Raw genomic sequence first — 55649 nt, 5'->3', positions numbered from 1 at the left:
CTGAACGTCGGCTGTACCGCGTAGTTGCCGACCGGCTGCAGATCCAGCAGGTCGACGTTGCGCTTGCCGGTCTGGAGGATCTCCTGGCCCGGACCGTGGCCTTGCACTTCGGCCGACGGCGAATAGATCCGCATCAGCTCAAACGGGATCTTGAAGAGCTTGCCGTCGGAGAAGCCGATTTCCAGCACGTGCGACCGGTTGTGCACGGTGATCGATTCCGGTGTGGGTGCGCCTGCCTGCAAACCTGCCATCAGAAACTCCTTTTTGAGAGACGCTCGATCATGTCGCGCTCGGCTGCCGGCAAGCGAGCCTTGACGTCGGCCTCTTGGTGCAAGTCGCGCGCTCTTTGTGCCTGTGCCCACATCGGCGCTGGAAAGCGGCTGTCCCAGTCGAAACGCGCGATCACATGCCAATGAAGGTGCGGCACCATGTTGCCGAGCGCCGCGAGATTGATCTTGGCCGGTGCCAGTGCGCTGCGCAGGCTTTGCTCGACGATGGCAACGGCCTCCATGCAGTGCGCGCGATCGGCAGCCGACAGATCGGACCATTCAGCCACATGATCCTTCCACACGACACGATAGAAAGCCGGAAAGCCCTCTTCGATCGCATGGATCACCCGAAATAGCGGTGCATCGAAGACCAGCCGTCCGCCGGTCTCGTCACACAGGGGGCAGCCCTGGACCCGGATCGCCGTCACACCAGCACGCGCTCGATGCCGCCCTGGTTGGCCGCGGCCACGTAGTCGGGCATCCAGTGTTCGCCCAGGATCTTGTTCGCCATCTCGACCACGATGTAGTCGGCTTCGAGCAAGCCGTTGTTCAGGTCATTGCCGTAGCGGCTCAGGCCCTGGAGGCAGCTCGGGCAACTCGTCAGGATCTTGACGTTGCCTTGCGGCGCGACCTTGCCCGAGTCGCGCAACTCGGCCTCACCCTTCTTGAGCTCTTCTTCCTTGCGGAAACGGATTTGCGTCGAGATGTCCGGCCGCGATACGCCCAGCGTGCCGGACTCGCCACAGCAGCGGTCGTTCTTGAGCACGTTGTTGCCGACGAGTGCCTTCACGGTCTTCATCGGATCCTGCAGCTTCATCGGCGTATGGCAGGGGTCGTGATAGAGATAGCCGCCCCCGCCAGCGTCGCCCAGAGTGATGCCCTTTTCAAGCAAGTACTCATGGATGTCGACGATGCGGCACCCCGGGAAGATCTTGTCGAACTGGTAGCCCTGCAACTGGTCATAGCAGGTGCCGCAACTCACCACTACGGTTTTGATATCGAGGTAGTTCAGCGTGTTGGCGACACGGTGAAAGAGAACGCGGTTGTCCGTGATCATCTTCTCGGCCTTGTCGAACTGGCCGCTGCCGCGCTGCGGATAGCCACAGCAGAGATAGCCTGGCGGCAGAACCGTCTGCACGCCCGCATGCCACAGCATCGCTTGCGTCGCCAGCCCCACCTGCGAGAAGAGCCGCTCGGATCCGCAACCCGGAAAGTAGAACACCGCCTCGGTTTCCGGCGTGGTCGCACTCGGGTTGCGAATGATCGGGACGTACTCGGCATCTTCGATGTCGAGCAAGGCACGCGCCGTCTTCTTGGGCAATCCACCCGGCATCTTCTTGTTGATGAAATGGATCACCTGCTCCTTGGCCGGTGCCGCTCCCAGCGAGGCGGGCGGTGCGGCCGTCTGCTTCTTCGCCAGCCCGCGCAGCAGGTCGTTGGCCAGGCGTTGCACCTTGAAGCCGATGTCGACCATGCCCGTGCGCATCATCTTGATGGTCTGCGGATTGGTCGCGTTGAGGAAGAACATCGCCGCCGCATTGCCGGGCCGGAACGACTTCTGGCCCATCTTGCGCAAGAGATTGCGCATGTTCATCGACACGTCGCCGAAGTCGATCTTCACCGGACAAGGCGTGAGGCACTTATGGCAGACCGTGCAATGGTCGGCCACGTCCTCGAACTCTTCCCAATGCTTGATGCTCACGCCGCGTCGGGTTTGCTCCTCGTACAGGAAAGCTTCGACCAGCAGTGATGTGGCGAGGATCTTGTTGCGCGGCGAATACAGCAGGTTGGCGCGCGGTACGTGCGTCGCGCACACCGGCTTGCACTTGCCGCAGCGGAGGCAATCCTTGACGCTGTCGGCGATGGCGCCAATGTCGCTCTGCTGCATGATGATCGACTCATGCCCCATGAGACCGAAGCTCGGCGTATAGGCATTGGTCAAATCGGCCGGCAATGAGCGACCGCCTTGCGCGAAGTTCGCGTTGTCGCGCAGCAGCTTGCCCTTGTTGAAGCGGCCTTCGGGATCGACCCTGCGCTTGTAGTCGGCAAAAGGCTGAAGCTCGTCTTCGCTCAGGAATTCAAGCTTGGTGATGCCGATTCCATGCTCGCCCGAGATCACGCCGTCGAGGCTGCGCGCCAGCACCATGATCCGCGCGACCGCCTGGTGCGCCGTCTGCAGCATCTCGTAGTTGTCGCTGTTGACGGGGATGTTGGTGTGCACATTGCCGTCGCCCGCGTGCATGTGAAGCGCAACCCAGACGCGCCCCTTGAGCACGCGCTTGTGGATCGCACTGCACTCCGCGAGGATCGGCGCGAACTCGCCGCCGGCGAAGATATCTGCGAGCGGCGCACGCAATTGCGTCTTCCAACTCGCGCGCAGCGAGTGGTCCTGCAATTGGGGGAAGAGCGGTTCGACGTCGTCGAGCCACTGCTGCCAAAGCGCCCGGACTTCGCGCACGAGCGCCAGTGCCTGGGCCACCCGGTCTTCGAGCATCTCGGCCGAGGGGATGTCATTGGCGTCGTCGCTCTTACCCAACGGAAGATTGCCGCGCGCCAGAAAGGCTTCGAGCTCGTCGGCCAGCGAAATCTTGTTTCGCAGCGACAACTCGATGTTGATGCGTTCGATGCCATCGGTGTATTCGGCCATCCGCGGCAGCGGGATCACGACGTCTTCGTTGATCTTGAAGGCGTTGGTGTGACGGCTGATTGCGGCGGTGCGCTTGCGGTCGAGCCAGAACTTCTTGCGGGCCTCCGGGCTGATGGCAATGAAGCCTTCGCCGCTGCGCGAATTGGCGATGCGCACCACTTCGGACGTCACGCGTGCCACCGCATCGGCGTCGTCGCCGGCGATGTCGCCAAACAGCACCATCTTCGGCAGTCCGCCGTGGCGCTTCGATTTGGTGGCATAGCCCACTGCCTTCAGATAGCGGTCGTCCAGATGCTCCAGGCCCGCCAACAGCACGCCGGAGCGCTTCTGTTCCGCGAACATGAAGTCCTTGATCTCGACGATGCTGGGCACCGCGTCCTTGGCGTTGCCAAAGAACTCGAGGCATACCGTCCGGGTGTGCGCCGGCATGCGATGCACGATCCAGCGGCAGCTGGTGATCAGGCCATCGCAGCCCTCTTTCTGAATGCCCGGCAGACCCGAAAGAAATTTGTCGGTCACGTCCTTGCCGAGGCCTTCCTTGCGGAAGGTCTTGCCGGCGATTTCGAGGCGCTCGGCGCGCAGCGCTGTCTTTCCGTCGGCCGCGAAGTACTGCAGTTCGAAGACTGCGCTTTCGGCATCGTGAATCTTGCCGAGGTTATGGCCGACACGCGTGACTTCGAGCCATTCGGCCTGCGGCGTCACCATGCGCCACGAGGCGAGGTTGTCCAGCGCCGTGCCCCAGAGCACCGCCTTTTTGCCGCCGGCATTCATCGCGACATTGCCGCCGACGCACGACGCTTCGGCAGAAGTGGGGTCGACCGCGAACACGAAGCCCGCGCGCTCGGCCGCATCGGCCACGCGCTGCGTGACGACGCCAGCTTCGGTCCAGATGGTCGGAACCGGCGCATCCAGCCCCGGCAGCGAGGCCATCTCGACCTCGGTCATCGCCTCGAGCTTCTCGGTGTTGATGACGACGCTGTTCCAGGTCAGCGGAATCGCGCCGCCCGTATAGCCGGTGCCGCCTCCGCGAGGAATGATGGTCAGGCCAAGCTCGATGCAGCCCTTGACCAGGGCCGCCATTTCGGCCTCGGTGTCGGGCGTGAGCACGACGAAGGGATATTCGACGCGCCAGTCGGTGGCGTCGGTCACGTGCGAAACGCGAGACAGCCCGTCGAACTTGATGTTGTCCTTGGCAGTGAGCCGGCGAAGCGTGCGCGTCGCCTTGCGCCGCAGCGCGGCGACATCGCGGAACATGGTGTCGAACGCCGAGATCGCCTTGGCGACCAGAGCGGTCAATTCGCCTACCAGCGAGTCGCGCTGTGCATCGGCGTCGGGCGTGCGCCGCTTCTGGACCTCGGCGAGCCGATGATTGAGCGCGTCCACCAGCTGGCCGCGTCGGCGCGGGTTGTCCAGCAGGTCATCGACCAAGTAGGGATTGCGCTGGACGACCCATATGTCGCCGAGCACCTCATAGAGCATACGGGCCGACCGGCCGGTGCGTCGCTCGGATCGAAGGGTTTGCAGCAGTTCCCAACCTCTTTCGCCGAGCAGGCGAATCACGATCTCCCTGTCGGAGAAGCTGGTGTAGTTGTAGGGGATCTCACGCAATCGCGCGGGCTCTGCGGCCTGCGACAACAACGCCGTCAACGCGGTCGGAGCATTCATCGGGGAGTGGCCTCGGTCGGGCGCCGCGCGCCCCATGAACCAGGGGCGTGAATTTTAAGGCAGCCCCGAAGGGCTCGCAGACATGTCAGAAGAGCACCCGGCTCCGGATCGTGCCGGGAACCTTCGCGAGTTTTTCGAGTGCAAGATCGGACGAAGCCGCGTCGATGTCGGTCACCACGTAGCCGACCTTCTCGTTCGTTTGCAGGAACTGCGACGCGATGTTGATGTTGTTCTCGGAAAAAATCCGGTTGATCTCGGACAGCACCCCCGGCACGTTGCGGTGGATGTGCAGCAGGCGATGCTTGCCGAGATGCGCAGGCAGCGCCACCTCGGGAAAATTCACGGACGAAGTGGAAGTGCCGTTGTCGCTGTACTTGACGAGCTTTTCAGCCACTTCGAGGCCGATGTTGGCCTGTGCTTCCATGGTCGACCCGCCGATGTGAGGCGTAAGGATCACGTTGTCGAGGCCACGAAGCGGCGACTGGAACTCGTCCTTGTTGCTTCGCGGCTCGACCGGGAACACATCGATGGCCGCGCCCAGCAGCTTCTTGTCCGTCAGGGCAGCAGCCAGCGCATCGATATGGACCACTGTGCCTCGTGAGGCATTGATCAGGATGGCGCCAGGCTTCATCGCTGCGATTTCGGCGGCGCCGATCATCCATTGGGTGGCCTGCGTTTCCGGCACGTGAAGGCTGACGATGTCGCTTTGCGCGAGCAGGTCCTTCAGTTCACGCACCTGGCGCGCATTGCCGAGGGGCAGCTTTGTCACGACGTCGAAGAAGGCGACGTTCATTCCCAATGCTTCGGCGAGAACCGAAAGTTGAGCGCCGATGGAGCCGTAACCCACGATGCCGAGCGTCTTGCCACGAATCTCGAAAGCGTTCTCAGCCGACTTGAGCCAGCCGCCACGGTGCGCGACGGCGCTTTTCTCGGGCACGCCCCGCAGCAAAAGGATGGCTTCCGCCAGAACCAGTTCGGCAACCGAGCGCGTGTTCGAGAAGGGAGCGTTGAAAACAGCCACGCCGTGTTCGCGCGCCGCATCGAGATCGACTTGATTGGTCCCGATGCAGAAGCAGCCGACCGCGACCAGCTTGTGCGCCTGGGCAAATACTTCGGCCGTCAATTGGGTGCGCGATCGGATGCCGAGAAAGTGCACGTCGGCAACGCGGGCCTTGAGTTCGGCGTCGGGCAATGCGCCGGACACTGTTTCGACATTGGTGTAGCCCGCCGCGTGAAGCACTTCAACCGCCGAAGGATGGATGCCTTCGAGCAGGAGGAACTTGATCTTGCTTTTGTCCAGGGAGGTCTTGCTCATGGGGAAACCGCGAGTCAGTCAGCGCGAGTCGGCGAGTCAGAGAGCGGAGCCGAAAAATGGGAAAACGATCCTAGCATGGTGCGCTGCAACACGCAGGCGTCGGGGTCGCGGCGCACCAAAAGGGTTTCCCCCGTTGAGGCACACTCCCGGCGCACGAAAAATATGTGACCTTGTCGTGTCATACGCGCGATCTAGCATTCGCGCGTTCATTTCTTTCAGTTTCCCTCAGGAGTCTTCATGCGATTCAAAACGCTCGCCTTGGCCTCGGCGCTTGCCGCAACGCTGTTCACACCCGCGTTCGCGCAAACCGAAATCCAATGGTGGCATTCCATGACCGCCGTCAACAACGAATGGGTCAATGATCTGGCCAAGCAATTCAACGAGAGCCAGAAGGAATACAAAGTGGTGCCGGTGTTCAAGGGCACCTACGATGAATCGATGACCGCGTCGATCGCCGCCTTCCGGGCCGGCAATGCGCCGCACATCCTGCAGGTGTTCGAAGTGGGCACCGCGACGATGATGGCCAGCAAGGGCGCCATCATTCCCGTCGGGCAAGTCATGAAAGATGCGGGCGAGAAGTTCGACCCGAGCGGCTACATCTCCGCGGTCGCCGGCTATTACACGGCGCCCAACGGACAGATGCTGAGCTTCCCGTTCAACAGTTCGACCACCATCTTCTACTGGAACAAGGATGCCTTCAAGGCAGCCGGCCTCCCGACCGACAAGGCCCCCGCCACGTGGCCCGAAGTCATCGCCGCGGCCGCCAAGCTGAAGGCAGCAGGCCACAAGTGCCCTTTCACCACGGCATGGCAAGGCTGGACGCAGCTCGAGAGCTTCTCGGCCTGGCACAACGTCGAGTTCGCGACCAAGAGCAACGGGCTCGCCGGTCTCGACGCGCGCATGAAGATCGACTCGCCGCTGCACGTGCGCCACATCGAGAACCTCGCCAATATGGCCAAGCAGGGCCTCTTCGTCTACAAGGGACGCGGCAACGTGCCCGAGGCGAGCTTCGTGTCGGGCGAGTGCGCCATGATCAACACGTCGTCGGGCTTCTACGGCAACGTCGCCAAGAACGCCAAGTTCGCCTATGGGTTGGCCCCGCTGCCCTATTACCCGGACGTTCCGGGCGCACCGCAGAACACCGTGATCGGCGGCGCCAGCCTCTGGGTGATGTCGGGCAAGAAGCCCGCCGAATACAAGGGCGTCGCGAAGTTCTTCACCTTCATCTCGCAGCCTGAAGTGCAGTCCGCCAGCCACAAGCGCACGGGCTATCTTCCGATCACGACGGCCGCCTACCAACTCACCGAGAAGTCAGGCTTCTACAAGGAAAACCCGGGCACGGACGTTGCCGTGACGCAGATGATCCGCAAGGTGACGGACAAGAGCCGCGGCATTCGCCTGGGCAACTATGTGCAGGTGCGCGCCATCGAGGACGAGGAACTCGAACAGGTCTGGAACGGCAAGAAGACTGCCAAGGAAGCGCTGGACGAGATCGTCAAGCGCGGCAACGAGCAGATCGAACGCTTCCAGAAGGCCAACAAGAGCTGAAGCCCCGCTCCCCGCCTGGCGCGGGGGGCGCCGGCCACCGGCCGATGGCGAAGTAGACTCCGCCCCGCCCGCTTCATCCGAGTCGGCGGGTTTTTCTTTTTTGAGGTTGCATGGAAAAACGGGTTGTTTTCCGATCCCGATGGCTGCCGTGGCTGCTGATGGCACCGCAGATGGTAGTGATCCTCGTATTCTTTTTTTGGCCGGCGGCACAGGCGATCATGCAGTCGCTCCAGCAGCAGGATGCATTCGGGACATCCATAGAGTTCGTCGGCTTCGACAACTTTCGCCACCTGTTTGCCGATCCGAGCTACGTCGAGTCGTTCAAGACCACGGCCGTGTTCTCGGTGCTGGTCGCGGGCATCGGGCTGAGCCTGTCGCTCGCGCTGGCCGTCTTTGCGGACCGCATCATTCACGGCGGCATGTTCTACAAGACCATGCTGATCCTGCCTTACGCTGTCGCGCCGTCGGTTGCGGCGGTGGTGTGGGTTTTCATGTTCTCGCCGTCACTGGGCGTGGTCTCTTATGCGCTCGGGAAGATTGGGTTCGACTGGAACCATCTGCTCAACTCGGGCCATGCAATGGCGCTGATTGTTCTCGCGTCAGTCTGGAAGCAGATTTCGTACAACTTCCTGTTCTTCCTGGCGGGCCTTCAGTCGATTCCCAAATCGCTCATCGAGGCGGCCGCTATCGACGGTGCGCGTCCTTGGCGCCGCTTCTGGACCGTGCAGTTTCCGCTGCTGTCCCCGACGACCTTCTTCCTGCTGGTGATCAACGTCGTCTATGCCTTCTTCGACACCTTCGCCATCGTCGATACGGCGACCCAGGGCGGCCCGGGCCGGGACACGGCGATCCTCGTCTACAAGGTCTACTACGACGGCTTCAAGGCCATGGACCTCGGCGGGTCGGCCGCGCAATCGGTGATCCTGATGCTGATCGTGGTCGTGCTGACCGTCATCCAGTTTCGCTACGTCGAAAAGAAAGTGCAGTACTGACCATGGTCGAAAAACGTGGTACTCACGGCATCCTTGCCCAAGTGGTGATGGTGCTCGGCGTCTTCATCATCGCCTTTCCGATTTACCTGGCGTTCGTGGCCTCGACGCACACGGCGCAGGAAATCGTGCAGGCTCCCATGCCGCTTCTGCCTGGAAGCCACATGCTGGAAAGCTACAAATCGGCGCTCTTCGGACGCGAGACCAGTGCCGGCTCCAATGCGCCTGTCGCGCACATGATGTGGGTCAGCCTCGTTACCGCACTGGTCATCGCGATCGGAAAGATCACGATCTCGCTGCTGTCGGCCTTTGCGATCGTCTACTTCAAGTTTCCGTTTCGGCGGTTCTGCTTCTGGATGATCTTCGTGACGCTGATGCTGCCGGTGGAGGTGCGCATCCTGCCCACTTATCAGGTGCTATCGGATCTGCACATGCTCAACACCTATGCCGGGTTGACTGTTCCGCTGATCGCGTCGGCCACGGCGACGTTTCTCTTCCGCCAGTTTTTCATGACGGTGCCGGACGAACTCACCGAGGCGTCGCGCATGGACGGCGCCAGCCCAATGCGCTTTTTCTGGGACGTGCTGCTGCCGCTGTCGAAGACGTCCATTGCCGCGCTGTTCGTGATCCAGTTCATCTACGGCTGGAACCAGTATCTCTGGCCCCTGCTTGCGACCACTGGTGAAGACATGTACCCGGTGGTCGTCGGCATCAAGCGCCTGATCGCCGGCGGCGATTCGCAGAACGAGTGGAACGTTGTGATGGCAACGGCCATCCTCGCGATGGTGCCGCCCGCCCTCGTTGTCGTGCTCATGCAGAAGTGGTTCGTCAAGGGCCTCGTGGATACCGAGAAGTAATCGGAAAGACCGAAAAGACAAGAACAGAACATGGCAGCTCTCTCGTTTCGCAACGTTATCAAGCGCTATGGGCATGGGCCCAAGGCGAACCAGGTCATCCACGGCGTCAGTGCCGAAGTCGCAGACCACGAATTCATCGTCATCGTCGGGCCTTCGGGCTGTGGCAAGTCCACGCTGCTGCGCATGGTCGCAGGGCTGGAGGAGGTCAGCGCCGGCGAGATCCGCATCGGCGACAAGGTGGTGAACAATCTCGAACCGGCCGAGCGCGACATCGCGATGGTGTTCCAGAACTACGCGCTCTATCCGCACATGTCAGTGTTCGACAACATGGCCTACGGCCTGAAGATCGCCAAGGTGCCGGTGCCCGAGATCAAGACGCGCGTTGACAAGGCCGCCAAGATCCTGGAACTGGGGCATCTTCTGGCGCGCAAGCCGCGCGAGCTGTCCGGGGGGCAGCGTCAACGCGTTGCCATGGGGCGCGCGATCGTTCGGCAGCCACGCGTGTTTCTGTTCGACGAGCCGCTGTCGAACCTTGACGCCAAACTGCGCGCGCAGACCCGCCTGGAAATCCAGAAGCTGCATCGCGAACTCGGCATCACTTCTCTTTTCGTGACCCACGACCAGGTCGAGGCCATGACGCTCGCCCAGCGGATCATCGTGATGAACGGCGGCGTGATGGATCAGTTCGGCACGCCCGAAGACGTCTACTCGCGACCCGCCACGACTTTCGTCGCAAGCTTCATGGGCTCACCTCCGATGAACTTGCTGAAGGACGCACCCGGCGTGCGAACCGGCATGATCCTCGGCATTCGGCCGGAGCACCTGACGCTCGACGCAAGCGGATGGTCGGTGCAGGTCGAGTACGTGGAAATGCTCGGCGCCGAACGTCTGATCTACGGCCGGCTCGGCGAAGAGCAGCTGGTCATGCGGGCCGACGAAAGCCAGACCCCACCCGCCGCGGGCGACACCGTGAAGATTGCCGCCCGACAGGACAAGCTTCATTGGTTCGACGCCGGCTCCGGAAAGCGCGCAGGATGAGCGCAGCGCCAAGCATGAAACGCTGGCCCTATCCGCGCTGGATCGCGCACCGCGGCGCAGGCAAGCTCGCGCCCGAGAACACGATGGCCGCGTTCCGGCTGGGCGCCGAATACGGATTTCGCATGTTCGAATGCGACGCCAAGCTCAGTGCTGATGGCGTGCCCTTCCTCCTGCACGACAGCACGCTCGAACGCACGAGCAACGGCCAGGGCATTGCGGGCGACCAGCCCTGGTCGGCACTGTCCCAACTGGATGCCGGGGCATGGCATTCGCGCCGCTACGCTGGCGAACCGCTGGCCAGCCTCGAGGGGCTGATCCGTTTTTGCGTGGCGAACCGGCATGCGCTCAACATCGAAATCAAGCCGACTCCCGGCCTGGAGCGGCCCACTGGCGAAGCCGTGGCGCGGCACGCGGCCGCGCTGTGGACCGACGCGACTCTTGCCCCGCCCTTCCTCACGTCATTTCAGCCCGATGCACTTCGGGGAGCCCTTACGACGCGTCCCGAGCTCCCGCGCGGTCTGCTGCTGGACACCCTGTCGGAAGGCTGGCTCGACGCGGCCTTGCAACTGCGCTGCTCCGCTATCGTCTGCAACTATGCGCTGTGGGACGCGACGACGGTGGCGCAGATTCACGCGGCGGGTATGCGCGCGTTGAGCTACACGGTCAATGACGAATGGGCGGCCCAGCGTTTGATCGCACTGGACACCGACGGAATCATCACCGATCGGATCGACAGGTTCAGCCCGGCAGACTGACCCTCGGGTCGCAACTCGTCGGGTCCGCCGGCTGTGCGCCTTCTATGATGAAGACATGAGCTGGCTCTCACGTCTCGCGGCCCTTTTGCTTGCCGCCATGCTTTGCTGCACGGCAATGGCGGCAAGTGCGGCACTTGCGCAGGACAACGACGCCACTGAAGTCGCCCCGAGCGTCGCGGCCCTCCGCGCCCGGCTCGACAGTCTGCCGGGAGATGTCGAGCACTCTGAAGATGTCGCCAGCATCATCACCGAGCTCAATGGAATCAGCGCCGCCGCGGAGAAAGTCATCGCCTCGCGAACCGGCGACCTGAACGATCTGAACGCGCGTCTCGGCGAACTTGGCAACCCGCCGCCCGCCGGAGCGCCAGCGGAGAACCCCGACATCACCCGTCGCCGCGCCACCTTGACCAAGGAACGCAACGCGCTGGACGCCGACATCCGCTTGGCACGGCTCGTGACCGTTGACGCCCAGCAACGCGCCAGCGACCTTCTCGCCAAGCGCAGGGCCATGTTCGAAGCCCAGTTGACCGAACGCGCTCCTTCTCCGCTCGGAAGGGAATTCTGGGGCGACATGTCCGAGGCGTGGTCCGGCGACGTCGACCGGCTGCGCGAACTCGGAAGCGAGATTGAACAAGGCGTGGAGGTTGCGAAACAGCCCGCCCATGCCTCGGCCGTGCTCGTGAGCTTGATTCTTGCGCTGCTCCTTGCGCTGCCCGGCAACTGGCTCGCGGAGACCGTGCTCACGCGGATTGCCGCGCGCGTTCTTCCTGCCGGAAGGCTGCGACGCTCGCTGCTCGTGATCGCGATCGTCACCGCCAACGTCGTTCTGGTTGGCGTGGCGGCGCATGGAGTCTTCACTACCCTCGAGCTGCACCAGATATGGGGCGAGAAGACGCGCAAGCTGGGCCAGGCGATGGTGCAGTCGAGCGTATTCATCGCCTTTGTCGTGGGTCTGGGGCGGGCTTTGCTGGCCAACGGCCGGCCCTCGTGGCGGCTGCCGCCCATCCCCAATGCGATGGCGTCTCGCCTCGCGCCTTTCCCCTGGCTGATGGCGCTGGTGGCCGTATTGGTGTGGTTGCCGACGCAGATCAACGCCTTGGTCGAAGCCAGTTTTGCCGCCGTGGTGGCCGCGCACGTCGTCACGGCCCTGGCGCTCACCGGGATCATCGGGGCGATGCTGTTGCGGCTGCGCGGCCCGCGCGAGGTGGCGCCGGCCTCCGAAGCGCTTGGGGACACGGCCGCCCCCGGTCCGGCACCTCAGGAGCCTCACGCCCCTCCTTCGCCCTCAACGGACGCGCTGGAGCGGCCGCTCTGGGTCGGTGTGCTCTTGGGGATGGTCACGCTGATCCTGGTCGTGATCTGGGTTCTGGTGGCAATCGGCTATGTCGCAATGGCGAGCTTTCTGGCCAGCCAGCTCAACTGGTCGGGCATCGTGGTGGCGGCCTTTTATGTGCTCTTCAAGTTCGCGGACGACTTCTTCATGGCCGTTGTGTCGTCGCGCAGCAGCTTCGGCCAACGGCTGCACCTGAGCTTCGGGCTGGCTCCGAGCACTCTGGATCAAGCCGCGGTCGCACTATCGGGCCTGAGCCGCGTCGCGCTGTTCTTCTACATGATCATCGCGCTGGCCACGCCCTTGGGCACGAGCCCCGGCGAGGTGTTCCAACGCAGCGGCAAGTACGGCACTGGCGTCAAGGTTGGCGAAATCCAGTTGGTGCCCGGCGCCATCTTCGCCGCCGTTGCGGTGCTCGTCGCCGGCTTCATCGCCTTGCGCATTGTCAAGAACTGGCTCGACAAACGATTCCTGCCGACCACCGCGCTCGAGCCCGGCATGCAGAGCTCGATTACCACGCTATTGGGGTACGTGGGCGGGATCATCGTGATCGCCTTCGCGATGTCGGCGCTCGGCGTCGGAATCGAGCGCATTGCGTGGGTGGCCAGCGCACTGTCGGTGGGTATCGGCTTTGGTTTGCAGGCAATCGTGCAGAACTTCATTTCGGGATTGATCCTGCTCGCCGAACGCCCGGTCAAGGTCGGCGACTGGGTGGTCCTGGGCAACGCCGAGGGAGACATCCGCCGCATCAACGTGCGTGCGACGGAAATCCAGCTGGGCGACCGCTCGACGATGATCGTTCCGAATTCCGAATTCATCACCAAGACCGTGCGCAACATGACGCTCTCGAACGCCGAAGGCCGGGTGCTGATTCGTCTTCCGATGCCCCTGACCACGGATGCGTCCCGCGCACGCGAAGTGATGTTGGCCGCGTTCGCGAACCATCCCGCAGTGCTCGCCACCCCGGCACCGAGTGTCACGCTCGAAGGCATCGAGGTGGGCTTCATGATCTTCCAGGCGGTGGCCTATGTGCAGAGCCCGCGTCTTGCGGGCGGCGCGCGCAGCGACGTGCTCTTCGCGATCCTGGATGGCCTTCGCGCAGCGGGCATGCCGATGGCCGCCTACCCCGGGGTACCGTCAGGGATGCCGGCACCCCCCTCCCCGATGGCAGCGGTGCCGCCTCCGCCGCCTAGCGTGCTGCCCGGCACTGCGACCTAGCGCCGCCAAGCTCCGGAGACGAGCCACTGGCTGGTGCCGCACGCAACCACCAATGCGGCATAGGTCGCCATCCTGCCGTCCTGGCCGAAGACGATCAGTCCGGCCAGGAGGACTGCGAACCCAACGACGAAATTGATCCCGCCCTGGACCCACAAGGCGAGAGGCTTGCCTGACCGACGCATGGCGGACCGGCCGAGAAGCGCACACAAAAAGCCGACCGCAAAAGCCGGAGCGGCGAAGTTGAGAACGTGATTGAAAAGATCCAGCGGGGTCATTCGAGGGCCATGGAGAAGCGACGTCCAGGAGATCGGAAGCCCTGGCTACGGCCATTTTCTGAAGCTCGGCCCATCCATGGGCGGCGGATTTTATAATCAGCGGCTATGTCAGTCTGGGCCCTCGGGTTGAACCACACGACCGCGCCGCTCGACCTGCGCGGTCGTTTCGCGTTCGCCATCGATCAGATCGCCCCGACGCTTCAAAGCCTGCGACATTCGTTCGGCTCCAACAAGCACCCCGACGTCGAAGCGGCCATCATCTCGACCTGCAATCGCACCGAGATCTACTGTGCCGCGAATCATCTGGCGCTCGACCATACGGTCGATTGGCTCGCCCACAGCGGAGGGGTCTCGCCAGCGCTGCTCCGCTCCCACGCCTATACGCTCCACGACGACCAGGCTGCCCGGCATGCGTTCCGCGTTGCCAGCGGGCTCGATTCCATGGTGCTGGGCGAGGCCCAGATCCTCGGCCAGATGAAAGACGCCGTGCGCGCCGCCGAAACGGCCGGTGCGCTCGGGACGACGCTCAACCAGCTCTTCCAGCGCTCTTTTGCGGTTGCCAAGGAAGTCCGCACCGCGACCGAAATCGGCGCTCATTCCATCAGCATGGCGGCAGCAGCGGTTCGGTTGGCCGGACAGTTGTTCGAGGACTTGCAACGCACTCGCGTGCTGTTCGTCGGCGCTGGCGAGATGATTGACCTGGCCGCCACGCACTTTGCCGCCAGGCAGCCCAAATCCATCGTGATCGCCAACCGCACGCTGGAGCGCGGCGAAAAACTGGCCTCGCGCTTTGGCGGCGAAGCCATGCGGTTGGCCGATCTTCCGGCACGCCTGGCCGAGTTCGACATCGTGGTGAGCTGCACGGCAAGCACATTGCCGCTGATTGGCCTGGGTGCCGTCGAACGTGCCCTCAAGCTGCGCAAGCACCGCCCCATGTTCATGGTCGACCTTGCGGTGCCGCGCGACATCGAGCCCGAGGTCAAGGCGCTCGAAGACATCTATCTCTACACCGTCGACGATCTCGCTCAGGTCGTGCAGCAAGGCCACGCCAGCCGGCAAGCGGCCGTGGCGCAAGCCGAAGTCATCATCGACGCGGGGGTCCAGAGCTTCATGCATTGGCTGGACCAGCGCGGCGCGGTGCCTCTGATCCAGCAACTCAATGCCCAGACCGACGAGTGGCGCACGATGGAGTTGACTCGCGCGCGCAAACTGCTTGCCAAGGGCGAAAGCGTCGAAGTCGTGCTTGAAGCTTTGTCCCGCGGACTCACGCAAAAGATGCTTCACGGCGCGCTCGCCGAACTGCACGCCGGCGATGCCGCCGCGCGCGAACAGACCGCCCAGACAATTTCGCGTCTCTTCCTGCGCAAAGAGCGTTAGCGAGTTTCTTTTCCGGCGCCGCGCCGCCGAAATACCCTTGCCGCCAGCCCAGTGGCGTGCGGCTCGAAGGTTCGCAAACCTGCCCCCATCCCGACCGGTCCCGCTCTCTTCCGCCCTCTCCTCTCTCAATCCGTGAAAACCTTTCTGCGTCAACAGCTCCAGCGCTACGTGCAACGCCTCGGAGAACTCGATTTCCTGCTCTCCCGGGAAGACATCATGTCGGACATGGCGCAGTACCGCACCATCTCCCGCGAACACGCAGAGGTCACGCAGATCGCGGGCCGATACAGCCGCTACCTTCAGCGAGAAGCGGATGCGGCCGGGGCGCGCGAAATGCTCGACGACCCGGACATGGCGGAAATGGCGCGGGAGGAGATCACGAGCGCCGAAGCCGAATTGACGCAGCTCGAAGAGGAACTTCAGCGCCTGCTGCTTCCGAAGGACCCGGATGACGCACGCAACGCCTTTCTTGAAATCCGCGCTGGCACCGGCGGCGACGAGTCGGCCCTTTTTGCGGGCGACCTGCTTCGGATGTACACCCGGTATGCCGACCGTGTCGGCTGGCGCTGCGAGATCGTGAGCGAAAGCGAAAGCGAACTCGGCGGCTACAAGGAAGTCGTGATCCGTATCGTCGGGGACGACGTGTTCGGCAAGCTGCGCTTCGAATCCGGCGGTCACCGCGTGCAACGCGTGCCCGCCACCGAAACGCAAGGCCGCATTCATACCAGCGCCTGTACCGTTGCCGCGCTCGCGGAGCCGGACGAGGCCCAAGCCGTGCAGATCAACCCAGCCGACCTGCGCATCGACACCTTCCGCGCCAGCGGCGCAGGCGGCCAGCACATCAACAAGACCGATTCGGCGGTGCGCATCACGCACATTCCGACGGGCATTGTCGCGGAGTGCCAAGACGACCGGAGCCAGCATCGCAACAAGGCAAAGGCGCTGCAAGTACTTTCGGCGCGCATTCAAGAGAAGGAGCGCAGCGAACGGGCGGCCAAGGACGCTGCGCTGCGCAAGGGCCTCGTCGGCAGCGGCGACCGCAGCGACCGCATTCGCACCTACAACTTTCCGCAAGGGCGGCTCACGGATCACCGCATCAACCTGACGCTCTACAAGCTGCTGGCCATCATGGAAGGCGATCTCGGCGACGTGTTGGCAGCCTTGCAATCCGCACGTGAGGCCGAGCAACTGGCCGAGCTCGAAGCCAGCTTGCCCGCGTGAACACTTCTGACGCCAATGCACCCCTGACGCCGGCTCGCATGCTCGCTGCAGCGGCCGCTCGGGGACTTGAAAGGCTCGACGCACAGCTGCTGTTGCTGCACGTGCTGGGACGCGCCGCGGACGAGCGCGCCTGGTTGCTTGCGCATGACACCGACACGCTTGCGGAAGGGATCCGGCCCGCCTTTGAACGACTTTGCGAACGGCGAATGGCGGGGGAGCCGGTCGCCTATCTGCTGGGCGAAAAAGAGTTTCACGGCCTGAGGTTGAAGGTCGACAGCCGCGTCCTGGTTCCTCGTCCGGACACAGAGACGCTCGTCGAGTGGGCGTTGCAGTGCCTGGAGGGGCTTGAAGCTCCCGCGGTGCTGGACCTCGGCACCGGCAGCGGCGCCATCGCGCTGGCGATCCAACACGTGCGTCGCGATGCTCGCGTCATGGCGGTGGATGCAAGCGCCGATGCACTTGCGGTGGCGCAAGCGAATGCGACAAGGCTCGGGCTTCCGGTGCGTTTCGCGCAGGCAGACTGGCTTGCGGGCGCCAATTGCGGGCTCGACCTGATCGTCTCGAATCCGCCCTACATCGCCAATGGCGACATCCATCTCGATGCTCTGCGCCACGAACCGCAAGGCGCACTTGTCTCCGGCGAAGACGGTCTGGACGACATCCGCCGCATCGTCCATTCGGCCCCAGCGCACCTGAAAGACGGCGGCTGGCTGCTCCTGGAACATGGCTACGACCAAAGCCAACCCGTTCGACAGTTGCTTTCCCAGGCGGGTTTTCGCGAAACCCAAAGCCGCGACGACCTCGCCGGCATCGCGCGATGTTCCGGCGGGATCTGGCGCGCGGTGAAATAATCCGCCCAGCCAAACTCAGGAGTCACCCATGTCCGATGCCCAGCAACGCATTGACGATCTCGTCAAGACCAATGATCTTGTCCTCTTCATGAAGGGAAACGCCAGCTTTCCGATGTGCGGATTCTCGGGGCGCGCGATCCAGATCCTCAAGGCCGTCGGTGTTGACCCGCGAACACTCAAGACCGTCAACGTGCTGGAAGACGATGCCATTCGCCAAGGCATCAAGGAATACAGCCACTGGCCGACCATCCCGCAGCTCTACGTGAAGGGCGAGTTCGTCGGCGGCTCGGACATCCTGATGGAAATGTACGAATCCGGCGAATTGCAGCAGATGCTGAACGCGGCCTGACGCTCGCCCCCAGCCTCGCCCACTTCGTGTGGCTCTGCACCCCCTACCGGGGGCAACACCCGCGGCCCGGCAAAGCCGGTTCCGCGGTGTTTCACGAAAACGATGGGAGAAACCGTCATGAGTCATGATCACGGGGATGATGGGCACGCCCATGACGGGCCGGCCTGGAAGCACGATGGAGTGCGCGTCATTCCGGGCAACCAGCTCGATACCAACACGGCGCAGACGCCGGGCATGAATCGGGCGGCGGCCGTCAACTTTGCGCGGGTGGGCGCTCAGAAGCTGTGGGCGGGTACCGTGACTATTCACGCCAATGCGAAGACCGGTGCGCATCACCACGGTCATCTCGAATCTGTGATCTATGTCGTTCGGGGTCGCGCCCGCATGCGATGGGGCGAGAAACTGGAATTCACGGCCGAGGCCGGTCCGGGCGATTTCATCTACGTGCCGCCGTATGTGCCGCATCAGGAAATCAACGCCAGCGAAACTGAAGCGCTCGAATGCGTGCTCTGCCGCAGCGACGGGCAGGCCGTGGCCATCAACCTCGACATCGAACCGGTCGAGAAGCCCGAATCCGTGCTGTGGGTCGATCCCACGCATCCGCAAGGCGGTATTTGAACTCTTTGCGACAAATCGACAAATTCGAGAAAACATGGGCATCTGCGAACGCCGGGCACGGCTTATGCTGTATCCAAGTGTTCGAAACCGGAGGTGTCCATGGATTCCCGCAGTCTCGTCCCAGCGTCGTCGTTCCAGTTGCCGGTCGCCAATCTGCGCAGCGTTTTTCAGACGCATGACGTCGAGCGCAAGCTCGCCAAGCTCCCCGATCGCGACCACGAGCACTTGCGAACGACCTACGAACGCATGCTCGAACGCGGTCCCGACCGCTTCCAGGTCAAACCAAGCGGCGTTCCCGAGATGTCCGGGCTCTACGCGCAGTTGCCAAACTTCACAGAAGTGCTCGACGACGTCCGGCGCCACGTTGCGCTCGCACAAGACAGCCGCGACGGCCTGGAAGTCACGCCGATGTTGCTGCTTGGGCCGCCAGGAGTCGGCAAGACTCACTTTGCGAGAAAACTCGCCGAGCTGCTTGGAACCGGAATGTCGCTGGTACCGATGAACTCGATGACGGCCGGCTGGCTGCTGTCCGGTGCATCTTCACAATGGAAGGGATCCAAGCCTGGCAAGGTGTTCGAAGCCTTGGTCGACGGTCAGTATGCGAATCCCGTGATGGTCATCGACGAAATCGACAAGGCAGGTGCCGACAGCCAATACGACCCGCTCGGCGCGCTCTACAACCTGCTGGAGCATGACACTGCGCATGCGTTCGTCGATGAATTTGCCGAAGTCCCGATCGACGCCAGCCAAGTGATCTGGATCACCACTGCAAATGACGAGCGCAGCATCCCCGAGCCGATCCTGAACCGGATGAATATCTTCGAGATCGAGGCACCGTCGCCGGATGCGTCGCGTCAGATCGCGCGCCAACTGTATGCGTCGATCCGGGGAGAACACGACTGGGGCCGGCTGCTGGCCGAAGAGCCGTCCGACGACGTTCTCGACCAGCTCGCCATCCTCTCGCCGCGCGAGATGCGGCGTGCGCTGATGACCGGATTCGGCAACGCCCGTCTGGCGCACCGGGGCGAGGTGCGCGTGGAGGACCTTCCGCGCGTCAGCACGCATCGAAACCGCATCGGCTTCGTGCAGTAGACGCGTGGCGAGGCACAGGGATCGGCTCAGGAAGGAAGGCGCTCGGCTCGTGGCACCATGTCGGTCTTCATCGACTGATCCATGACCCTGACTCAAAGCCTGCTCGTGATCGTTGCCCTTATCGCGACGAGCGCCTTCTTCTCCCTCGCCGAAATCTGCCTGGCCGCTTCTCGTCGCCTTCGCCTGCGTCAGATGGCGGACGAAGGCGACGCGCGCGCCGAGCGCGTGATGCGCATCCAGGAGCAGCCGGGCCACTATTTCACCGTCGTCCAGATCGGACTCAACGCGGTTGCCATCCTCGGTGGCGTCGTCGGCGAAGGTTCGCTGAGCCCCTACTACGCGCGCTTGTTCGAGCTTTGGTTGAGCGTAGAGGCGGCGCAGACTGCTGCCTTTCTCGCCTCTTTCGTCACGATCATTGCGGTGTTCCTCGTGTTCGCCGACCTCTTCCCGAAGCGGCTTGGCATGAGCAGCCCGGAGCAGCTTGCAGTTCGCATGGTCGGCCCGATGCAAGTGCTGATCACCACCTTCAAGCCCTTGGTGTGGTTCTTCACCACCAGCACCGACGTGCTCTTCAAGGTGCTCGGCATGCCCATGCAGCGCGACGAAAAGATCACGTCCGCCGACATCCTGGCGATGACCGAAGCGGGTGCCCGTGCGGGTGTTCTTGCGCTGCGCGAGCAGCAAGTCATCGCCAACGTGTTCGAATTGGATACGCGCCTAGTCAGCAGCGTCATGACTTCGCGGGAGCGCATAGCCTGGTTTCTCCGGGACGACCCGGAAACAGTGCTGCGCGCGCGCATCGTGGCCGAACCGTTTTCCGCCTACCCGGTGTGCGACGGGGACATCGATCATGTTCTCGGCTACGTGGACGCCAAGGACATGTTCCAGCGCGTGCTCAGCGGTCAGCCGCTCTCGTTCGAGCACGGCCTGCCATTGCACAAGGCGCTGGTCATTCCAGACAGGCTGTCATTGACCGAGGTCCTCGAACAATTTCAGCAGGCCCACGAAGACTTCGCGATCATCGTGAACGAATACAGCCTGGTGGTCGGCGTGATCACGCTCAATGACGTGATGAGCACAGTGATGGGCGACCTGGTCGGCGTGCAGGACGAAGAACAGCAGATCGTGAAGCGCGATGAGAACTCATGGCTGATTGATGGCGTGACCCCGATCCAGGACGTCCAACGAGCACTCGACATCGAGGAATTGCCGCACCCGGACGAGTACGAGACGCTCGCCGGCTTCCTCATGGTGATGCTTCGCCGCGTTCCCAAGCGGACGGACAGTGTGAGTTGGGCCGGCTACAGCTTCGAAGTGATGGACGTGGACAGTTTCCGAATCGACCAGGTGATGGTCACCCGCACGGCCGCGATCACCGCGAAGGTCTGAGGCTCAGTCCGGCCGCACATCCCGGCGTGGATCCTTGAACATCCACAGCCGCTGATTCGCGAACACTGCGTCGGGGTAAGGCGACTTGCCACGGCTCCCGTTGTAGCGGCCGAGCGTCATGAAGAGATCACCCGATTCCCGGTCGAGATAATGGCGCAGGATCACGCAGCCGAAGCGCAGATTGGTCTGCATGTGAAAGAGCTTCGACGGATCGCCATCGCCGATCACTCGGGTCCAGAACGGCATGACTTGCATGTAGCCTCTCGCGCCCGCGCTCGACATGGCGTACTTGCGAAAGTTGCTTTCCACCTGAACCAAGCCGAGCACGAGACTGACATCCAGACCGGCCCGGCGAGCCTCGTACCAGACCGTTTGCAGAAATTCCTTTCGCGTCGGCCAGTCGGGCAGCTTTTTCTTGAGGCGTTCGCTCATTTCGCCGAGCCAGCGCAAATAGGACAGGCGAGATTCGGTGTCCTTGAACTCCGGGACTGGCGGTGCGTTGTTGCGAATGGCCGACGTCAGCGCAGTGCGCACTGAGTCAATGAGCGGTTCCTCGATCTGTGCGCCGGCGAATGCCGGACGGGGCAATGTCAGGCACAACGCGCCGGAGGCCGCAGCGCCCAGACAGAGTCGCCGCGAGAAGCCGGCCGCATCCATGGGCCCCGCCAAGTTCATGCCGCAGCCAGTTTGTCGGCAATGAAATCCGCAATTCCGCTGACAGGCACCTTCGTCGCACCCGCATCGCGGCGATGTTGATATTCGAACTGGCCTTCCTTCAGCCCGCGGTCGGAGATCACGACGCGGTGCGGTACGCCGATCAATTCCCAATCGGCGAACATCGCGCCTGGGCGCTCGCCGCGATCGTCGAGCAGTACATCGACGCCCTCAGCCAGGAGTTGCTCGTAAAGAGCTTCCGCCGCAACCTTGACTTCTGCGCTGCGATCCATGCCGATGGGGCAGACCACCACGGTGAAAGGTGCGATTGCATCGGGCCAGATGATGCCCCGGTCGTCGTGGTTTTGCTCGATCGCCGCGGCCGGCAGCCGGGTGATCCCGATGCCATAGCAGCCCATCTCGAGAAACTGGGGCTTGCCCGCTTCGTCGAGAAAGGTCGCATTCATGGGTTTGCTGTATTTGGTGCCAAGCACAAATACGTGGCCGACTTCGATGCCGCGTTCAATAGCCAGAACACCCTTCCCATCGGGCGACGGATCGCCGGCAACCACGTTGCGGATATCGGCAACAAGGTCCGGCTCAGGCAAGTCGCGACCCCAGTTGACACCGGTCATGTGGAAATCGACCTCATTGGCGCCGCAGATCCAGTCGGCCATGACGGCAACCTCGCGGTCGGCCACGATCTTGAGCGGCTGCTTCAGGTTCAGCGGGCCCAGATAACCCGGCTTGCAGCCAAAGTGATCCTCGATTTCGGCGACGGTGGCGAAGCGGAAGCCTTGGTCGAGGCCCGGCACCTTGCTTACCTTGATTTCGTTCATCTCATGGTCGCCGCGAATCAGCAGCAGCCAAACCTGGACGCCGACGAGGTTGCCGGCCGCATCTAGCTTGTCGGTCGCCAGGACCAGAGACTTCACGGTGGTCGAGAGCGGAACGCCCAGCAATTCGGCCACGTCCTCACAGGTACTCTTGCCAGGGGTGGGCGTCTTGGTGAGCGGTTTCGTCGCAGCGGCGCGCGGTCCCGCCGGGGCAAGCGCCTCGGCTTTCTCCATGTTGGCGGCGTAGTCGCTGTCGGGGCAATAGACGATGGCGTCCTCGCCGGTGGCTGCGATGACCTGGAATTCCTGGCTCACGTCGCCGCCGATGGCGCCGCTGTCAGCTGCCACAGCACGGTAGCGCAGGCCGAATCGATCGAAGATTCTCCGGTAGGCATCTGCCATCACCCGGTAGCTGGCTTTGGCGGCTTCGAGGTCGCGATCAAAGCTGTAGGCGTCCTTCATGATGAACTCGCGCCCTCGCATCAGGCCGAAGCGCGGACGCCGCTCGTCGCGGAACTTGGTCTGGATCTGATAGAGGTTCTTTGGCAGTTGCTTGTAGCTGCGAATCTCCTGGCGGGCGATGTCGGTCACGACTTCTTCGCTGGTCGGCTGGATCACGAACGAACGCTCATGGCGGTCCTTGATGCGCAGGAGCTCGAGGCCATAACCCTGAAATCGACCGCTCTCTTCCCAAAATTCGGCGGGCTGCACCACGGGCATGGTCAGCTCGACCGCGCCCGCCCGATCCATTTCTTCACGGACGATTGCCTCGACCTTGCGAATGACCCGAAGGCCCATCGGCATATAGGTATAGATGCCGGTGCCGAGCTTCTTGATCATGCCCGCGCGCATCATGAGACGGTGGCTCGCCACTTCGGCGTCAGCCGGCGCCTCTTTGAGGGTGGAAATGAAGAATCGGGAAGCTTTCATTGGACGCGCAAATGAGGGATACGGGCAGGGCTCGAATGACAGGGCGGAAGCGCCCGGAACTGGCTGCTTGCCGTACGCAAGCCGGCAGGCATAATCGGCTCAGTTCAAAAATTGGGGTTTGATTATGCTCGACCGGGACGGCTTCAGGCCCAACGTCGGCATCATCCTGCTCAACCAGAGAAACCAGGTTTTCTGGGGCAAGCGTATTCGTACACACTCCTGGCAGTTTCCTCAAGGCGGCATCGATCGCGGCGAAAGTCCCGAGCAGGCCATGTTCCGGGAATTGCACGAGGAAGTGGGCCTCCACCCGGAGCATGTGCGCATCGTGGCCCGTACCCGTGACTGGTTGCGCTACGAGGTGCCGGATCGGTTCATCCGCCGTGACGCGCGCGGCCACTACAAGGGTCAAAAGCAGATCTGGTATTTGCTGCAGTTGATCGGTCACGATTGGGATCTCAACCTGCGCGCCACCGACCATCCGGAATTCGACGCGTGGCGGTGGCACGACTACTGGGTCCCGCTGGACGTCGTCGTCGAATTCAAGCGCGGCGTCTATGAGATGGCATTGACCGAACTCGCCCGCTATCTCCCTCGTCAGGATTTCCGCAACCGTTTTCTGCGCAGCAACGTGCGCGCACGAGAATTTGAGCGCCACCCGTCCGGCGGGGGCCATGAACCTACTTTCGAGCTGCCGCCCGGTGCCAGCTTCGACCCGAATCCGAATGCCAATATTGCGAACGACTCTCCCTCGACACCTGACCCATTTCATGCGCCGCGTTAGCTGGAACGTGGCCATTGCATGCGCGATTGGAGCTTCGAGCCTCGCCCACGCGCAATTGTTCGACGACGCCGACTGGAAGGAAAGCGAAGCGCCCCCACCTCCCGCCTTCGCTCAGGACAAGCTGATCGACATCGACATGCCACGCTACATGAGCCTGAAGTTCGGCGTCGATCCGGCCACCATCAAGGTGACAGGCGACGGCATCGTCCGCTACGTGGTCGTCGCTGCCAATCGTGAAAACGGCGGATTCAACGCCTTCTACGAAGGCATCCGCTGCGCAACCGATCAATACAAGACCTACGCCCACTTCAGCAACGGCGCGTGGGAACAGCAGCGCGATCCCGAATGGAAGCATTTCAATGAGAGGAGTTCGCGCTACGCCAAGGCGCTGGCCCACCAGGGGCTGTGTCGCGGCCATGCTCCGCGCGCGTCCGTCAGCGAGATGGTTCGATACCTGAAGGCCCCGATCCGCGAGACCGAATGATTCGTCAGTGGGCGCCAGGCATCAGGACCATGTTGTCCCGATGGACCATCTCAGCCTCAGCGACATAGCCGAGAAGCCGCTCGAATTCCGCTGACGGCTTGCGGCAGAGCATGCGGGCCTCAGCACTGGAATAATTGGCCAGACCACGCGCGAGTTCAAATCCGCGATCATCTCGTATGGCGATCACGTCGCCGCGCGAAAACTCACCCTCGACAGCGGTCATGCCGATCGGCAACAGGCTCTTGCCTTCGGTGCGCACCTTGGTGGCCGCACCTGCGTCGACCGATACGGCGCCACGCAATTGAAGATGATCGGCCATCCAGCGCTTGCGCGCCTGATGTTTGGCGGTTTGGGCCAGCAAAAGCGTACCAATGGACTCGCCGCGCGAGAGCCGAAGCAGTGCATCGGGCTCGCGGCCCCAGGCGATCACGGTCGATGCGCCAGACGCTGCAGCGCGCTTGGCTGCGAGGATCTTGGTAATCATCCCTCCGCGGCCGATGCTGCTGCCGGCGCCACCGGCCATGACCTCGAGTGCAGGATCCCCCGCCGCAGCTTCATATACGAAGCGAGCATCGGGAGCTTTGCGTGGATCTGCAGTGAAAAGGCCCTTCTGGTCCGTCAAAATGACCAGCGCGTCGGCCTCCACCAGGTTAGCGACCAACGCGCCCAGCGTATCGTTGTCGCCGAACTTGATCTCATCATTGACGACCGTGTCGTTCTCATTGATGACGGGAACCACGCCAAGCGCAAGCAAGGTCACGAGAGTGGAGCGCGCATTGAGGTAGCGCTCGCGATCCGCAAGGTCTGCATGCGTCAGCAATACCTGTGCACTACCTATCCCGTTTTCGCGCAGCTTCGTTTCGTAGATCTGCGCCAGACCCATCTGACCCACTGCCGCGGCTGCCTGCAGTTCATGGACTTCATGCGGGCGAACACGCCAACCCAGTCGCTTCATCCCTTCGGCGATCGCACCGCTCGACACCATCACGACCTCTCGGCCATCGCGCACCAGCGTTGCGAGTTGGCGGCACCACTCGCCAATGGCGTTTTCGTCGAGGCCTCGCCCTTCATTGGTGACCAGGCTTGAGCCCACCTTGACAACGATGCGGCGCGCATCGTGGAGCACGGATGAAGCAGAACTTGAAGGCATGGAGCTATGACTGACTGGATGGCTGCTGGAATGTCCGCCTTGGCTTGCACTCACGAAAACCGCGGATCGATTTCGGTCGGCGGCTGCTCAGCCACCTGTTGAGCCTTGACGTGCTGATAAATCGCCTGCACCAGAGGCTCGCACCCTTCTCGGGTGAGCGCGGAGATCTCAAAGACCGGCCCTTTGAACCGCAATCTCTTGACGAAATCCTTGACGCGCGCGGCGCGGTCGTCGAGGGGGATCATGTCCAGCTTGTTCAAGACTAGCCAACGAGGCTTCTCATAGAGAGCGGCGTCGTATTTCTTGAGCTCACCAGCGATCGACTTCGCCTGGGCCACCGGATCGACGCCCTCATCGAACGGCGCCAGATCGATGATGTGCAGAAGAAGTCGGGTGCGCTGCAGATGACGCAAGAACAGGTGGCCGAGGCCGGCGCCTTCGGACGCGCCTTCGATCAGTCCCGGGAGATCGGCGACTACAAAGCTCTGCTCCGGGCCTACGCGAACGACCCCGAGGTTCGGGTGCAGCGTCGTGAAAGGGTAATCAGCGATGCGAGGACGAGCGTTCGAAATAGCACTGATCAGCGTCGACTTGCCGGCATTGGGCATGCCCAGCAAACCAACGTCGGCCAACACTTTGAGTTCGAGCTTGAGGCTCTTCTTCTCGCCGGGCCACCCAGGAGTTTTCTGGCGAGGAGCGCGATTGATGGCGCTCTTGAATCGCATGTTGCCAAACCCGCCGTCGCCGCCCTTGGCAATCGTGATGACCTCGCCGGGCGTCAGCAGTTCGTACAGCACCTCGCCGGTTTCCGCGTCGGAAATGATGGTTCCGACCGGCATCTTGAGCGTGATGTCGTCGCCGGCGGCACCGAACATGTCCGACCCCATCCCATGCTGGCCCCGCTTGGCCTCATGTCGGCGCGAAAAGCGGAAGTCAACCAGAGTGTTGAGGCTCGGATCAGCTACAGCGAATACGTGGCCACCTCGCCCTCCGTCTCCGCCGTTCGGTCCACCGAATTCCTTGTACTTCTCATGACGGAACGACACGCAGCCATTGCCGCCATCGCCGGCGGCAATGTCGATGAAGGCTTCGTCAACGAACTTCATGAGGTATCCAGTTTACAAATGAAGAAGCCCCGGCAAAGCGGGGCTCCGAAAAGATCGAAGTGACTGGCTTAAGCCGGGGTCACGTTGACCATGTGCTTGTTAAGTGCGCCCTTGGTCCCGAAGGAGACGTGGCCATCGACCAGCGCAAACAGCGTATGGTCTTTGCCGACACCGACGTTGACGCCGGGGTGGAATTGCGTGCCGCGTTGACGCACGATGATCGAGCCTGCACTGATCAACTCGCCGCCGAAAGCCTTCACCCCGAGCATCTTGGGCTTCGAGTCGCGCCCGTTTCGCGTAGAGCCGCCGCCTTTTTTCTGTGCCATGGAATCAACTCCTTAGCCGGCAATCGCGCCAATTTGCAATTCGGTGAATTGCTGGCGATGGCCTTGACGTTTCTGATAATGCTTGCGACGACGCATCTTGAAGATGTGAACCTTTTCGTGCTTGCCGTGCGACAGCACAGTGGCTGTTACAGATGCGCCGGACACCAGGGGCGTACCAACCTTGATTTCGCTGCCGTCGCCGACTGCGAGAACTTGGTCGATCACGATTTCCTGGCCTACGTCCGCAGCAATCTGTTCTACTTTAATTTTTTCGCCGGAAGCAACGCGATACTGCTTGCCACCGGTTTTTATGACCGCGTACATGTGGACCTCTTGGGAAAAGATGGCTCTACGGCAAATTCCGCAGAGCCCAAGATTCTAGCATGCACCTGCTGGCCAAGCACCCACACCTTATCGCCTCAGGCCTGCAAAGCTCTGGCCTCTCTATAATCAGCGCTTCCGGCCCAGCGCCATCGTCGCCCCCTTCGCAGCGCGCAAGCGCCCTCGCCTTGTCAGTTCTCGCCGCAGATTCTTCCCCCGTCGCCAGCGTCCTCAGCCTGATCGCGGAGGATATGGCCGGAGTCGATCTCGTCATCGAGCGCCGCCTAGACACTGGTGTTCCGCTCGTGAGTCAGGTGTCAAAGTACATCATCTCTGCGGGCGGCAAACGCCTGCGCCCGGCGCTGCTCCTGCTGATGGCCGGTGCACTGGGTTACAAGGGCGAACAGCGCTTCAACTTGGCTGCCGTTGTGGAATTCATCCATACGGCGACACTGCTTCACGACGACGTGGTGGACGAATCAACGCTTCGGCGTGGGCGGCCGACCGCGAACGAATACTTCGGCAACCCCGCCAGCGTACTCGTGGGCGACTTTCTCTATTCGCGTGCATTCCAGATGATGCTGGACGCACACAACATGCGCGTCATGGAGATCCTCGCCGAGGCAACCAACGTCATCGCAGAAGGAGAAGTTCTCCAACTTATGAACATGCATGACGCCTCGCTGGACGAGGAAGCCTACCTCAAGGTGATTCGCTCAAAGACCGCCAAGCTCTTCGAGGCAAGCACTCGCCTTGCCGCGGTACTTGCCGATACAACACCCGAAATCGAAGAGGCATGTGCCACCTACGGGCAGGCGCTCGGCACAGCATTCCAAGTCATCGACGATGTTCTGGACTATGCAGGCGACGCGAACGAAACCGGCAAGAACGTCGGAGATGATCTGCGGGAGGGCAAGACGACCCTTCCCTTGATCCTGGCAATGCAACGAGGCAACCAACGCCAACGAGACCTCATCCGCACAGCCATCGAAGCTGGCGACACAACGCAGTTGCCGCAGATCGTCGCCATCGTGCGGGAAACGGGCGCTCTCGAGGCGACAAGGGATGCTGCGGCCGCAGAAGCTCAGCGCGCCATTGATGCGCTTCATGGTTTTCCTGCGAATTCGCACTCTGCCGGTTTGCTACAATTAGCGGCTCAGTTGCTTGAGCGACGCGCCTAAGTCACCCACAAAGGACGACTCTCTTTTTCGCAACATCGGGGTGTAGCTTAGCCTGGTAGAGCGCTACGTTCGGGACGTAGAGGCCGGAGGTTCGAATCCTCTCACCCCGACCAGATATCCGCTGGAAACCAAACGTCCCAGCACATCAATCTGCCTGCCCTGCAAGGGGGCGCGAAGTGCAGATCATCTCCTGAAGGTCCTTCAATTCCCTCGACCTCCTCGGTCTGCTGCTAAGATGCTTTTTCGTCTTCTGACAGAGGCCGGAGCCCACAATCTTCGCTGCGGAACCACCTTTCAAGCTGCAAATGCCAAATGCTCCGCGACGGACGCCTCGCAGAGGTTTACAGCCCCGGAGTGATCAGCGATGATCGTGAAGCACTTTTTCACGTTTCTTACATTGTTGAATGGCCGCTGCCGAACCCCTTGTTAAAGAAAGCTCGCCTGTAGCCCTTCCGGGCTTGGCGCGCGCATTGGTCTCGGCTGGAAAACTCCCCGCCAAGGTTGCGGAAGACATTTATCAGAAGTCGCTTAGCGGGCGCACCAGCTTCATTGCAGAGCTGACTGGCACGGGCGCTGTGTCGGCAGCTGACTTGGCGCATACGCTTTCCACAGCTTTCGGGGCACCGCTGCTCGACCTCGATGCCATTGATCCACAGCGCCTTCCCAAGGACCTGCTGGACGCCAAGCTCTGTCAGGCCTACAGGGTCGTTGTGCTCAGCAAGCGCAATAATCGTCTCATTGTTGCCACAGCAGATCCTTCCGACCAGCAAGCTGCCGAAAAGATCAAGTTCGCCTCGCAGATGGGCGTCGACTGGGTCATCGCCGAGTACGACAAGCTCTCTCGCATGATCGAAGCGGCGGCCGTCACGGCCTCCGAAACCATCGACAGCATCATCGGCTCCGAGTTCGAGTTCGACGAGATCTCGACGGATACGCCCGGCGAGACACCCGACCAAGCCGTCGCCGAGGTCGAGGATGCGCCAGTCGTCCGGTTCCTCCACAAAATGCTGCTCGACGCGTTCAGCATGCGCGCATCTGACATCCACTTCGAGCCCTACGAGCACAACTACCGGGTTCGCTTCCGCATCGACGGAGAACTGCGCGAAATCGCGAGCCCGCCAACCGTCATCAAGGACAAGTTGGCATCGCGCATCAAGGTGATCTCGAGGCTGGACATCTCGGAGAAGCGCATTCCCCAAGACGGCCGGATGAAGCTGAAGATCGGTCCTGATCGCGTGATCGACTTCCGGGTGAGCACCCTGCCGACCCTTTTCGGTGAAAAGATCGTCATCCGTATTCTTGACCCGAGCAGTGCGCGGCTGGGCATTGATGCCCTCGGCTATGACGCCGACGAAAAGGAGCGTCTGCTGCAAGCCATTGCCAGGCCTTATGGGATGGTGCTGGTCACCGGGCCCACGGGCTCCGGCAAGACGGTGTCGCTGTACACCTGTCTGAACATGCTCAACAAACCGGGCGTCAACATCGCGACGGCGGAAGATCCTTCCGAAATCAATTTGCCTGGCGTGAACCAGGTCAACGTCAACGACAAAGCAGGCCTGACTTTTGCCGCAGCACTGCGTGCTTTCCTGCGCCAGGATCCCGACATCATCATGGTCGGCGAAATCCGGGACTTGGAGACCGCCGACATTTCGATCAAGGCCGCCCAAACAGGTCATCTTGTGCTCTCGACTCTGCATACGAATGACGCCCCTACGACCTTGACGCGAATGCGTAATATGGGAATCGCCCCCTTCAATATTGCGTCGAGCGTAATCTTGATTACTGCACAGCGCCTTGCAAGACGCTTGTGCACGGTTTGCCGCGCGCCGTCGGACGTGCCCAAACAAGCGTTGCTGGACGCCGGCTTCAAGGAGCACGATATCAATGGCACCTGGAAGCCCTATCACCCCGTCGGATGCTCTGCCTGCAATGGTGGCTACAAAGGTCGCGTCGGCATTTACCAAGTGATGCCGATCAGCGAGGAAATTCAGAAGATCATTCTTCGCGACGGTTCCTCACTGGACATCGCCAAGCAAGCCGAGGCCGAGGGCGTGCGTTCGCTCCGTCAGTCAGGATTGAAGAAAGTCATGCAGGGACTGACGTCACTTGAAGAAGTGCTCGCGGTCACCAACGAGTAGCACCGAGAAGCGGAGAATCAATGGCAACGGCAGCAGCATCAAACCGAACGCTCAAGGAATACGTATTCGAGTGGGAAGGCAAAGACCGCAGCGGAAAGACAGTCCGCGGCGAGGTCCGGGCTGCTGGCGAAAACCAGGTACAGGCGGCGCTTCGACGGCAAGGCGTGCTGACGACGAAGATCAAGAAGCGTCGCATGCGCTCCGGCAAGGCGATCAAGCCGAAGGACATCGCCATCTTCACGCGCCAGTTGGCAACGATGATGAAGGCGGGCGTCCCCCTGCTGCAAGCCTTCGATATCGTGGGCCGCGGGAACGCCAATCCGAGCGTGGCCAAGCTGCTGAACGACATTCGCAGCGACGTGGAAACCGGCACCTCCCTCTCCGCCGCCTTTCGCAAGTTCCCGAAGTACTTCGACAACCTCTACTGCAATCTCGTCGAGGCCGGCGAGGCCGCCGGTATTCTTGAGGACCTGCTCGACCGCCTGGCCACTTACATGGAGAAGACGGAGGCGATCAAGTCGAAGATCAAATCGGCCCTGATGTATCCGACTTCCGTGATCGTGGTTGCGTTCGTGGTCGTGGCGATCATCATGATCTTCGTGATCCCCGCGTTCAAGCAGGTGTTCACGTCCTTCGGCGCAGACTTGCCTGCCCCGACGCTGATCGTCATGGGCATCAGCGAGTTCTTCGTCTCCTACTGGTGGTTGATCTTCGGAGTGATCGGCGGTGGAACGTACTTCTTCCTGCAAGCATGGAAGCGCAACGAGCGCGTTCAAAAAGTCATGGACCGGCTTCTGCTTCGCCTACCGATCTTCGGCGCGCTCATCGACAAGTCGTGCGTCGCACGCTGGACGCGAACACTTGCCACCATGTTTGCAGCAGGCGTCCCACTGGTCGAAGCACTCGATTCGGTCGGTGGTGCTTCCGGCAACTCTGTCTATGCGGAGGCCACGACCAAGATTCAGCAGGAAGTGTCGACCGGCACAAGCCTGACCACAGCGATGACCAACGCCAATCTGTTCCCTTCGATGGTCTTGCAGATGACTGCTATCGGAGAGGAATCGGGCTCTATCGACCACATGCTGGGCAAAGCCGCAGACTTCTACGAGAGCGAAGTCGATGACATGGTCGCCGGTCTCTCGAGCCTGATGGAACCCATCATCATCGTGTTCCTCGGGGTGATCATCGGCGGAATCGTCGTTTCGATGTATCTGCCCATCTTCAAGCTCGGTCAGGTCGTCTGATGCTCGTTTCGCAGGGGGTGGATGCCGCACTGGCCGGCTTGCTCGGATTGTTGATCGGCAGCTTCCTGAATGTCGTCATCTATCGCTTGCCCAAAATGCTCGAGCAGCAATGGGCGGCCGACTGCGCCAGCCTGAATGATTCGGAGCCTCCGTCCGCGGAGCGTTTCAATCTGATGGTGCCGCACTCGCGCTGCCAACAATGCGGCCACGTCATTCGCTGGTACGAGAACATTCCAGTGCTCAGCTATCTGCTTCTGCGCGGGAAGTGTTCGGCATGCAAGACGACCATCAGCATGCGTTATCCGGTGGTCGAACTGGTGACGGCTGCGCTCTTCGCGTGGTGCGTCTGGCGCATGCCAGGCTCCCTTGGGGGCCTCGCATGGTGTGGATTCGCAGCAGCCTTGCTGGCGTTGGCGCTGATCGACTGGGATACGACCCTCCTGCCTGACGACATCACACTTCCGTTGCTATGGGCAGGGTTGCTGGCGTCGATGGCCGGCTTCACCGGAACTTCGATAACGAACGCCATCTGGGGGGCGGTTGCCGGCTACTGTTCGCTCTGGGCCGTCTATTGGCTGTTCAAACTGACGACAGGGAAGGAAGGGATGGGCTACGGCGACTTCAAGCTGTTTGCTGCATTCGGCGCCTGGTTCGGCTGGCAGGCCTTGATACCGATCATCCTGATGGCATCGGTCATCGGCGTGATCGTCGGAGTCGCACTCAAGATCAACAGCAAGCTTCGCGAAGGCGGCTACGTGCCGTTCGGGCCGTTCCTCGCGGGTGCGGGCTTCACCGCCATGGTCTTCGGCCCCGATGCGATTCTCCGAGTGGTTGGCCTTTGAGAAGGACACTCGAATCATGCGCATCGGGCTGACCGGCGGCATAGGAAGCGGCAAGAGCACGGTCGCCTCCGAACTGGTTGCGCTGGGCGCGAATCTGGTCGATACCGATGCCATCGCGAGAGCGATGACTGCGCCGGGCGGCGCTGCGATGCCCGCATTGGAAGCCGAATTCGGCCGCTCCATCGTCACGCCCGAAGGCAGCATGGACCGCGCGCGCATGAGGGAAATCGCGTTTCTCGACCCCATGTCCAAGAGGCGGCTGGAAACCATCCTGCATCCGCTGATTGGAGTGGAGTGCGAGCGCCAAGCTGCCGCAGCGGTCACAGGACAACCCATCGTGTTCGACGTGCCGCTGCTGGTGGAATCAAAGCGTTGGCGTGGCATCGTCGATCGCGTTCTGGTGATCGACGCCAGCGAACAGACGCAACTCGAACGCGTGATCGCAAGGTCAGGCTGGACGCCCGATGCAGTCCGCGCGGTGATTGCCCAACAAGCCCATCGTGCTTTGCGCAGGGCGGCAGCAGATGCGGTGATCTACAACGAGCGGTTGACTCTTGCGGAACTCTCTTCCGTCGTGCGGGGTCTCTGGAAGCAGTGGACGGTCGCGGGCACGCGATAATCCGTGGCTAAGCCGGCCCTGCGCCGGACAACAAGAAAGCGGCGCGTCAATGAGCCCCGCGACAGATCCCAAAGATGCTCTTCAATTCATACGCGTTCATCTTCTGCTATTTCCCGATAGTCCTTTTCGGGTTCTTCCTCATCGGAAAGCGAAATGCGCGTGCTGCGGCCGGTTTTCTCGCGCTGGCCTCACTGTTCTTCTATGGCTGGTGGAGCATCAACGCTCTCCCACTGCTCATCGGATCGATCTGCTTCAACTATTGGGCGGGGCTGCGCCTGACGAACGGCCCCGGGCGGACTCTGTCCAGCAGAAAGCGAACGCTGGTCTTCGCGCTCGTGGTCAACCTTGGCGTGCTCGCCACCTTCAAGTACGCGAATTTCTTCTTGGCCAATGTGAATGAAGGCCTTTCCGTCGCCGGATTCACACCCCTGCCGTTGCTGCATATTGCGCTGCCGATCGGCATCTCTTTCTACACGTTCACGCAGATCGCTTTCCTGGTGGATTGCTGGCAAGACAAGGTCCACGAGCGCAGCTTCATTCACTACGCGCTATTCGTCACCTACTTTCCGCACTTGATCGCGGGTCCGGTGCTGCATCACGCGCAAATGATGCCGCAGTTCGCCAATCCGGCGACTTACAGAGTGGACTTGAACAAGGTTGCACTAGGTTTGGCGATCTTCGTATTCGGGCTGGCCAAGAAGCTGCTGATTGGCGACAAGGTGGGCGAATACGCCGACCTCATGTTCACGGGCGTCCACAACGGCGCGGTACCCACTCTCTACACGGCCTGGCTCGGGGTGCTCGCGTACACGCTTCAAATCTATTTCGACTTTTCGGGATATTCAGACATGGCCGTGGGCTTGTCGCTGTGCCTGGGCGTGCAGTTGCCGCTCAATTTCAATTCCCCCTATAAGTCGACCAGTCTCATCGAATTCTGGCGCCGCTGGCACATTTCGCTGTCAACGTTCCTTCGCGACTACCTGTACGTTCCTTTGGGGGGCAACCGCAAGGGGCCCGGGCGCCGGTACCTGAACCTCTTCATCACGATGCTGCTAGGCGGGCTATGGCATGGCGCTGCGTGGACGTTCGTCATATGGGGGGCCCTGCACGGCGCCTTTCTTGCGGTCAACCATCTCTGGAATGCCAAGGTGCGTCGCAACGCCAAGCCGGGGCGTTCGGCACGGGTCCTTGGCTGGTTCCTGACCTTCGTCTTCGTCATGATTGCCTGGGTCGTGTTTCGCGCGGAAAGCATGCATGCCGCGATCGAGATCTACAAGGGAATGCTCGGAATGCATGGCGCGCCGCTCGTCGCCTTCGAGGAATTCGGCCGTGTGCCGTCTCGCAAACCGGAGTTCTTCCAGACCTTGCTGGTTGGCCTGTTCATCTGTCTTGCGCTACCGCCGACGATCACGCTGCAGCGCTGGGTCCCTCAGGCTCAGGCGCTTGCTGGGCGGCCGCGTGCGGCGACAGCTTTCACTGCGTTCATGGCGCTTGTGACTGTCGTCCTTTTTGGCCTTTGCGTGTCGAGGTTGGGTACGTACAGCCCGTTCCTCTATTTCCAGTTCTGATATGACGCCCGCAAAACTTTGGTTGCAGATCTTCGCGGCGGGCTTCGCCGTTGTGGTCGCAATGCTGCTCATCACGATGGGAACGCCCATCCCTTATGGGGACCTGTCAAGAATTGGACAGGTATCGGACCACGAATTCGGCTGGCAGTTGGAGCCGCCCCATGTCGATCCTCAATATCTTCGAGGGTCGCCCATCACACAGGCCGACATTCTTGTGATCGGCGACAGCTTTTCCATGACCTACCGCTGGCAATCGGTACTCACCAGACAAGGCTACAAGATCTCCACCGTTTACTGGGGCGAACTCGGTGAGTCCCTCTGCGACGACTTCGATGCATGGCTCGACCGCGCCGGCTTCAAGGGCAAAGTCGTGGTGGTCGAGAGCGTCGAACGCCTGCTTCGAGATCGGCTGATCAACACGCAGAAGTGCGCCAAGATGCAAAAACCAATCGAGCCACTGGCCAAGCCGTTTTTCGAATCTCCCGAATACGTTCCTGGTTTCGCACTCAATTCGAAAGCCAAGCTGACCTCCGGCCTCACGACTTACCGGAATACGCGTGCCGCGAAGAAATCCGAAGGCACAACGCTGGCCGGCGAAGCGACCTGGGTGCGGCCCGTGCCTGATGGCTGCTCGATGTTCAGCAACCGCTTTTGCGAGAAGGCCTTGTTCTTCAAGGAAGACGACGACAACGGGGAGCTTACTGTCGAGAATGTTGCACAGATGAGCGCCTTCGACAAAGCCCACCCTTCCCGATCCATCATGTGGATGGTGGTGCCCAACAAGACGACAACCTACGTCATGCCGGATCACTCGAAAGATTTTGTGACGGCCTTCAACCATGCAGGCTTGGGACCGGACCTTTTCACGTTCGCGCAGGAGCAGAAGTCGAAAATCCGTGACTTCTACTTTCCCAACGACACCCACCTGTCGATGCATGGTCAGTTGGCGCTTGGCCAAGTCATGCTGGAGGCAATTCGTAAGATAGTGCCGCAACCGTCGATGAAGCCATCTTGACGCTATCATCGTCTCTGATCGGAAGCCGTCCCGCGTGATCCTTTACGAGTACCCATTCAACGAGCGCATCCGGACCTATTTGCGGCTGGAGCATCTGTTTCGCCGTCTTGGCGAACTCGTGCCTGCCGATTCGGCCCTGCTGCATCACTACGCACTTGTGACGATCTTCGAGATCATGGATGTGGCCGCGCGCGCCGACCTCAAGGCCGATTTGCTGCGAGACCTCGATAAGCACAAGAACGTGTTCAACAGCTATCGGGGAAACCCGGCGATTGCCGAGTCGGTGCTGGATCAGGTGGTCAGCAAGCTCGAGAGCAACTTCACAACCCTCAACAACATGCCTGGCAAGGCCGGCCAGGCGTTGACCGAGAACGAATGGCTCATGAGCATCCGCAGCCGTGCAAGCATTCCCGGCGGCACCTGTGAATTCGACCTCCCGGCCTATTTCGCGTGGCAGAACGGCCGCCCCCCCGAGCGACGCGCCGATCTGGAACGTTGGTCGTCGACGCTGGCGCCTTTGGCGGAATCGATTTATCTGCTGCTGAAACTACTGCGTGACGCGGACGTGCCTTACAAGGTCATGGCGGCGAACGGGCATTTTCAGCAGACTCTGCCGCAAGGCCGTAGCTTTCAGCTGTTGCGCTTGAAGATCGATCCCAAGCTGGGGCTGATTCCTGAAATCAGCGGAAACCGCCTGATGGTGTCTGTGCGGCTCATGCGCAAGGAGACAGACGATCGCTTGCGCCAGAGCACGGACGACACGCCATTCGAGCTGACTCTCTGCGCATGAGCCCCGTCAATTCTTTCGGCGAGCGCATCGTCAAGTGTCCCGCGTGCGGACAAGACAGCGCCTACGCACCAAGCAATCCTTATCGGCCATTCTGCAGCGCCCGCTGCAAGGGAATCGATCTCGGCGCATGGGCAAGTGAAGATTTCAGGATGCCCGCGGAAGCGCCGCCGGACGACGATCCTTTCGGCGACCCGAAGCGGCAATGACGCGCGAGGGCGTCAGCGCTGCTTAAATAACGCTGGGCCGGGTCCGTTCTTCAGCGAGCCACTCCAAGACGGGTAGCGCTCCGGGAAGCACCGGCGCCACATCGAGCGGCAATTGTTGCCAGCACATCGACTGGCCTTCACGCATTTCAAAGTCGCCCGCCCATGCAATGACCTTGCACCAGTGCAATCGAACAAGCGCGTGCGGATAGTCGTGCTCAGTGACTTTCCAAATGGCCGCGGAATCAATGGCGATGCCGAGTTCTTCGTGGAGTTCGCGGCGCAATGCCTGTTCGACCGTCTCACCGGCTTCGATCTTGCCGCCTGGAAACTCCCAGTAGCCTGCGTAGGGCTTCCCCTCGGGTCGCGTAGACAGCAGCAGCGCGCCATCCTCACGGATGAGGATGCCGACGGCAACCTCAGTGTGCTTGCGCGCGGTTGTGCTGGCGGGCATCAGGCGCGCCCCGCGTAATCTCGTGCGAACTGGTAGGCGACGCGTCCACTGCGCGAACCCCTTTCGAGTGCCCACACGAGCGCCTCCGGTCGCGCCGCCTCGATGGCTTTTGCTTCGACGCCAAACGACGAAAGCCACTGCGCGACGATCGTCAGGTATTCGTTCTGGCTGAACGGATAGAAGCTCACCCAGAGACCGAAACGCTCCGAGAGCGAAATCTTCTCTTCGATCACTTCGCCAGGATGCACTTCGCCGTCCTCCGTGTGGGTGTAGCTGAGGTTGTCCTTCATGTACTCCGGGAGCAAATGACGGCGGTTGCTGGTCGCGTAGATCAACACGTTGGGCGTCGCCGCAGCGATGGAGCCGTCCAGAATGGACTTGAGCGCCTTATAGCCCGGCTCCCCCTCGTCGAAGCTCAGGTCATCGCTGAAGATGATGAATCTCTCGGGCCTATTCGAAACGACCTCGATGATGTCCGGCAGGTCGGTCAACTCGGCCTTGTCGACCTCGATCAGGCGCAGACCCTGCGGCGCGTAGGCATGAAGACAGGCGCGGATCAGCGATGATTTCCCGGTGCCGCGGGCACCCGTCAGCAGAACGTTATTGGCCGGCTTGCCTTCGACGAACTGACGGGTATTGCGCTCGATTTTTTCCTTCTGAAGATCGATTTCTTTCAGCGCGTCGAGTGGCATCGTCGCAATATGGCGGACAGGTTCCAGCGTGCCGTGACCAGAACTGCGTCGCCGGTAGCGCCATGCGATGGATGCGTTCCAGTCGGCGGGCGCAGCCAACGGTTGCGGCAGGATCGACTCGATGCGACCCATCAGATGCTCGGCGCGCTCGATCAGGCGTTCGAACTTCTCGTTCATGACCTGTAGTCGGCGTTGATCGAAACGTAGTCGTGGCTGAGGTCGCAGGTCCAGACGGTGTCGGCAGCATCGCCGCGGCCAAGCGCAATGCGCACCAGGATCTCGCTCTGCTTCATCACCCGTTGACCGTCTTCCTCACGATAGGACGGATTGCGACCCCCCTTCACCGCCACGTGCACGTCATCCAGGAAAAGGTCGATGCCTGTCTGGTCCAGGTCGGCAATGCCGGCGTATCCGACCGCCGCCAGGATACGCCCAAGGTTCGGGTCGCTCGCATAGAACGCGGTCTTGACCAATGGCGAATGCGCGACCGCGTAGGCCACCTGCCGGCACTCGGCAGCGTCCTTGCCACCTTCGACACGAATCGTGATGAACTTGGTCGCACCTTCGCCGTCGCGGACGATGGCTTGCGCCAGTAGCCTAGCCACAGTCTGCATGGCCTCCAGCAAGGCGCGCCCCTCCGCGGAGTCGAGCGAGGTGATGGTGCCGTGGGCAGCCTTCTGCGTCGCAATGACCACGAACGAATCGTTGGTCGATGTATCCCCATCGATCGTCACACGATTGAAGGATGCTTCCGCCAGAGCCCTCGCGAGCGGCTGGATCAGCGATGCATCGATCTTCGCGTCAGTCGCCATGAAACCGAGCATCGTGGCCATGTTCGGACGGATCATCCCGGCACCCTTGCTGATGCCGGTGATCGTGACAGTCGCCCCGTCGATCATCACTTGCCGGCTGAAGGCCTTGGGCACCGTATCGGTCGTCATGATGCCTTCTGCGGCGCGCGCCCAGTTGGTCGCCTTCGCATCGGCCAAGGCAGCAGGCAAACCAGCCTCGATGCGGTCGATAGGCAGCGGCTCCATGATCACGCCAGTGGAAAAAGGCAGAATCTGCGCAGGGGCCAGGTTCAATTGCCGCGCAAGCGCAATACAGGTGGCACGCGTACGCATCAGGCCGTCCTCGCCCGTTCCGGCGTTCGCGTTGCCCGTGTTGATGAGCATCGCGCGAATCCCGAAATTTTTCTCGAGGTGATCGCGGCAGACCTGAACCGGCGCGGCGCAAAACCGGTTCTGCGTGAACACGCCGCCCACGGCGGCGCCTTCGTCGATCAGCACGACAGTCAGGTCCTTGCGGTTGGCCTTGCGCACGCCGGCTTCGGCGACGCCAATGCGAACACCTGGCACAGCGTGCAGCGCTGCGGGATCGGGGGCGGAGAGATTCACGGGCATCCAGACGTCCTCCAGATCGATATCAAGAAAGTTTGCCGTGGCAATGCTTGAATTTTTTACCACTGCCGCAGGGGCACGGATCGTTGCGCCCGACGCGCGCAAATGCGGCAGCGCCGGCGCCCAGTCCCATGGCAGCCTGGCGGCGAAGGCTTTCCTCGTCCACGCGCACTTCGACTTCGCCGGTCTCGGTCGGCGCCGTGTAAGTGACGTTCGCGAGGTTCTCACCTCGGCTTTCCATCGCTTCGGCAGCTTGCTCAAGCTGCTCGCTGGACTGGACGCGCACGGTCATGAGTTGACGGGTCACTTCGTTCTTGACGGAGTCGAGCAATTGACCGAAGAGCTCGAAAGCTTCGCGCTTGTATTCTTGCTTCGGCTGCTTCTGCGCGTAGCCGCGAAGGTGAATGCCCTGCCGCAGGTAATCAAGGGAAGCCAGGTGCTCACGCCAGTGTGTATCGATGCTTTGCAACAGAACCATGCGCTCGAACTGCGTGAAGTTCTCCTGCCCGATCAGCTCGACCTTGGCATCGAATGCCTTGTTGGCCTCGGCGACGACCTTTTCGACAACGTCTTCGTCGCCGATGGCCGTGGCGGCCTCGACCTCTTGCCGCAGCGGCAATTCGAGGTGCCAGTCCGCGGAGAGAGTCTTTTCCAGGCCCGCGAGATCCCATTGCTCCTCGACCGACTCGGCGGGCACGTACTGGCGAACGAGATCGTTGAAACAGCCCTCGCGCAGCGCCCCGATTTGCGCGGTGAGGTCACCCGCATCCAGGATGTCATTGCGCTGCTGGTAGATCACCTTGCGTTGGTCGTTCGAGACATCGTCGTATTCGAGCAGCTGCTTGCGGATGTCGAAGTTGCGCGCCTCGACCTTGCGCTGGGCACTCTCGATACTGCGCGTCACGATGCCCGCCTCGATGGCTTCGCCGTCGGGCATCTTGAGGCGATCCATGATCGCCTTCACGCGGTCGCCGGCAAAGATGCGCATCAGCGGATCGTCCAGGCTCAAATAGAAGCGGGACGAGCCAGGGTCGCCCTGCCGGCCCGAGCGGCCGCGCAGCTGGTTGTCGATGCGGCGAGATTCATGCCGTTCGGTGGCGATGATCCGCAAGCCGCCGAGCGACTTCACAAATTCGTGATCCTTCTCCCACTGGGCACGAAGCCGGGCGACCTCGGCAGCCTTGGCGCTGGCGTCGAGTTCTTCATTGGCTTCGACCGCTTCGATGGCTTTCTCGACATTTCCGCCCAGAACAATGTCGGTACCACGGCCCGCCATGTTGGTTGCAATGGTGATCATCTTGGTGCGGCCGGCCTGCGCGACGATGTCCGCTTCGCGTGCGTGTTGCTTCGCGTTGAGAACCTGGTGTGGCAGGTCGGCTTTCTCGAGCAAGCCTGCGATGATTTCGGAGTTTTCGATCGACGACGTGCCGACCAGCACGGGTTGGCCACGCTCATAGCACTCGCGAATGTCCTGGATGGCAGCTTCGTATTTTTCGCGCGTGGTCTTGTACACGCGGTCCAGCTGGTCATCGCGCTTGCTCGGGCGATTCGGCGGGATGATCATGGTCTCGAGACCATAGATTTCCTGGAATTCGTACGCTTCGGTGTCGGCCGTGCCGGTCATGCCGGCGAGCTTTGCGTAGAGGCGGAAATAGTTCTGAAAGGTGATCGAGGCGAGCGTCTGGTTCTCGGCCTGGATCTCGACGCCTTCCTTGGCTTCAACCGCCTGGTGCAAGCCGTCGCTCCAGCGCCGCCCAGTCATCAAACGGCCGGTGAACTCGTCGACGATGATCACTTCGCCTTGTTGCACGACGTAGTGCTGGTCGCGGTGATATAGATGCCGCGCGCGCAACGCTGCATTCAAGTGATGCATCAGCGTGATGTTGGCGGGGTCGTAGAGAGAGGCGCCTTCAGGAAGCAGCTTGAACTCGGCAAGAATCTTCTCTGCCTTTTCGTGGCCGTCTTCGGTCATGAACACCTGGTGAGTTTTTTCATCGACCGTGAAGTCTCCAGGCTTGGTAACGCCTTCGCCGGTGCGAGGATCAGCCTCGCCTTCCTGGCGAACCAGGAGCGGCACGACCTTGTTGATCGCAAGGTACAGGTCCGTGTGGTCTTCGGCCTGGCCGCTGATGATGAGCGGGGTCCGGGCTTCGTCGATAAGGATCGAGTCAACCTCGTCGACGATTGCGTAGTTCAAGCCGCGCTGAACCCGATCGCCGGGCTCGTACACCATGTTGTCGCGCAGGTAGTCGAAGCCGTACTCGTTGTTCGTGCCGTAGGTGATGTCGCTGCCGTAGGCCTGCTGCTTTTCTTCGCGCGGCATTTGCGGCAGGTTGATACCGACGGAAAGGCCGAGGTAGTTGTAGAGCCGACCCATCCAGGTGGCATCGCGGCTGGCGAGGTAGTCGTTCACCGTGACCACATGGACGCCCTTGCCGGTGAGCGCATTCAGGTAGACCGGAAGGGTCGCCGTCAGCGTCTTACCTTCACCGGTGCGCATCTCCGAGATCTTGCCGTTGTGGAGGGCCATGCCGCCCAGCAACTGGACGTCGAAGTGGCGCATCTTCATGACCCGCTTGGATGCTTCGCGCACCGTCGCAAAAGCCTCTGGCAAGAGTTCGTCGAGCGATTCGCCCTTGGCAACGCGATCCTTGAACTCCTGCGTCTTGCCGCGCAGCGCAGCTTCATCGAGCTTCTCGAACGACGGCTCCAGCGAGTTGATGCGTTCGACCGTCTTGCGATACTGCTTCAGAAGCCGGTCATTGCGACTGCCGAAAATTTGGGTCAGGAGGTTGGTGGCCATGAATGGAGATCGAAGGACACTCGCTGGATGCGGGCACTTCGACCGAAATCCCTAAGATAGACGAGAAGGAACTTGGGCGCGCTTTGCTGGAAAGCAAGCCGACCGGCCCGCAGGATTGCCGGCAAACCGCAGATTTTAGCCGCCTTGTCCAAACTCTTGAGTCCAGACCTTTGCCCATGAACCGCCGCTATCACGCCGTCACTTTGCTCCAGGCGACCGAGGAGTCGCCAACCCTGGCGAGCCTGACCGCCCGAGCGCGCGACGCGAACGAACGGCTCGCTGCCATCCAGGACCTGATCCCTGCCGAACTGCGCCCCACCATCAAGGCAGGGCCGGCGGAGGCAGATGTATGGTGCATGTTGGTCAGCGGCAGCGCCGCAGCGGCCAAGCTCCGTCACTTGGCGCCACTTTTCCTGTCGCGACTGAAGGCCAGGGGTTGGGACGTCGCCACCCTCCGCATCAAGGTCCAGACAGGCCGCTGAGTCAGAGCTGCGCCAAAACCAACCCGAGTGTGAGCACGACCGATGTGCCAAAAATGGTCAGGCCGACGCGCCGACGGCGATGGGTCAGCATCCACAGCGCCACGCCAGACACCGACAGGAAGATCAGACTCCCCGCCAGCGTGTCCACCAGCAGAATCCATGCGACCGGCATGCCGACCCCCTTGTGCAGATTTGCGAGCGTGGCGACAAACCCGTTGCTGGTGGTCGTGACACCCACCGAGCGATTGCCGCGCCAGTATTCCGCCTGAACAATGGCATCGGGACCGCCATAGTTGAAGACCCAGCGTTCCGGCTGCATCAAGGCTGGTTCACGAGGCGCGTCTTCGGGCGCGGAGGCGCTGGCGTGCTTGCCTTTCTCCGCCCAGCCGACCGGTTTCGAAGGTTCCACGCGCATGGAGTTCGGCGGGCCACTCTGCCCCAGCGCCGTCTGAAGCCAGGTGGCCATCTCCTTGGCGTTGGCCGGCGCCGGGTCGGGCAATGACAATTGCGCGTTAAGGCGCTGCTGGGCCATCGGCAATTTGAGCACCGCACGGTGGTTCAGCCATACGCCGGCCGTGCCGAAAATCAACCCGAGAATCGCGCCCCACAGGCCGATCCAACCGTGAGTCTTGCGAATCCATTGCACGAGCGCAGTGCGGCGTTGCCGGCTTCGAAGGCGCTCGTCAAGCGGCGTGGACGACATGAATGCAGTCCCACCGGGGCCGGCTGAAAAATCGTGAGCGGTGTTCATGTGGACGACCTACGTGTCGCTCCATTTGCGAAGAAGGTTGTGATACGTCCCGACCAGCGTCCGCCGCGCGGATTCGTCTGCGCCGGTCTGATTCAGTCGCTGGATAGCGTTGTCGAGGTCAAAAAGAAGCGCCCGGTCTCCCGCGTCACGGATGAGGCTCTGCACCCAGAAAAAGCAAGCGAGACGTACGCCCCTTGTGACGGGAGTCACCTGGTGCAGGCTGGTCGCCGGATAGATGACCATATCACCGGCGTCCAGCTTCACGTTCTGCATTCCATGGGTGTCTTCCATCTGCAGGTCACCGCCGTCGTAGCTATCGGTCGGCGAGAGGAACAACGTGGCGGAAAGATCGGTGCGCAGCTTGCGCCCGTTGTGAGGATGTATGCGCACTCCGCCATCCACGTGCAGGCCAAACGTCATACCGGCACTGTAGCGGTTGAACATCGGCGGATACAGCACGTTGGGCAGCGCCGCGCTGATGAAGAGCGGATTGCGTTCGAGTGCACCGACCACGATGGCCTGGCAGTCCCTGGCCACCTGTGACCGTTCGTCGATCTGCTGGTTGAACTTCACCTCCGCGCCCTGGTGCCCCGCTGTGACTCGGCCATCCACCCATGCGTCACCTGCAGCATCCAGACGCGCGCGAACAGCTTTGAGTGACTCGGGATCGAGAACCTGGGGAATACAGAGCAGCATGGCGGTGAGGATTGACGTCAGAACCGGTAGTTCACGGACAGCATGGCGGTGCGCGCCATGCCGGGGACGGCCCGGCCGCCGTCGGACGGGATCAAGGCGTCGTAATAGTGCTTGTCAAAAAGATTGAACAGGTTGAGCCGTACATCGTAGTGAGGCTGGTGATAGGCCAACATTGCGTCGATTCGCGTGTAGCTCCCTACCGCGACGAGGTTGGTGTTGGAGGCATAACGGCTCCCGACGTAAGTGGCGCCGCCGCCAAATTCCCACTGAGGGGTGACGGTATAGACGGCCCAAATGCTGGCGGCGTTGCGGGGCGTATTTGCCGGCACGTTGCCTTGGGTCGCGGGGGCGATGCCGTCGACGATCGTGCCGTCGAGAAAGGTATAGGCGCCGAACACCTGAAAGGCGTCGGTGATCCGCCCTGCAATGCCGGCGCGGGCGCCATTGACACGCACGGTGCCGGTCGCGGAGTAGGTGCCGTCGGAGTTCTGCGCTCTCGCGTTGTCTTGCGTGATGCTGAAGGCCGCAGCGGTCATCGACAGCGCGCCGCCATTGGCATCCCACTTGCCGCCCAGTTCGTATGCCTTGTTTTCCTGTGGAGGCAAGGGCTGGGTGGCCCCGGTCGTCGCCACCAGTTGCTCGAGCGAAGGATTGAACGAGGTGCTGTAGGAGACGTAATAGGACTGCTCGGTAGTCGGTTGCCAGATGCCTCCGGCGCGGACGCTGGTGTAGTTGACCGTCTGCCTTTCGTAGGCGAGGGTTGTCGCGCTCGTCACCGTGTTGTTGATGCTGGCCCGATAGTTGTCCTGGCGCACGCCGCCAACGAGCTTGAACTGAGGACTGAGGTCGACCGTGTCGTTGACATACCCCGCAACCGTGTCGGCAGCTGCCGTCGCAAGATTGCCAGGAAGCCCCGGCGCATTGAGAGGCGAATCGGACGGGATGGGATTCAGAAGCGGTGTGCAAGACACATAGCCGCTTGTTCCGCCCACCGGATTCATCGGAATGCCGGCGCAGGTGCCGTTGCGGTAGTAGCCTTGGTTCCTGTACGTATCGTGCCCGAGTTCCAGCCCCACCAGCAGTGCGTGCTTGAGCGTGCCCGTCTCGAATTTCGTGTTGTATTCGGTCAGGTTGAACAGCGAAGTGTCGCGGATGTCCCGGTCATGACTCTGTTGACGAACCCACATCTGACCGAGGGGCAAGGTGCTGGTTGCCGCGGCGGGGAAAGCTGTGGTCCCCGTCGAAAACGGCGTATAGCCCCTGACGCTCACGGTTCCGATGCCCTGCGGCGCGGTCTCCGTCGCGTTGGTCGTGACTTGGTTGTACTGCGTCTGGTTGCGAATCGAACTGGTCGATGTCAGCTTGTGGAGGATCGTTGCATTGAATGCGCCGATATCCGAAACGGTGCGATCGTCGTTGAATCCATAAGCATTGTTCCGATCGACCTGCGCCGGCGCGCCGTTCAGCGGGGGAATCCCGTAGTCGGCCATGTCGCGGTTGTGCTGAAGTAACGCAGACAAGGTGATCTGAGTGGGCGTGTTGATGCCGAACTTCAACGACGGGGCAACGCCGACGTCCTGAATTCTCGTTTGGTCGCGATTCGACGCATCACCTTCCTGCCCCATTGCGGAGATGCGAAATGCCGACGTCTCCGACAGCGGCCGATTCACATCGACAGTCGTCCGCACAAGACCGTTGCTCGTGACTGAAAGCTCCGCGTTCCCCGCGGGTGTCAGAGACGGCTTCTTGCTGACCTGGTTGATCACGCCACCCGTCGAACCGCGACCGAACAACATGGACGAAGGTCCCATCAGCACCTCGATGCTGTCCAGCGCAAACGTATCGCGGTAGTACTGGCCACGGTCGCGTGCACCGTCCAAGAAAATGTCCGTTCGAGCCGAAAAGCCGTTGAGATTGATGTTGGTGCCGATTTGCCCACCTTCAGCAGCACCAATGGTCAGGCCCGGGACGTTGCGCAGAGCACTCGCCAGCGAGGTGGCACCCTGCGATTGCATCAGCGGCTGATTGATGATGGTGACCGACTGCGGCACATCGTGCGGATCCGCAGGCAACCGGCTGATCGACAGCGGATTGGGGCCGAAGCTTCCGTTGTCGGCAGTGTCCTGAACCTGCACTTCGCGCAATGTCGCCGGAACCGAAGTGCTCGCCGGAGATGATGGCGCGCCGGCCGGCTGTTCGGATGTCGCAGGTGGCGACTGTTGCCCGGTGGCCGGAAGGGAGGCCATGGCAATCACGGTCAATGCGATGGGCGTACGCAACGTACGAGGGCACTCCGAGCGACTCATGGAACTCCTGAAGGAAAGCTTGCAGGGCCCAAATCGTCAACGGGACTGCCTTGCAGTCGGCGATTCTAAATACGAATCAATCTTTCTATCTTTTTCTATCTACGCGCCAGGTCCTCGCTCGACTGCGACATCCCTGGCTCGCAAAGCCTCATTGCATTCGGAGCAGACCGTCACGGGATCGAACAGGTGTCCGCATCCGGAGTGACGATGGAGCAGCGGCCTTCCGGCCTCTCCTGACATGTGGACATCGCCCCAATGCACCACTGCCATCAATACCGGATGGAGGTCCATGCCCTTGGGCGTCAACCGGTACTCATAGCGCACAGGAGAGTCCTGATAGGCCACCTTCTTGAAGACCCCCGCATCGACCAGTTTGGTCAGACGATCAGCGAGCATGGGGCGCGAGATGCCCAGTCGCTCCTGAAAGTCCTCGAATCGGCGCACACCGAGAAACGCGTCGCGCAGCACAAGCATCGTCCACCGGTCTCCGATCACTGACACGGTCCGTGCGACCGAGCAATGCTCTTGTTGCAGATCTGTCCATTTCATGGCGCAACTCTACGCTTGACGAGTTCATTTTTCAAACTTATGGTGCGGTCAGTTCTAAAAATAAACGCAAGGGACGTCGCGATGATGAGAACACTCAGTGCACTCGCCGAACAGCTCGCCTCGCTGCCCGCACGCATGTCTCACGTGCTCCGCCCTTGGGCGCGGCAAAAGCCGGTCGCGCCCGCACTGATCGAGGCCGCACACCAAGGAGTTGATCATCCGATCCGGCTTCAATGTGTATCCACCGGAAGTCGAAGCTTTGATCGCAAGCCATCCGGCGGTCGCCGCCTGCGCGGTGGTCGGCCGCCAAGCCCCGGGCAACGAGGAAGTCTTCCGCCGGAAAGATCCTCAAGCACGAACTGTCCAAGCAGGCGTCCGAGCTCTCCGCGCAACGCCGGTCGTTCACGTGTTCGCAATAGTCGCGCACGGTGAATTCCTTCAAACCCAGCCAAGGAAATTCAATGTCAGAAAAGAAAGCGGTTCTCGTGATCGGTGCCGGCGATGCCACTGGCGGAGCGATCGCGCAGCGGTTCGCGCGCGAGGGCTACATCGCCTGCGTGACTCGGCGCGACGCTCAGAAGCTGAAACCCCTCGTGGACCAGATCCGCGCTGCCGGCGGTGAGGCGCACGGCTTCGGAAGCGACGCCCGCAAAGAAGAGGAGATGGTTGCTCTGGTGCAGAAGATCGAAAACGAGATCGCGCCCATCGAAGTGGCTATCTTCAATATTGGGGCCAATGTGCGCTTTCCCATTACGGAGACCACCGCCCGCGTGTACTACAAGGTCTGGGAAATGGCCTGCTTTGCCGGATTTCTGATGGGCAGGGAAGCCGCCAAGGCCATGCTTCCGCGCGGCCGTGGAACGATCATCTTCACGGGGGCCACCGCGAGCTTGCGCGGCCGGGATGGCTTCGCGGCGTTTGCGGGTGCCAAGCACGCGCTGCGCGCACTTGCGCAGAGCATGGCGCGCGAGCTGTGGCCCAAGGGCATCCATGTGGCGCATCCGGTCGTGGACGGCGCCATCGATACCGAGTTCATCCGCACCAACTTCCCGGAGCGCTATCAGCTCAAAGACCAGGGCGGCATCGTCGATCCAAATCACATCGCAGATCTGTACTGGCAGCTGCATATGCAACCGCGGGACGCCTGGACTCACGAGACCGAGATCCGGCCGTGGATGGAATCCTGGTGAGAGCCGCCGGCCATTCCAGCAAGCACGTCTTATGAATCCTGTTCCTGTGCAAATTCTTTTCGACTTCGGTAGCCCCAACGCCTACCTCAGTCACAAGCTCATTCCGGAGATCGAGGCGCGCAGCGCAGCGCGTTTTGAATACGTGCCGATCCTGTTGGGCGGCTTGTTCAAGCTCACCAACAATCGCTCGCCCGGCGAGACGAATGCCGAAATCCCGAACAAGCGCAATTACGAGCTCCTGGAGCTCCAGCGTTTCGTGCGAAAGCATGGGCTCACCGCCTTCCGACGCAATCCATTTTTTCCCATTAATACGCTGCAAATCATGCGGGCGGCGGTCGCGGCACAGAAGCTAGGCTGCTTCGATCGCTATGTCGAGGTGGTCTTCTCGAGCATGTGGGAGCAGGAGAAGAAGATGGACGAACTGGAAGTGATGCGGGCGCAGCTGCGTGCGGCCGAGTTGGACGCCGACGCGCTCGTGGCGCTGAGCCAAGCTCCGGAGGTGAAAGCGCAACTGATGGCCAGTACGCAAGAAGCGCATGCGCGCGGAGCGTTCGGCTCGCCTACCTTCTTCGTTGGAACAGAGATGTTCTTCGGCAAGGACCGCCTGCGGGAGGTCGAGGAAGAAGTCATGGCCGTTCGTGACAGGCAACAGCAGAGGTCCTGAACATGTTTGGGGCGTTTCGAAGCTGCTGAAGCAACCCGTGATCGTCGAGAGCCGGCCAAGCGCTGGTGGGACTTTGCCAAGCAAAGTGCTTCGGAGCGCCGGCAACGGCGGCTCCACCTTGGGCATTGCTTCCCTGGGCATCTATCGCCTGCCCTACACGACCGACCTGAAGTGGGATGCAGCCACGGACCCGTCCTACTTCGTTGGCCTGACAGGATATTCGTTTGGCATCGTAGTGCCGGCCGCCTCTCCGATCAGGATGTGGGCCGACAATATCGCAGCCGCCAAGGTTCGCTGCAGCCGTTTCGAATGCTGGCGGACTCGGCACGTTGACCTCCCTCACGCAAAGCACACCGGCGGACTCTTCGCTGGGGAAATCGAGCGATGCCGACCGACGACGGTCAAGCCGGTCGCAATCAACCTCCTGTCAAAGAGCGCGAACTCGGGACTGCGATCAGCTTGGGCGACATGGCCGCGCAAGTGGGCGGCGTCTACCCGAAGGTCATGCGATGGGGCGCATGGACGCCAGTGCCTGGTCGTGCGGCGTGGTCGCTGTACTGATCCATGAGCTGCCTTCTGCCGGTATCCTGATCAAGGAGATCATGGCCGACGCAGAGTCGATCGTCAGGCAAAGTCAGGGGGACATGTTCGCTGTGTAAGCGCCCTTCCGCGAAACATTCTGTGGCGGCGCGCAGCATGGATCCAAATTGAAGAGCATCGGATCTGCGCATCCATTCTGGCGCCGCAGTCGCGGCCAGATGGCGCCCTGCAAGGGAAGTGGTGCCGCTTGTCGGAATCGAACTGACGACCTACCGCTTACAAGGCGGTTGCTCTACCAACTGAGCTAAAGCGGCGTATTGACGGATTCTAGCGGCGCGGCGCCTGCTCGAATTTCACTTGATTCGCTTGAGTGAAGGCCGCGAGCCTCCACCATTGGGCGGCCGGGGCGGGTCCGCCGGGTCCACGGGTGCATCCGTGGTCTCGACAGCTTCTTCAGCACCTTCGCCGGTCACAAGATGGACGATCTTGCTTGCATCGCCTTCAGTGCCCCGCGAAGCGTCCCGCAACGGCGTCCGTGTCGGGGCGGACGGCGGCGTGGAGTTCCCCGGAACCGAGCCCGTTTCGATCTGCGCAGGTCCTGGCGCAGGCGCAGGAAAGGCCATTCCTTGCCCGTTTTCGCGCGCGTAGATCGCGATCACGCGACCCACCGGCACACTGATTTCGCGCGCCGTGCCCGCAAAGCGAGCCTTGAATTCGATGAACTCGTTGCCAAGATTGAGCGAGCTCGTGGCATCGAAACTGATGTTCAGCACGATCTCGCCGTTCTTGACGTACTCACGGGGCACCTGGACGGTATCGTCGACCTGAACCGCGACGTACGGCGTGAAGCCGTTGTCCGTGCACCATTCATACAGCGCCCGTATCAGGTACGGGCGAGTGGATGACGATTCGAGTGCGTTGATCATGACCGGCGGCGTCAGCGCTTCACTTGCGCATGACCTTTTCGGACGGGGTCAGTGCTTCGATGTAGGCGGGACGAGAGAAGATTCGTTCAGCGTACTTCAAAAGCGGCGCAGCGTTCTTGCTCAGGTCGATGCCATAGTAGTCAAGGCGCCACAGCAGTGGCGCGATCGCCACGTCGAGCATCGAGAAATTGTCACCCAGCATGTACTTGTTCTTGAGGAACACAGGCGCAAGCTGCGTCAGCCGGTCGCGAATGTGCGAGCGGGCCTTCTCGAGCGCCTTCTCGTTACCCTTCGAACTGCGATTTTCGAGCGTCGACACATGCACGAACAACTCCTTCTCGAAATTGAGCAGGAACAGTCGGACGCGAGCCCTGTCGACCGGATCGCCAGGCATCAATTGCGGATGCGGAAAGCGCTCGTCGATGTACTCGTTGATGATGTTCGACTCGTACAGGATCAGGTCGCGCTCCACAAGGATCGGAACCTGCCCATAGGGGTTCATGACGCTGATATCTTCAGGCTTGTTGTAGAGATCGACGTCGCGAATCTCGAAATCCATGCCTTTCTCGAACAGCACGAAGCGGCAGCGGTGTGAAAAAGGGCAGGTCGTTCCCGAATACAAGACCATCATGGCGAAAGGCTCCTAAAAATCAAAAAGAGTGGGTCGCGTTCGCAACCCACTCTGCGGGACCAGACGCGCAAGGCGACTGATCGGCATCGTCGTCGTACTACTTGACGTCTTTCCAGTACGCGGCATTCAACCGCCAAACAAAGACCACAGCCATGACGAGGAACAACAGCACCCAGACACCAACCCTGATGCGCGTGTTCTGCGCCGGTTCGGCCATCCACTGGAGGTAGCTGACGAGGTCACCCACAGCCTGATCGTATTGCAACGGCGTCATGGTTCCCGGGGTAAATTGCTCCCAACCCTTGAACACCTCGGTTTCGTGACCGTGCGATTCGACCTTGTCGAAAATCGGGCGGCGTTCACCCTGCAATTCCCACAAGACGTGTGGCATGGCCACGCTCGGAAATGCAAGATTATTCCAACCGGTCGCCTTCGTGTCGTCTCGGTAGAAAGTCCGCAGGTAGGTGTAGAGATAGTCTGCACCGGTGCCACCATGGCCTGCGCGCGAGCGCGCGACGAGCGTCAGGTCGGGCGGAACGGCACCGAACCACTCCTTGGCTTGGCGTGGATCGATGTTGGCCTTCATGGTCTCACCGACCTTGTCGGTCGTGAAGAGCAGGTTGTCCTTGATCTGCTGCTCAGTGATGCCGAGGTCCTGCAGCCTGTTGTAGCGCATGAACGCAGCCGAGTGGCAGTTCAGACAGTAGTTGACGAAAAGCTTGGCGCCGTTCTGCAAAGCTGCGAGGTCGTTCGTCCGATTTGGCGCCTTGTCCCAAGGCATGCCTTCTTCCGCGGCGTGCGCGCCTGCTACGAAACCAAGCGCTGCGATCAACGTGAGGATCAGTTTCTTCATTCTTGTCTTCTCCCGGTCAGTGCGCTGCAAAGGTCACGCGCTCAGGGACCGGCTTGAATTCACCCAGGCGGCTCCACCACGGCATTAGCAGAAAGAAGCCGAAATAGAACAAGGTACCCACTTGCGACACCCGCTCGCCGGTAGGCGACGGCGGTTGAACACCCAGGTACGCAAGCACCACGAAGTTGATGACGAAAATCCCGTACAGGAACTTGTGCCAGCTCGGGCGGTAGCGAATCGACTTCACAGGGCTGTGGTCCAGCCAAGGCAGGAAGAACAGGATGATGACGGCGCCGCCCATCACGAGAACGCCCCAGAACTTCGCATCGATCGACAGCATCATCGCGGCCACGCCGAGCGCCACGATCACGATGAGCCCCTTGAAGATCGACGGGATGCGTGTCTTCAAGACGCCAAACGCTGCACCGGCGACCACGCAGGCAATGAGCGCGTACATCATCTCGCTGGTGATCGCGCGGAGCATTGAATAGAAAGGCGTGAAATACCAGACTGGTGCGATGTGATTCGGCGTCTTCAGCGAATCGGCCGGGATGAAGTTGTTGTATTCGAGGAAATACCCACCCGCTTCTGGCGCGAAGAAGATCACGGCCGAGAAGATCGTCAGGAACACAACGACGCCGAAGATGTCATGCACCGTGTAGTAGGGGTGCGACGGGATGCCATCCAGCGGATTGCCGTCAGGACCGCGATTGGCCTTGATCTCGATGCCATCGGGATTGTTCGACCCCACTTCGTGAAGCGCGATCAAGTGAGCGACGACAAGGCCGAGCAGCACCAACGGCACCGCAATGACGTGGAAGCTGAAGAAGCGATTCAGGGTAGCGTCGCTCACCACGTAGTCACCGCGAATCAGGATCGCGAGATCAGGGCCGACGAATGGAATCGCGGAGAACAGGTTGACGATCACCTGTGCGCCCCAGTAGCTCATCTGACCCCAAGGCAGCAGATAGCCCATGAACGCCTCGGCCATCAGGCAAAGAAAGATGGCGCAGCCGAAGATCCAAATCAGTTCTCGCGGCTTGCGGTAGCTTCCGTAGATGAGCCCGCGGAACATGTGCAGGTAGACGACGATGAAGAACGCCGAAGCTCCCGTCGAGTGCATGTAGCGGATCAGCCAGCCCCAAGGCACATCTCGCATGATGTACTCGACCGACGCGAACGCGAGTTGCGCGTCCGGCTTGTAGTGCATCACGAGGAAGATGCCCGTCACGATCTGGATCACGAGGACCAGCATCGCGAGAGAGCCGAAGATGTACCAGAAATTGAAGTTCTTGGGCGCGTAGTACTTGCCCCACTGATCGTTCCAGAGCTTGGTCAGCGGGAAGCGGTTGTCGACCCAGTTCAGCAACTTTTCGCCGGCGGGTGCGTTGGGGGAGATTTCCTTGAGTTCAGCCATGTCGTTCTCCTCAAGCCTTCTTGTCGTCGCCGATCAGGAGGCGGGTGTCGGAGAGATACATGTGCGGAGGCACCGGGAGATTGTCCGGCGCGGGCTTGTTCTTGAACACGCGAGCCGCCAGATCGAAAGTTGAACCATGACAGGGGCAGAGGAAGCCGCCGTGCCAGTCGTCCGGCAGCGAAGGTTGCGGGCCGGGCTGGAATCTGTCCGTTGGCGAACAACCCAAGTGGGTGCAGATGCCGACGACAACGAGGATTTCGGGCTTGATCGAGCGGTGCTCGTTGCGCGCATAGGGAGGAGTGAACTCGTCGGGATTGCGCTTTGATTGGGGATCGGCAAGTAGCGGATCGAGCTTGGGCAACTCAGCGATTTGTTCGGGTGTGCGCTTGAGAATCCAAACAGGCTTGCCCCGCCATTCGACGGTCATTTTTTCGCCCACCTGAAGGCCGCTGATGTCGACTTCGACCGGCGCACCGGCAGCCTTGGCTTTTTCTGAAGGCTCGAAGGTGCTGACGAACGGAATGGCAACTGCCACTCCGCCCACCGCTCCTGCACAACCTGATGCGATCAACCACGTCCGCTTGCTAGTGTCGATCCGGGGGCGGCCGGCGGTGCTGTCACTCATGGGGATCCTCAATGTTCTTCGCTAGGGTCTTGGGGTCAACCGGCGATTGTAGCGGAGCGTAAATGCCGATTTCAACGCGCCGAGTCGCGCGAGAGCGACGAGTTCCCCCTTGATAAAACCCTTGAGTCGCAGCCCTATACTGGCCGGCGTCTCAATCCGCACATGAGGTACCCGGCATGAGTTTCTTCAAGGAGTTTCGAGAGTTTGCCGTCAAGGGAAACGTGATCGACCTCGCAGTCGGTGTGATCATCGGCGCCGCTTTCGCCAAGATCGTCGACTCGCTGGTGAGCGACATCATCATGCCGCTGGTTGGCCTTGTCTTCGGCAGACTCGACTTCTCGAACCTGTACATCCTGCTGGCGCAAAAACCGCCGAACGTCGCCGACAACCTCATCGAACTCAAGAAGGCCAACGTTCCTGTGCTGGCGTACGGCAACTTCATTACCGTTGCGCTCAATTTCGTGATCCTCGCCTTCATCATTTTCCTGATGGTCAAGCAGATCAACAAGGTGAAGAACGCGATCGACGCTGCGCCGCCGCCGCCAGCCGCCACGCCGGAAGACGTCCTGTTGCTCCGCGAAATCCGCGACAACCTCAAGCGGCCCTGAGCGCCGCAGCGTCTCGCGAGAGCGTGCGTGCCATGCGCACCGCCTCGACGAGGCTCGACGGATCGGCACGCCCCGTGCCGGCAATGTCGAACGCAGTGCCGTGATCAGGGCTGGTCCGTACCAGCGCCAAGCCGAGTGTGACGTTGACGCCCTTCTCGACGCCGAGGTACTTGACCGGAATCAGGCCTTGGTCGTGATACATCGCAATCACCACGTCGAACTCCCCTCCCCCTGCAGACTTCTTGCGGGCCCGCATGAAAACGGTGTCCGGCGCATGGGGTCCATCGGCATCGATGCCCTCTTTCCTCGCAGCCGCAATCGCCGGCGCAATGACGTCGCGCTCCTCGTTCCCGAAAAGACCTCCTTCGCCAGCGTGTGGATTGAGCCCCGCCACGCCAATCTTCGGAGACCGGCCCAGCACTGCGCTCAACGCGCGATGCGTGATCCTCATCGTGTCGAGAACACCGTCGAGCGTCACCGCCTCGATCGCATTGCGCAGCGACATGTGAATGCTGACCAGCACGGTTCGCAGTTCGTCGTTGGCAAGCATCATGCGGACCGGGACTTCAGCCACTGGACGGCCCAGATGGATTGCAGTCTCGAACTGAAGCAACTCGGTGTGTCCCGGGAACTGAAAGCCCGCCGCAGACAGCGCTTCCTTGTGCAAAGGCGCAGTCACGACCGCCGCGATGTCGCCTTTCAGGGCTGCTCGAGCGGCCCAAACGACGCACTCACCCGCGATGCGCCCCGCGACCGCGCTGACTCGCCCGACGTCGATTGGCGTCCTGACTTTATCGACCACCTGCAGGACCGGTACGCAGGCAGGCGGGACATCGGCCGCAGCGTCGGGTGATTCGATTTCTGCAACGGGCAGCGGCAGCGAACCCGGAACCGCCAAGGATTGCGCAGCGCGCCGAATGATGCCGACGTCACCGGCGACGAAGCATCCCCGCAGATCATGCGCGTTACCGCCGAAGGCCTTGACGATGATCTCCGGCCCGATGCCGGCGGGATCGCCCAGTGTGATCGCGATGGGAAACTGAAGATTGCTCACGCCGGATTGTCAATGTC

At 61.4% G+C, this 55649-nt stretch carries 55 protein-coding genes, 2 tRNA genes and 1 pseudogene (2 of these 58 cut by a window edge); 31 read left to right on the top strand and 27 right to left on the bottom strand.

The genetic code is table 11. The features are described from left to right. The 4 genes from AC1DEK_RS12460 to serA all read right to left on the bottom strand — a co-directional run. Nucleotides 1–251: the 5' portion of a gamma-butyrobetaine hydroxylase family protein gene (locus tag AC1DEK_RS12460; protein WP_478125539.1), read on the bottom strand. 163 nt of this gene lie to the left of the window's left edge; only the first 251 of its 414 coding nucleotides appear in the window; its start codon is at nucleotides 249–251; its stop codon lies beyond the left edge, outside the window. Beyond that, nucleotides 251–688 carry an HIT family protein gene (locus AC1DEK_RS12455; protein WP_478125839.1) on the bottom strand — a complete coding sequence of 146 codons (438 nt, stop codon included), beginning with the start codon at nucleotides 686–688 and terminating at the stop codon, nucleotides 251–253. Before AC1DEK_RS12455 ends, AC1DEK_RS12460 begins: the two co-directional genes overlap by 1 nt. 5 nt (nucleotides 689–693) lie before the next feature. Then, nucleotides 694–4581 carry a DUF3683 domain-containing protein gene (locus AC1DEK_RS12450; RefSeq protein ID WP_478125538.1) on the bottom strand — a complete coding sequence of 1296 codons (3888 nt, stop codon included), beginning with the start codon at nucleotides 4579–4581 and terminating at the stop codon, nucleotides 694–696. A gap of 85 nt (nucleotides 4582–4666) precedes the next feature. After that, nucleotides 4667–5896, bottom strand: a complete 1230-nt coding sequence (serA, locus tag AC1DEK_RS12445; protein WP_478125537.1) for a phosphoglycerate dehydrogenase — start codon at nucleotides 5894–5896, stop codon at nucleotides 4667–4669. Nucleotides 5897–6133: 237 nt separating this feature from the next. Here serA and ugpB point away from each other — a divergent pair, with 237 nt between their 5' ends. From ugpB to AC1DEK_RS12415, 6 genes are all read left to right on the top strand, one after another. Further along, nucleotides 6134–7444, top strand: a complete 1311-nt coding sequence (gene ugpB / locus AC1DEK_RS12440) for a sn-glycerol-3-phosphate ABC transporter substrate-binding protein UgpB (RefSeq protein WP_478125536.1) — start codon at nucleotides 6134–6136, stop codon at nucleotides 7442–7444. A 110-nt stretch (nucleotides 7445–7554) separates the two neighbouring features. After that, on the top strand, nucleotides 7555–8436 hold the full coding sequence (gene ugpA / locus AC1DEK_RS12435; protein WP_478125535.1) for a sn-glycerol-3-phosphate ABC transporter permease UgpA: 882 nt from the start codon (nucleotides 7555–7557) through the stop codon (nucleotides 8434–8436). A gap of 2 nt (nucleotides 8437–8438) precedes the next feature. Next, a complete protein-coding gene (ugpE, locus tag AC1DEK_RS12430; RefSeq protein ID WP_478125534.1) occupies nucleotides 8439–9290 on the top strand; it encodes a sn-glycerol-3-phosphate ABC transporter permease UgpE in 852 nt (283 codons plus the stop codon). Between the two features lie 30 nt (nucleotides 9291–9320). Then, entirely contained in the window at nucleotides 9321–10328 is a 1008-nt protein-coding gene (ugpC, locus tag AC1DEK_RS12425; RefSeq protein ID WP_478125533.1) for a sn-glycerol-3-phosphate ABC transporter ATP-binding protein UgpC, read from the top strand. A gap of 14 nt (nucleotides 10329–10342) precedes the next feature. Further along, a complete protein-coding gene (gene ugpQ, locus AC1DEK_RS12420) occupies nucleotides 10343–11083 on the top strand; it encodes a glycerophosphodiester phosphodiesterase (RefSeq protein WP_478125532.1) in 741 nt (246 codons plus the stop codon). A 55-nt stretch (nucleotides 11084–11138) separates the two neighbouring features. After that, nucleotides 11139–13631 (top strand): DUF3772 domain-containing protein, encoded by a 2493-nt coding sequence (locus tag AC1DEK_RS12415; RefSeq protein ID WP_478125531.1) that lies wholly within the window; start codon nucleotides 11139–11141, stop codon nucleotides 13629–13631. Here the strand turns inward: AC1DEK_RS12415 and AC1DEK_RS12410 are convergent. After that, nucleotides 13628–13906: a hypothetical protein gene (locus AC1DEK_RS12410; protein ID WP_478125530.1), complete on the bottom strand. Its 279-nt coding sequence runs from the start codon at nucleotides 13904–13906 to the stop codon at nucleotides 13628–13630. The two genes, AC1DEK_RS12415 and AC1DEK_RS12410, sit on opposite strands and share 4 nt — an antisense overlap. Before the next feature lie 105 nt (nucleotides 13907–14011). Here AC1DEK_RS12410 and hemA point away from each other — a divergent pair, with 105 nt between their 5' ends. The 7 genes from hemA to paeA all read left to right on the top strand — a co-directional run bounded on the left by hemA (nucleotide 14012) and on the right by paeA (nucleotide 20803). Next, the gene (gene hemA / locus AC1DEK_RS12405) at nucleotides 14012–15283 is read left to right on the top strand and encodes a glutamyl-tRNA reductase (protein WP_478125529.1); all 1272 of its coding nucleotides are present in this window, start codon (nucleotides 14012–14014) and stop codon (nucleotides 15281–15283) included. A gap of 132 nt (nucleotides 15284–15415) precedes the next feature. Continuing rightward, nucleotides 15416–16504 (top strand): peptide chain release factor 1, encoded by a 1089-nt coding sequence (gene prfA, locus AC1DEK_RS12400; protein WP_478125528.1) that lies wholly within the window; start codon nucleotides 15416–15418, stop codon nucleotides 16502–16504. Nucleotides 16505–16542: 38 nt separating this feature from the next. Then, a complete protein-coding gene (gene prmC, locus AC1DEK_RS12395; RefSeq protein ID WP_478125838.1) occupies nucleotides 16543–17355 on the top strand; it encodes a peptide chain release factor N(5)-glutamine methyltransferase in 813 nt (270 codons plus the stop codon). A 28-nt stretch (nucleotides 17356–17383) separates the two neighbouring features. Continuing rightward, nucleotides 17384–17704: a Grx4 family monothiol glutaredoxin gene (gene grxD, locus AC1DEK_RS12390; RefSeq protein ID WP_478125527.1), complete on the top strand. Its 321-nt coding sequence runs from the start codon at nucleotides 17384–17386 to the stop codon at nucleotides 17702–17704. A gap of 117 nt (nucleotides 17705–17821) precedes the next feature. After that, nucleotides 17822–18322 (top strand): cupin domain-containing protein, encoded by a 501-nt coding sequence (locus tag AC1DEK_RS12385; protein WP_478125526.1) that lies wholly within the window; start codon nucleotides 17822–17824, stop codon nucleotides 18320–18322. Between the two features lie 99 nt (nucleotides 18323–18421). Continuing rightward, nucleotides 18422–19414 (top strand): AAA family ATPase, encoded by a 993-nt coding sequence (locus AC1DEK_RS12380; protein WP_478125525.1) that lies wholly within the window; start codon nucleotides 18422–18424, stop codon nucleotides 19412–19414. Nucleotides 19415–19495: 81 nt separating this feature from the next. Further along, nucleotides 19496–20803, top strand: coding sequence for a polyamine export protein PaeA (gene paeA, locus AC1DEK_RS12375; RefSeq protein ID WP_478125524.1), 1308 nt, complete (start codon nucleotides 19496–19498; stop codon nucleotides 20801–20803). Nucleotides 20804–20806: 3 nt separating this feature from the next. Here the strand turns inward: paeA and AC1DEK_RS12370 are convergent, their stop codons facing one another. Together AC1DEK_RS12370 and AC1DEK_RS12365 are read right to left on the bottom strand one after the other, a co-directional pair. Beyond that, a complete protein-coding gene (locus AC1DEK_RS12370) occupies nucleotides 20807–21478 on the bottom strand; it encodes a lytic transglycosylase domain-containing protein (protein ID WP_478125523.1) in 672 nt (223 codons plus the stop codon). Continuing rightward, entirely contained in the window at nucleotides 21475–23223 is a 1749-nt protein-coding gene (locus tag AC1DEK_RS12365; protein ID WP_478125522.1) for a proline--tRNA ligase, read from the bottom strand. Before AC1DEK_RS12365 ends, AC1DEK_RS12370 begins: the two co-directional genes overlap by 4 nt. A 124-nt stretch (nucleotides 23224–23347) precedes the next feature. Between AC1DEK_RS12365 and AC1DEK_RS12360 the strand changes: the two genes are divergently transcribed. Both AC1DEK_RS12360 and AC1DEK_RS12355 read left to right on the top strand, forming a co-directional pair. Next, the gene (locus AC1DEK_RS12360; protein WP_478125837.1) at nucleotides 23348–24004 is read left to right on the top strand and encodes an RNA pyrophosphohydrolase; all 657 of its coding nucleotides are present in this window, start codon (nucleotides 23348–23350) and stop codon (nucleotides 24002–24004) included. Next, on the top strand, nucleotides 23991–24488 hold the full coding sequence (locus tag AC1DEK_RS12355) for a CNP1-like family protein (RefSeq protein WP_478125521.1): 498 nt from the start codon (nucleotides 23991–23993) through the stop codon (nucleotides 24486–24488). The genes AC1DEK_RS12360 and AC1DEK_RS12355 overlap by 14 nt, the downstream gene beginning before the upstream one ends. A gap of 4 nt (nucleotides 24489–24492) precedes the next feature. On the opposite strand, the gene proB is transcribed toward AC1DEK_RS12355, so the two are convergent. From proB to rplU, 4 genes are all read right to left on the bottom strand, one after another. Then, the gene (gene proB, locus AC1DEK_RS12350) at nucleotides 24493–25638 is read right to left on the bottom strand and encodes a glutamate 5-kinase (protein ID WP_478125520.1); all 1146 of its coding nucleotides are present in this window, start codon (nucleotides 25636–25638) and stop codon (nucleotides 24493–24495) included. 50 nt (nucleotides 25639–25688) lie between these two features. Next, complete coding sequence (cgtA, locus tag AC1DEK_RS12345) at nucleotides 25689–26744, bottom strand: Obg family GTPase CgtA (RefSeq protein WP_478125519.1); 1056 nt, start codon at nucleotides 26742–26744, stop codon at nucleotides 25689–25691. Nucleotides 26745–26812: 68 nt separating this feature from the next. Next, complete coding sequence (rpmA, locus tag AC1DEK_RS12340) at nucleotides 26813–27070, bottom strand: 50S ribosomal protein L27 (RefSeq protein WP_478125518.1); 258 nt, start codon at nucleotides 27068–27070, stop codon at nucleotides 26813–26815. 12 nt (nucleotides 27071–27082) lie between these two features. Continuing rightward, the gene (gene rplU / locus AC1DEK_RS12335) at nucleotides 27083–27394 is read right to left on the bottom strand and encodes a 50S ribosomal protein L21 (protein WP_478125517.1); all 312 of its coding nucleotides are present in this window, start codon (nucleotides 27392–27394) and stop codon (nucleotides 27083–27085) included. 185 nt (nucleotides 27395–27579) lie between these two features. Here rplU and AC1DEK_RS12330 point away from each other — a divergent pair, with 185 nt between their 5' ends. From AC1DEK_RS12330 to AC1DEK_RS12285, 10 genes are all read left to right on the top strand, one after another. Continuing rightward, entirely contained in the window at nucleotides 27580–28572 is a 993-nt protein-coding gene (locus tag AC1DEK_RS12330) for a polyprenyl synthetase family protein (protein WP_478125516.1), read from the top strand. Between the two features lie 36 nt (nucleotides 28573–28608). Then, nucleotides 28609–28685: transfer RNA gene (locus AC1DEK_RS12325), tRNA-Pro, on the top strand. 291 nt (nucleotides 28686–28976) lie between these two features. Further along, complete coding sequence (gene pilB, locus AC1DEK_RS12320) at nucleotides 28977–30710, top strand: type IV-A pilus assembly ATPase PilB (RefSeq protein ID WP_478125515.1); 1734 nt, start codon at nucleotides 28977–28979, stop codon at nucleotides 30708–30710. A gap of 20 nt (nucleotides 30711–30730) precedes the next feature. Beyond that, nucleotides 30731–31954 carry a type II secretion system F family protein gene (locus AC1DEK_RS12315; protein ID WP_478125514.1) on the top strand — a complete coding sequence of 408 codons (1224 nt, stop codon included), beginning with the start codon at nucleotides 30731–30733 and terminating at the stop codon, nucleotides 31952–31954. After that, nucleotides 31954–32796: a prepilin peptidase gene (locus AC1DEK_RS12310; RefSeq protein ID WP_478125513.1), complete on the top strand. Its 843-nt coding sequence runs from the start codon at nucleotides 31954–31956 to the stop codon at nucleotides 32794–32796. The genes AC1DEK_RS12315 and AC1DEK_RS12310 overlap by 1 nt, the downstream gene beginning before the upstream one ends. A gap of 16 nt (nucleotides 32797–32812) precedes the next feature. After that, nucleotides 32813–33415, top strand: coding sequence for a dephospho-CoA kinase (gene coaE / locus AC1DEK_RS12305; protein ID WP_478125512.1), 603 nt, complete (start codon nucleotides 32813–32815; stop codon nucleotides 33413–33415). Nucleotides 33416–33489: 74 nt separating this feature from the next. Then, nucleotides 33490–34983, top strand: coding sequence for an MBOAT family O-acyltransferase (locus tag AC1DEK_RS12300; protein WP_478125511.1), 1494 nt, complete (start codon nucleotides 33490–33492; stop codon nucleotides 34981–34983). A 1-nt stretch (nucleotide 34984) separates the two neighbouring features. Further along, entirely contained in the window at nucleotides 34985–35998 is a 1014-nt protein-coding gene (locus AC1DEK_RS12295) for a hypothetical protein (RefSeq protein WP_478125510.1), read from the top strand. 34 nt (nucleotides 35999–36032) lie between these two features. Further along, nucleotides 36033–36788 (top strand): cell division protein ZapD, encoded by a 756-nt coding sequence (gene zapD / locus AC1DEK_RS12290; RefSeq protein ID WP_478125509.1) that lies wholly within the window; start codon nucleotides 36033–36035, stop codon nucleotides 36786–36788. Then, nucleotides 36785–36994: a DNA gyrase inhibitor YacG gene (locus AC1DEK_RS12285; protein ID WP_478125508.1), complete on the top strand. Its 210-nt coding sequence runs from the start codon at nucleotides 36785–36787 to the stop codon at nucleotides 36992–36994. Before zapD ends, AC1DEK_RS12285 begins: the two co-directional genes overlap by 4 nt. Before the next feature lie 22 nt (nucleotides 36995–37016). Here AC1DEK_RS12285 and AC1DEK_RS12280 read toward each other — a convergent pair whose 3' ends face one another. From AC1DEK_RS12280 to secA, 4 genes are read right to left on the bottom strand one after another with little or no spacing between them, the layout of a single operon-like run. Then, nucleotides 37017–37445, bottom strand: coding sequence for an NUDIX domain-containing protein (locus AC1DEK_RS12280; RefSeq protein ID WP_478125507.1), 429 nt, complete (start codon nucleotides 37443–37445; stop codon nucleotides 37017–37019). Further along, nucleotides 37445–38314, bottom strand: coding sequence for an ATP-binding protein (locus AC1DEK_RS12275; protein WP_478125506.1), 870 nt, complete (start codon nucleotides 38312–38314; stop codon nucleotides 37445–37447). The genes AC1DEK_RS12280 and AC1DEK_RS12275 overlap by 1 nt, the downstream gene beginning before the upstream one ends. Then, entirely contained in the window at nucleotides 38311–39540 is a 1230-nt protein-coding gene (gene argJ, locus AC1DEK_RS12270) for a bifunctional glutamate N-acetyltransferase/amino-acid acetyltransferase ArgJ (RefSeq protein ID WP_478125505.1), read from the bottom strand. Before argJ ends, AC1DEK_RS12275 begins: the two co-directional genes overlap by 4 nt. Nucleotides 39541–39562: 22 nt before the next feature. Continuing rightward, entirely contained in the window at nucleotides 39563–42340 is a 2778-nt protein-coding gene (gene secA, locus AC1DEK_RS12265; protein ID WP_478125504.1) for a preprotein translocase subunit SecA, read from the bottom strand. 176 nt (nucleotides 42341–42516) lie between these two features. On the opposite strand from secA, the gene AC1DEK_RS12260 reads away from it, so the two are divergent. Next, nucleotides 42517–42822 (top strand): hypothetical protein, encoded by a 306-nt coding sequence (locus AC1DEK_RS12260; protein WP_478125836.1) that lies wholly within the window; start codon nucleotides 42517–42519, stop codon nucleotides 42820–42822. 1 nt (nucleotide 42823) lies between these two features. Here the strand turns inward: AC1DEK_RS12260 and AC1DEK_RS12255 are convergent, their stop codons facing one another. From AC1DEK_RS12255 to AC1DEK_RS12240, 4 genes are all read right to left on the bottom strand, one after another. Continuing rightward, nucleotides 42824–43468: a PepSY-associated TM helix domain-containing protein gene (locus tag AC1DEK_RS12255; protein WP_478125503.1), complete on the bottom strand. Its 645-nt coding sequence runs from the start codon at nucleotides 43466–43468 to the stop codon at nucleotides 42824–42826. A 114-nt stretch (nucleotides 43469–43582) separates the two neighbouring features. Continuing rightward, complete coding sequence (locus AC1DEK_RS12250; RefSeq protein WP_478125502.1) at nucleotides 43583–44269, bottom strand: Fe2+-dependent dioxygenase; 687 nt, start codon at nucleotides 44267–44269, stop codon at nucleotides 43583–43585. A 17-nt stretch (nucleotides 44270–44286) separates the two neighbouring features. Continuing rightward, nucleotides 44287–46575: a TonB-dependent receptor gene (locus AC1DEK_RS12245; protein WP_478125501.1), complete on the bottom strand. Its 2289-nt coding sequence runs from the start codon at nucleotides 46573–46575 to the stop codon at nucleotides 44287–44289. A 99-nt stretch (nucleotides 46576–46674) separates the two neighbouring features. After that, entirely contained in the window at nucleotides 46675–47124 is a 450-nt protein-coding gene (locus tag AC1DEK_RS12240; RefSeq protein ID WP_478125500.1) for a winged helix-turn-helix transcriptional regulator, read from the bottom strand. A gap of 461 nt (nucleotides 47125–47585) precedes the next feature. Between AC1DEK_RS12240 and AC1DEK_RS12235 the strand changes: the two genes are divergently transcribed. The 4 genes and pseudogenes from AC1DEK_RS12235 to AC1DEK_RS12220 all read left to right on the top strand — a co-directional run bounded on the left by AC1DEK_RS12235 (nucleotide 47586) and on the right by AC1DEK_RS12220 (nucleotide 49539). Then, the gene (locus AC1DEK_RS12235; RefSeq protein WP_478125499.1) at nucleotides 47586–48314 is read left to right on the top strand and encodes an SDR family oxidoreductase; all 729 of its coding nucleotides are present in this window, start codon (nucleotides 47586–47588) and stop codon (nucleotides 48312–48314) included. Between the two features lie 31 nt (nucleotides 48315–48345). After that, nucleotides 48346–48978, top strand: a complete 633-nt coding sequence (locus tag AC1DEK_RS12230) for a DsbA family protein (RefSeq protein ID WP_478125498.1) — start codon at nucleotides 48346–48348, stop codon at nucleotides 48976–48978. Continuing rightward, nucleotides 48953–49213, top strand: a pseudogene (locus AC1DEK_RS12225) (tripartite tricarboxylate transporter substrate-binding protein); the annotation flags it as partial. The gene AC1DEK_RS12230 and the pseudogene AC1DEK_RS12225, both read left to right, overlap by 26 nt. A 149-nt stretch (nucleotides 49214–49362) precedes the next feature. Next, the gene (locus AC1DEK_RS12220) at nucleotides 49363–49539 is read left to right on the top strand and encodes a hypothetical protein (protein WP_478125861.1); all 177 of its coding nucleotides are present in this window, start codon (nucleotides 49363–49365) and stop codon (nucleotides 49537–49539) included. Nucleotides 49540–49756: 217 nt separating this feature from the next. Here AC1DEK_RS12220 and AC1DEK_RS12215 read toward each other — a convergent pair. The 6 genes from AC1DEK_RS12215 to petA all read right to left on the bottom strand — a co-directional run bounded on the left by AC1DEK_RS12215 (nucleotide 49757) and on the right by petA (nucleotide 53970). Next, nucleotides 49757–49832: transfer RNA gene (locus AC1DEK_RS12215), tRNA-Thr, on the bottom strand. A 39-nt stretch (nucleotides 49833–49871) separates the two neighbouring features. Next, nucleotides 49872–50444: a ClpXP protease specificity-enhancing factor gene (locus AC1DEK_RS12210; RefSeq protein ID WP_478125497.1), complete on the bottom strand. Its 573-nt coding sequence runs from the start codon at nucleotides 50442–50444 to the stop codon at nucleotides 49872–49874. Nucleotides 50445–50463: 19 nt separating this feature from the next. Then, nucleotides 50464–51075, bottom strand: a complete 612-nt coding sequence (locus AC1DEK_RS12205; protein WP_088955903.1) for a glutathione S-transferase N-terminal domain-containing protein — start codon at nucleotides 51073–51075, stop codon at nucleotides 50464–50466. Nucleotides 51076–51172: 97 nt separating this feature from the next. Next, the gene (locus AC1DEK_RS12200) at nucleotides 51173–51928 is read right to left on the bottom strand and encodes a cytochrome c1 (RefSeq protein ID WP_478125496.1); all 756 of its coding nucleotides are present in this window, start codon (nucleotides 51926–51928) and stop codon (nucleotides 51173–51175) included. A 16-nt stretch (nucleotides 51929–51944) separates the two neighbouring features. Further along, a complete protein-coding gene (locus tag AC1DEK_RS12195) occupies nucleotides 51945–53345 on the bottom strand; it encodes a cytochrome b (RefSeq protein WP_478125495.1) in 1401 nt (466 codons plus the stop codon). Nucleotides 53346–53355: 10 nt separating this feature from the next. Continuing rightward, complete coding sequence (gene petA / locus AC1DEK_RS12190) at nucleotides 53356–53970, bottom strand: ubiquinol-cytochrome c reductase iron-sulfur subunit (protein WP_478125494.1); 615 nt, start codon at nucleotides 53968–53970, stop codon at nucleotides 53356–53358. A gap of 176 nt (nucleotides 53971–54146) precedes the next feature. On the opposite strand from petA, the gene mscL reads away from it, so the two are divergent. Next, the gene (gene mscL, locus AC1DEK_RS12185) at nucleotides 54147–54578 is read left to right on the top strand and encodes a large conductance mechanosensitive channel protein MscL (protein WP_478125493.1); all 432 of its coding nucleotides are present in this window, start codon (nucleotides 54147–54149) and stop codon (nucleotides 54576–54578) included. Here the strand turns inward: mscL and pdxA are convergent. After that, nucleotides 54565–55632, bottom strand: coding sequence for a 4-hydroxythreonine-4-phosphate dehydrogenase PdxA (pdxA, locus tag AC1DEK_RS12180; RefSeq protein ID WP_478125492.1), 1068 nt, complete (start codon nucleotides 55630–55632; stop codon nucleotides 54565–54567). The two genes, mscL and pdxA, sit on opposite strands and share 14 nt — an antisense overlap. Beyond that, nucleotides 55629–55649, bottom strand: partial view of a Nif3-like dinuclear metal center hexameric protein gene (locus AC1DEK_RS12175; protein WP_478125491.1) — the end only. The gene runs 756 nt beyond the window's last position; only the last 21 of its 777 coding nucleotides appear in the window; its start codon lies beyond the right edge, outside the window — the gene reads right to left on this strand; its stop codon occupies nucleotides 55629–55631. The genes pdxA and AC1DEK_RS12175 overlap by 4 nt, the downstream gene beginning before the upstream one ends.

The organism is Variovorax sp. 10N420, from assembly GCF_056394705.1.
Note: the sequence above shows the minus strand (reverse complement) of the source record. Positions and strands in the feature narration are given on the sequence as shown.

Coding starts and splice junctions, on each gene's coding strand:
- AC1DEK_RS12450 (WP_478125538.1), bottom strand. CDS start 4,581: ATGAATGCTCCGACCGCGTTGACGGCGTTGTTGTCGCAGGCCGCAGAG.
- serA (WP_478125537.1), bottom strand. CDS start 5,896: ATGAGCAAGACCTCCCTGGACAAAAGCAAGATCAAGTTCCTCCTGCTC.
- ugpB (WP_478125536.1), top strand. CDS start 6,134: ATGCGATTCAAAACGCTCGCCTTGGCCTCGGCGCTTGCCGCAACGCTG.
- ugpA (WP_478125535.1), top strand. CDS start 7,555: ATGGAAAAACGGGTTGTTTTCCGATCCCGATGGCTGCCGTGGCTGCTG.
- ugpE (WP_478125534.1), top strand. CDS start 8,439: ATGGTCGAAAAACGTGGTACTCACGGCATCCTTGCCCAAGTGGTGATG.
- ugpC (WP_478125533.1), top strand. CDS start 9,321: ATGGCAGCTCTCTCGTTTCGCAACGTTATCAAGCGCTATGGGCATGGG.
- ugpQ (WP_478125532.1), top strand. CDS start 10,343: ATGAAACGCTGGCCCTATCCGCGCTGGATCGCGCACCGCGGCGCAGGC.
- AC1DEK_RS12415 (WP_478125531.1), top strand. CDS start 11,139: ATGAGCTGGCTCTCACGTCTCGCGGCCCTTTTGCTTGCCGCCATGCTT.
- AC1DEK_RS12410 (WP_478125530.1), bottom strand. CDS start 13,906: ATGACCCCGCTGGATCTTTTCAATCACGTTCTCAACTTCGCCGCTCCG.
- hemA (WP_478125529.1), top strand. CDS start 14,012: ATGTCAGTCTGGGCCCTCGGGTTGAACCACACGACCGCGCCGCTCGAC.
- prmC (WP_478125838.1), top strand. CDS start 16,543: ATGCTCGCTGCAGCGGCCGCTCGGGGACTTGAAAGGCTCGACGCACAG.
- grxD (WP_478125527.1), top strand. CDS start 17,384: ATGTCCGATGCCCAGCAACGCATTGACGATCTCGTCAAGACCAATGAT.
- AC1DEK_RS12385 (WP_478125526.1), top strand. CDS start 17,822: ATGAGTCATGATCACGGGGATGATGGGCACGCCCATGACGGGCCGGCC.
- AC1DEK_RS12380 (WP_478125525.1), top strand. CDS start 18,422: ATGGATTCCCGCAGTCTCGTCCCAGCGTCGTCGTTCCAGTTGCCGGTC.
- paeA (WP_478125524.1), top strand. CDS start 19,496: ATGACCCTGACTCAAAGCCTGCTCGTGATCGTTGCCCTTATCGCGACG.
- AC1DEK_RS12370 (WP_478125523.1), bottom strand. CDS start 21,478: ATGAACTTGGCGGGGCCCATGGATGCGGCCGGCTTCTCGCGGCGACTC.
- AC1DEK_RS12365 (WP_478125522.1), bottom strand. CDS start 23,223: ATGAAAGCTTCCCGATTCTTCATTTCCACCCTCAAAGAGGCGCCGGCT.
- AC1DEK_RS12360 (WP_478125837.1), top strand. CDS start 23,348: ATGCTCGACCGGGACGGCTTCAGGCCCAACGTCGGCATCATCCTGCTC.
- AC1DEK_RS12355 (WP_478125521.1), top strand. CDS start 23,991: ATGCGCCGCGTTAGCTGGAACGTGGCCATTGCATGCGCGATTGGAGCT.
- proB (WP_478125520.1), bottom strand. CDS start 25,638: ATGCCTTCAAGTTCTGCTTCATCCGTGCTCCACGATGCGCGCCGCATC.
- cgtA (WP_478125519.1), bottom strand. CDS start 26,744: ATGAAGTTCGTTGACGAAGCCTTCATCGACATTGCCGCCGGCGATGGC.
- rpmA (WP_478125518.1), bottom strand. CDS start 27,070: ATGGCACAGAAAAAAGGCGGCGGCTCTACGCGAAACGGGCGCGACTCG.
- rplU (WP_478125517.1), bottom strand. CDS start 27,394: ATGTACGCGGTCATAAAAACCGGTGGCAAGCAGTATCGCGTTGCTTCC.
- pilB (WP_478125515.1), top strand. CDS start 28,977: ATGGCCGCTGCCGAACCCCTTGTTAAAGAAAGCTCGCCTGTAGCCCTT.
- AC1DEK_RS12315 (WP_478125514.1), top strand. CDS start 30,731: ATGGCAACGGCAGCAGCATCAAACCGAACGCTCAAGGAATACGTATTC.
- AC1DEK_RS12310 (WP_478125513.1), top strand. CDS start 31,954: ATGCTCGTTTCGCAGGGGGTGGATGCCGCACTGGCCGGCTTGCTCGGA.
- coaE (WP_478125512.1), top strand. CDS start 32,813: ATGCGCATCGGGCTGACCGGCGGCATAGGAAGCGGCAAGAGCACGGTC.
- AC1DEK_RS12300 (WP_478125511.1), top strand. CDS start 33,490: ATGCTCTTCAATTCATACGCGTTCATCTTCTGCTATTTCCCGATAGTC.
- AC1DEK_RS12295 (WP_478125510.1), top strand. CDS start 34,985: ATGACGCCCGCAAAACTTTGGTTGCAGATCTTCGCGGCGGGCTTCGCC.
- AC1DEK_RS12285 (WP_478125508.1), top strand. CDS start 36,785: ATGAGCCCCGTCAATTCTTTCGGCGAGCGCATCGTCAAGTGTCCCGCG.
- AC1DEK_RS12280 (WP_478125507.1), bottom strand. CDS start 37,445: ATGCCCGCCAGCACAACCGCGCGCAAGCACACTGAGGTTGCCGTCGGC.
- AC1DEK_RS12275 (WP_478125506.1), bottom strand. CDS start 38,314: ATGAACGAGAAGTTCGAACGCCTGATCGAGCGCGCCGAGCATCTGATG.
- argJ (WP_478125505.1), bottom strand. CDS start 39,540: ATGCCCGTGAATCTCTCCGCCCCCGATCCCGCAGCGCTGCACGCTGTG.
- secA (WP_478125504.1), bottom strand. CDS start 42,340: ATGGCCACCAACCTCCTGACCCAAATTTTCGGCAGTCGCAATGACCGG.
- AC1DEK_RS12260 (WP_478125836.1), top strand. CDS start 42,517: ATGAACCGCCGCTATCACGCCGTCACTTTGCTCCAGGCGACCGAGGAG.
- AC1DEK_RS12250 (WP_478125502.1), bottom strand. CDS start 44,269: ATGCTGCTCTGTATTCCCCAGGTTCTCGATCCCGAGTCACTCAAAGCT.
- AC1DEK_RS12245 (WP_478125501.1), bottom strand. CDS start 46,575: ATGAGTCGCTCGGAGTGCCCTCGTACGTTGCGTACGCCCATCGCATTG.
- AC1DEK_RS12240 (WP_478125500.1), bottom strand. CDS start 47,124: ATGAAATGGACAGATCTGCAACAAGAGCATTGCTCGGTCGCACGGACC.
- AC1DEK_RS12235 (WP_478125499.1), top strand. CDS start 47,586: ATGTCAGAAAAGAAAGCGGTTCTCGTGATCGGTGCCGGCGATGCCACT.
- AC1DEK_RS12230 (WP_478125498.1), top strand. CDS start 48,346: ATGAATCCTGTTCCTGTGCAAATTCTTTTCGACTTCGGTAGCCCCAAC.
- AC1DEK_RS12220 (WP_478125861.1), top strand. CDS start 49,363: ATGCCGACCGACGACGGTCAAGCCGGTCGCAATCAACCTCCTGTCAAA.
- AC1DEK_RS12210 (WP_478125497.1), bottom strand. CDS start 50,444: ATGATCAACGCACTCGAATCGTCATCCACTCGCCCGTACCTGATACGG.
- AC1DEK_RS12205 (WP_088955903.1), bottom strand. CDS start 51,075: ATGATGGTCTTGTATTCGGGAACGACCTGCCCTTTTTCACACCGCTGC.
- AC1DEK_RS12200 (WP_478125496.1), bottom strand. CDS start 51,928: ATGAAGAAACTGATCCTCACGTTGATCGCAGCGCTTGGTTTCGTAGCA.
- AC1DEK_RS12195 (WP_478125495.1), bottom strand. CDS start 53,345: ATGGCTGAACTCAAGGAAATCTCCCCCAACGCACCCGCCGGCGAAAAG.
- petA (WP_478125494.1), bottom strand. CDS start 53,970: ATGAGTGACAGCACCGCCGGCCGCCCCCGGATCGACACTAGCAAGCGG.
- mscL (WP_478125493.1), top strand. CDS start 54,147: ATGAGTTTCTTCAAGGAGTTTCGAGAGTTTGCCGTCAAGGGAAACGTG.